Source organism: Pseudomonas sp. ACM7 (assembly GCF_004136015.1).
Lineage (GTDB): Bacteria > Pseudomonadota > Gammaproteobacteria > Pseudomonadales > Pseudomonadaceae > Aquipseudomonas > Aquipseudomonas frigoris.
In genome coordinates, this window is sequence record NZ_CP024866.1 from 1369495 (window position 1) to 1427165 (window position 57671).

The following is a 57671-nucleotide window of genomic DNA, read 5'->3' on the forward strand; positions in this document are numbered from 1 at the left end:
TAGGGATGGACCTTACGGTTGATGACTCCGGGAAGAAGAACGGCCCCCGGCACCTGACCAAAAAAGGGGATCCGGAAGTACGCCGGTTGGCTTACAACGCCGCAATGGCAGCCTGTCGCTCAGCTAAATGGAAACCGTTTTACGAGTCATATTTGGCAAGAGGCTTCTCGAAAACCCAGGCATTGGTGGCCCTTGCCCGGAAACTCTGCCGGGTGGCATTTGCCCTGATGAAAAATCAGAGCAAATACCAGCCGGCCTGAAGTTGCGGGGTTGCCCTGCAACATAGAATCTCCCACAGGAGGGTTGTGAAGAGTCTGGAAAACTAACTGGCCTCGAGAACCGCAACGTCTTCCGGCACCTTTACAAAAATGCTGTATTTCGCGCCTTCCATGGCTTCGAAGGCGATCAACTTCTCCACCAGCGGCCCATTCAACACCTTGCCGGCATTGAGCAGCAGCATGCCGTTGTCGGCATTGAGGTTGCGCGCCAGGATCATGCCCGCTGTCACTTCCCGCGTGCTCAGCACCTTCACTGACGGGTCGGCCAACGAGATATCGCTCAGGTACGCGGCACAGACCTGGATGAAATCCTCCACCAGGTCGGGATCGTAGAGTCGCCCGGCATAGCTGCGGATGTAGACCAGCGCTTCATCGCTGTTCATCTGCCGCTCAAGGATCAGCCCGCGCTGCAACTCGATGAAATCCACCGAGAGTTTCAACAGCCGCGAACCGAACGGAATCGCCTCGCCCTTGAGCCGGTCGGGGAAGCCGCTGCCGTCCCAGCGCTCCTGATGATGAAGAATCAGACGGGCGGCGTCCTTCATCGGATCGAGCGTCATCAACAGCGATTCGCTCTGCTTTGGATAACCGCGATAGCGCTCCCTATCGCTGTGATGCAGCAGGTCCGCGGGCGCGGTCATCATGCTGTCGGTCCAGCTCAGTTTGCCAATGTTGTAGAGCGCCGCGGCCATGGTCAGGTCGCGACTGGTGCCCTCGTCCAGGCCATGAAGTTTGCAGTAGACCCGCACCAGTTCGATGATCTGGCGGTTGGTCTGTTTGGCCGGGGGCAAGCGCAGGTTGGCCAGCAGCGAGAACACCTCGGTGCCGGTGACATAGCTGTGCTTGAGCTCTTCGTAGGCCAGGTCGAGCATGTCGGCGGTCTGCTGGAGTTCGGCAGTACGGGCGGCGACGTGTTTTTCCAGGGTGGTGTTGAGCGACTTCAACTGGTCGTTCTGCAGCCGGGTCAACTGCTCCAGACGTTGGCGTTCGCGCTCGGAGTATTGATGAGCCAGGGCCTGGCGCAAGGTCAGGAGCATTTCCTCGTCGTTCCAGGGTTTACTGATGTAGCGGTGAATCTTCCCTTCGTTGATCGCTTTGATGATCGTCGGCATGTCCGCGTAGCCGGTGAGCAGAATCCGGGTGGTCGTCGGGTAAAGCTGATGGATGCGGGCCAGCAGCGTGGCGCCGTCCATATTGGGCATGCGTGCGTCGGTCATCACCAGGTCAATGGAGTGTTGCTCCATGATCTCCAGCGCCTGGGCACCGCTGGTGGCCAGCAGCAACTCGTAGGGCTGGCCGCGTAACAGGCGACGCAGGCTGTTGAGGATTGACTCCTCGTCATCGACCAGCAGCACCTTGGGTTTATCGTTCAAAGTCGTGGGGAGTTGCTCTTCCATGGCGTCACCTCAAGTGAAACGGGCACATCGTTGTGGCAGGCCCCGAGGCAAACATCCCCTATTGCCGGAGCCTGACCTACAGGCTAGATGATTTTCAGCCCGCCAACGGAAATGATTCAGCTCATTGAATTGCGCGAAGTGCTGGACAGACGACTATGCTCAGCTGACTCGGATCCATAATCTGTACGGTCGGCCAGGTGATCAGGGAAAGGAAGCCCCTCTATGAGAACACCGCATCAAACTGCTGCCGGTACTGGCGTATGTCGATAAATACGCTGCTGGCGCGGACCAACCGGCGGATTCTTATCGTCGACGACACAGCCTCGATTCATGCGGACTTCGCCAAGATCCTCAGTCCGCCATCGATCGATGACGACAGCCTGATCAGCGCCGAAAATGCCCTGTTCGGCACCCCCGCGGCGCTATCGCTGCAAAGCTTCGTGCTCGACTCGGCGTTTCAGGGCCTCGAAGCCCTGGACAAGGTCGAAACGGCGCTGGCCAATGACATGCCCTACGCGATGGCCTTCATCGACATGCGCATGCCGCCGGGCTGGGACGGGCTGGAAACCATCGAACGGCTGTGGCAGGCCGATCCCAAGCTGCAAGTGGCGCTTTGCACCGCTTATTCCGACTATTCCTGGGAAGACATCGACGAACGCCTGGAACTGGGCGATCGCCTGCTGATTCTGAAAAAACCCTTCGATGCCATCGAAATCCGCCAGATGGCCAGCGCATTGACGGCCAAGTGGCAAATGACCGAAGACGCAGAGCTGAAGATGTCGCTGCTCGAACAGGCGGTCGAAGAACGCACCCGAGAGCTGTCCGACGCCAACATCATCGTGCAGAACAGCCCCACCATTCTGTATCGGTTGCGCGGCGAGCCGTCGTTTCCGTTGATGTATATCTCGCACAACATCACCAAATACGGTCATGTCGCGGCGAAACTGGTCGCCTCGGCCAACTGGTCCCAGGAACTGATCCATCCCGATGATCAAACGAAGGTCGACACCGCCATGGCCCGGGTGCTGGACCGTCATGCGGCGGGCGCTTCCATCGAATTCCGGATGCGCACTGGCGAAGGAGCCTGGCGCTGGGTCGAAAACCGCTACATCCCGGTGCGCGACGATGAAGGCCGTTTGCTGGAAGTCGAAGGCATCATCATCGACATCACTGAACGCAAACTGGCCGAAGAGAAAATCGCCCTGCTGGCCCGCACCGACGGGCTGACCGGGCTGGCCAACCGTGCGACGCTGATCGAGCGGTTGCACCAGGCATTCGCCTCTGCGCGTCGGGGGGCGGCACCGTTCGCCATGTTTTACCTGGACCTGGATCACTTCAAACGCATCAACGACACCCTCGGCCATCCGGTAGGCGACCTGTTGCTGCAAGAGGTTTCCCGCCGGATCAAGGCCTGCGTGCGCGAAAACGATGTGGTCGCCCGACTCGGCGGTGACGAGTTCGCGATCTTGCAGCTGGATGTCGGCGACCCGACCCAATCCGCGGCCCTGGCCGCCAAGATCCGCGACACGCTGGTACTGCCCTACTCCCTGGCCGGCAATGATGTGCGGGTCTCGGTGAGTATCGGCATCAGTAGCTGTACCCCGGAAAGCACCAGCGCCGACGGCCTGCTGACCCAGGCCGACATGGCGCTGTATCGCTCCAAGGAAAAGGGCCGCAACCAGTACCACTTCCACTCCGAGGAGATCAACCAGGAGGTGGTCGAACGCATGACCATCGCCAGCGACCTGAGAGCGGCCATCGAACACCAGGAACTCGAACTGCATTACTGGCCGGAAGTGGACCTGAGCAGCGGCAAAATCCTCGGCATGGAAGCTCAGGTCAGCTGGAACCACCCTGAGCGCGGTTTACTGGAAGCCCCGGCGTTCCTGCCCGCGGCGGAAAAGACCGGCACCATCGTCGCGCTCGGTCACTGGGTGCTGGATCGCGCCTGCCAGCAAATGCGCCAATGGCGCGATGAAGGCATGGCGCCGCCGGTGATTGCGATCAAGCTGTCCCTGGCCCAACTCAAAAGTGGTCCCGAACTGATCTATGACGTGCTGCGCACCACCGCGCGCTGGGAACTCTGCCCCTGGGACCTGCGCTTCGACGTCACTGAAGCGACGCTGGCCCAGACCAAATGGACCCACAACGATGTGCTGCCGCGCCTGCGTGAGCTGGGGGTAAAGATCGCCATCGACGACTTCGGCACCGAGTATTCCTCGTTCGACTACCTCAAGACCTACCAAGTCAATCACCTGAAACTTGCGCAGGCCTTCATCGACACCGCCGCCCGCGATCCGGCCAGCGCGAACACCCTGCGCGCCATCATCAACTTCGCCCGTGAAGTCGGGATCGGCATCATTGCCGAGGGCGTCGAAACCCAGGAGCAGCGCAGCGCGCTGATGGCCACCGGTTCACCGATGAACGCCCAGGGTTACTTCTTCAGCAAAGCGGTCAGCAGCCAGCAGGCCGCCGAGCTGCTGAAGGCCGGCAGCATCGTGCCCCCGAACCACGACATCGGGCCGATTCTGGACAACCCGCCACGCTTCACGGAGGACAAAGGATGAAATCGCCTTTCGTGCGGACCAACCGGCGCATCCTGATCATCGACGACACGCCCTCGATTCATGAGGACTTTCGCAAGATTCTTGGCCCTGAGATCGAAGGTGAAGAGCCCGGAGGTGAACAGACCCTCGCCGGTGCAGAAGAAGCCCTGTTCGGCACCGTGCAGCTTGATCGGCTGACGTTCCAGCTCGACTCGGCCTACCAGGGCCAGGAAGCCCTCGAACTGGTCAAGCGCGCACGGGCCGAAGATCGCCCCTATGCCATGGCGTTCACCGATATGCGTATGCCACCGGGCTGGGACGGTCTGGAAACCATCGAACAACTGTGGAAGGCCGACCCTCACTTGCAAATCGCGTTGTGCACGGCCTATTCCGATTACACCTGGGAAGACATGGCCGAACGGCTGGAGTTCGGCGACCAGTTGCTGGTGCTGAAAAAGCCCTTCGACAGCCTGGAAATCCGCCAGATGGCCAGTGCCCTGACCTGGAAATGGCAGATGGCGCAGGACGCGGCGATGAAGGTCCTGAGCCTGGAGCAAACCATCGAGGCGCGGGTCCACGAATTGCTCAAGGTGTCGCACTTGTTGCAGTACGACGTACTGACCGAGCTGCCCAACAGCACGTTGCTCGGTGACCGGTTGAACCAGTCACTGGCCCTGTCCCGGCGCCATGACAAACAACTGGCCGTGATGTTTCTGGGCCTCGATCGCTTCAAGCGCATCAACAATGCCCTGGGTCATCCGGCCGGTGACGAAATGCTTAAACAGGTCGGGCGCAATCTGGTGGCGACGGTGCGCGAGTCCGACTCGGTGTTCCGCTACGGTTCCGATGAATTCGTGGTGATCCTCGCCGACGTCCGCCATCCCCAGCAGACCAAGGGCATCGCCGAAAAACTCTTGAACGCCATCCGCGCGCCCCAGCACATTGCCGGCCACGACCTGAGCGTGACCGCCAGCCTGGGCATCAGCATTTACCCGGACGACGGCTTCGATGCCATCGCGCTGATCAAGAAAGCCGAAACCGCGATGCGCAACGTCAAGGAAAGCGGCCCGAACGATTTCAGTTTTTTCATCGACGAGATGAACCAGCGCGCCCGGGATCAGCAAAGCATCGAGAGCGGCATTCGCCAGGCGCTGGAGCGCAACGAATTTGTCCTGCATTACCAGCCCAAACTGGACCTGGGCAGTGGCCAGGTGGTCGGGGCCGAGGCGTTGATTCGCTGGCAAAAACCGGGGCACGGCCTGGTCTACCCCTCGGACTTCATCAGTGTGGCCGAAGACAGCGGTTTGATCGTACCGTTGAGCAAATGGGTGCTGGCCGAGGCGTGCCGACAAGCCTGCGCCTGGCAGGCCGCGGGGCTGCCGAAGATCTATATGTCGGTGAATATGTCGGCCATCGATTTCCGTCAGCGGGACTTTGTCGACGGCATCGAACAGACACTCAAAAAAACAGGCCTGGAACCGGCCTTGCTGGAGCTGGAAATCACCGAGGGCGTGTTGATGCAGAACGTCGAAACCACGGTGACCGCCCTGACCCGGCTTAAAGTCATGGGCGTGCGACTGGCCATCGATGACTTCGGTACCGGTTATTCCAGCCTGAGCTACTTGCGGCGTTTTCCCATCGACGTGCTGAAAATCGACCAGTCGTTCATTCGCGGTTTAAGCAGAGACAGCAACGACGCCGCGCTGGTCAGCGCCATCATCAGCCTGGGCCGGAGCCTCAAGCTGACCATCATTGCCGAAGGGGTGGAAACCCTCGAACAACTGGATTTCCTCAAGGCCCATCAATGCGAGGAAGGCCAGGGTTTCTATTTCAGCAAAGCCGTGGAGCCTGACGCCTTCGTCCGGTATCTGGGGTCGGTGAAGCCCTCTTCATCCGCAGCCACGTGAACGATGCGCAACGACACACAGGCCCTACGCCAAGGAATTATCAGATGCCGCCTTCCTTTCACCGTCTGCTATTGGCGCCGTTGTTCGGGCTCTGCCTGAGCGCCAGTGCCGCGCCACTGGATGAAGCGCTCAAACCACTGCCGGCGGTGCCCCAACAGAATCCCCTGCGGGTCGAACTCGGTCGTCAGTTGTTCAATGAACCGCGCTTGTCGGTCGACAGCTCACTGTCCTGCGCCAGTTGCCATCGACTGGAAAACGGCGGCGCCGACAACAAGGCGTTTTCCATCGGTTTCGCCGGCCTTCCGTTGACGATCAACACCCCCAGCGTGTTCAACGCCAGCCTGAACTTCCGGCAATTCTGGAACGGCCGCGCCGACACCCTGGAAACCCAGATCCACGGCGTGGTGCAAAGCCCCAGTGAAATGGGCAGTAACTGGGAGCATGTGGTGCAGACGCTGACCGCCGATGCGGCATATCAGGCCTCATTCGCCAACGCCTACCCGGACGGCGTGACCATGAACAATGTGCAGAATGCCCTGGCCACCTATGAGCGCACGCTGATCAGCGCCAACTCGCGTTTCGACCAATACCTGCAAGGCGATACCGACATTCTCACCCTCGACGAGAAATACGGTTACCAACGCTTCAAGGACTACGGCTGCATCGCCTGCCATCAGGGCGTCAACATCGGCGGCAACATGTTCCAGAAGTTCGGGGTCATGGGCGACTACTTCAAGACTCGGGGCAACCCCACCGAAGCCGACCTGGGCCGCTATCTGGTCACCAAGGACGAAGAGGACCGCAACGTGTTCAAGGTCCCGAGCCTGCGCAACGTCGCCGTGACCGCGCCGTACTTTCACGACGGCTCGGCCAAGACTCTTGAAGAGGCGGTGGATGTGATGTTCAAGTTCCAGCTCGGTCGTATTCCCTCTGCCGACGACAAAACGCTGATCATCAAATTCCTCAAGACCCTGACCGGTGAATGGGGAGGCAAGCCCTTATGAAAACGACTAACCGCCGCAACCTGGCGTTGCTTAGTGTCGTGGCCCTGATGCTGGCTTCGGTGCTGCTGTTCCTGTACCTCAAATCCAGCTCGAACCAGACGACGACCTACACCGAATCCCGGGACTTGATCGGCCGGATCAAGCAGCTGAACGCACAATGGGAAACCGAGATCCTCAAGGCCAGGGTCGCCATCAGTCACAACTACGATCCGTTGGTCACACCGCTGACCGAGATAACGAACCTGTGGGAGCGGTTCGACACCATGGAGTCGAGCCATGGCCGCAACGACTCGCCCGTCTGGCGCGCCAGCCATGATGCGTACCTGACCGCCATGCAGGAAAAGACCCGCTTGGTGGAGCAGTTCAAGTCTCACAACGCCGTGCTTCGCAACTCGCTGGCGTTCCTGCCCACCGCCGAGGACGACATTCAGGAACAGCTGTCCAGGTTGGTGGATGAGGACCAACTGCAACTTCAGAACATTGCCACCGACACGTATGACTTGCTGCTCAGCAGCCTGGAGTTCGCTCAGGTCACCTCCGATGACAAGGCCGCCGACATCCTGCTCGGGCTGAACAAACTGGGGGTGAACAAACAGCGTCTACCTGAACAGTTCCACAGTCCGATCGATATTCTGAGCAACCACATTTCACTGATCCTGCGTGAGCAGCCGGTGGTCAATCGGTTACTGGAAAACATCGAAGCCGTTCCCGTGGCCGAACGCCTGGACGACATGACCAACCTGCTGAACACCGACCAGCAGCGGACCGACGCGGTCGACCAGCGCTATCACTTCTACATGCTGTTGTTTTCGGTGCTGTTGGTGTTGCTGCTGGTGTACCTGGCGATTCACCTGATGCGCAGTTTCACCGTGATCAATCGCGTCAACAAAGCCCTGCAAACCGCCAATGAGGACCTGGAGCTGCGGGTTGAAGAGCGCACCCGCGAACTCAAGGATACCCAGAGCGAACTGCTCGACACCGCGCGTCAGGCCGGCATGGCCGAGATCGCCACCAATGTGCTGCACAACGTCGGCAACGTGCTCAACAGCGTGAACATTTCGGCCGACCTGGTGAGCCGCAAACTGCGCGGCAGCAAAGCGCAGGGCCTGGGTAAGGCCATGCAGCTGATCAACGACCATCCAGGCGACCTCGGCACCTTTCTGACCGAGGACGCGAAAGGCAAGTTGCTACCGGGTTACCTGAATCAACTGGTGGACGCGATAGCCCTGGAACAACAAAGCATGACCGAAGAGCTGGCCCAACTGACCAAAAGCGTGGACCACATCAAGGACATCGTCGCCACCCAGCAGTCCTACGCGGGCGCCAACAGCCTGATGGAACCGCTGCACATCAGCGAATTGCTGGAAGACGCCCTGCGCATGAACTCCGGCGCCTTGACCCGACACCACGTCACGGTGGTCAAGGAGTACAGCGACGTGCCGCAGGTCATGGGTGATAAACACCGGTTGTTGCTGATCCTGATCAACCTGATCAGCAACGCCAAATACGCGATGTCAGACCTCAGCAACCGCCAGCGGCAAATGACCCTGGGGGTCAAAATCGTCGAAGACAAGATCCTGCAAGTCAGCGTCAAGGACGACGGCGAAGGCATCGCCGAGGAAAACATGACGCGCATCTTTGCCCACGGGTTTACCACCCGCAAGGAAGGGCATGGCTTCGGCCTGCACAGCTGCGCCCTGGCCGCCATCGAAATGAACGGCCACCTCACCGCCCATAGCGACGGACCGGGCAAGGGCGCGCTGTTCACGTTGCAGATCCCGCTGAAAACCGTCAAGGAGGAAGCATGAGCGAGCTTTCGAACCGACGCATTCTGCTGATCGATGACACGCCGTCCATTCACGTGGATTTCCGCAAGATTCTCACGCCCATGCCCGAACAGACCGTCGAACTGGACGAGATGGAGGCCGCGCTGTTTGGCAACGAAGTGAAATCAACCAGTGCGCTGTTCGAGCTGGACTCGGCCTATGGCGGCCAGGAAGGCCTGGGCAAACTGAACGAAGCCTTGCAGGAAAACCGCCCCTACGCCCTGGCCTTCGTCGACATGCGCATGCCCGAGGGCTGGGACGGCGCGCAGACCATCGAACATTTGTGGCAAGCCGACCCGCGCCTGCAAGTGGTGGTGTGCACCGCCTACTCCGACTATTCCTGGGATGAACTGCTCGATCGATTGCAGGCCCATGATCGACTGCTGATTCTGAAAAAACCGTTCGACAACATTGAAGTCCAGCAGATGGCCAACACCCTGTTGACCAAATGGGACATGACCGAACGGGCCAGCGTGCAGATGGACCATTTAGGGCAAATGGTCGAACGCCGAACCCGGCAGTTCACAGAGGCCAGCGTTGAGTTGCAGCGGGAAATCGACGAGCGTAAACAGCTTGAAACCCAATTGGTGCAATCGGAAAAACTCGCTTCATTGGGGCAACTCGCGGCCGGCGTCGCCCATGAAATCAACAACCCCATCGGCTTCATTTCCTCCAACCTCGGCACCCTGGATGGCTACTTCAAACAGCTGCAGGAAATGCTCGACGCCTATCGGGATGCGGAAGAGGCGATCGGCTCCAGCGAGCTCGTCGAGCGCTTGAATCAACTGCGCGAACGGGTCGAGCTGGAGTTCCTGCGCGAGGACATTCCGCTGCTGATCAAGGAATCCAAGGACGGCATCAACCGGGTCGGGCAGATCGTCAAGGACCTGAAGGACTTCTCCCGGGTGGACTCCAATCAAGAATGGCAGTGGGCCAATCTGCAACAGGGCATCGAATCGACCTTGAACATCGTCGCCAACGAACTCAAGTACAAGGCCGATGTGCTCAAGGAGTATCAGGTCCTGCCCGACATCGAATGCCTGCCTTCGCAAATCAATCAGGTGATCATGAACCTGATCGTCAACGCCTCTCAGGCCATCGGCCCGGAGCGCGGCACCATCACCTTGCGCACCGGGCTTGAAGCGGAAACGGTGTGGATCGAGGTCGCAGACACCGGCGCCGGTATTGCGCCGGACTGCCTGCAAAAAATCTTCGACCCGTTCTTCACCACCAAACCGGTGGGCCAGGGGACAGGGCTGGGGTTGTCCCTGTCCTATGGCATCGTGAAAAAACATCGGGGGGATATTACGGTGCGCAGTGAAGTTGGTGTGGGAAGCACATTTCGGGTCCAGTTGCCGATTCACCAATCAAAGCTGGCAAGCTGAACGCCAATCAAATGTGGGAGCGAGCTTGCTCCGGGCGGCGTTCCGACGATGGCGGTGTGTCAGTCAACATGCATAGCGACTGACACGCCCCTATCGTCGGAACGCCGCCCGGAGCAAGCTCGCTCCCACAGGTTCTTTAGCAGTCAGGCAATTATGTGGCTTCCTGGAAATCCATCTCCGGTGGCTGGCGACGGAAGCCGCCGGTCAACACCGCCAGGTACACCACGCCAATCGCCAGCCAGCTCAAGCCCAGATAGATCGCCAAGTGATCGAGGCTGACCATCAACCACAAATCCGCCGCCAGGCCGATGAACGGGCACAACAAGAACAACACGAATTCACGCAGCCCTTTGTTCTCACCGCCAATCCAGTAGTGAAAGATCACCGACAGGTTCACCAGACTGAACGCCAGGAACGCGCCGAAGTTGATGAACGAGGTCGAGGTAGTGACGTCCAGTTTCAGTGCCAGCAACGCGACCACGGCGCACAGCAGGATGCTGTTGACCGGCGTGCCAAAGCGTTCATGCAAGGTGCCGAAGAACGATTTTGGCAGCACGCCGTCACGGCCCATGGCGAACAACAGCCGCGAACCGCTGGCCTGCGCCGACAGACCCGACGCGAACTGGCCGACGATCAGGCCGATCAGGAAGATCGACACGAACAGGTCACCACCGATGTTGCGGGCAATTTCATAGGCCGCCGAGTCGACGCTGTCGAACTGGAACGACGGATGCGCGATCTGCACGAAGTACGACACACCGACGAAGATCAGCCCGCCGATCAGGGTAATCAGCATGATCGCTCGCGGGATGGTGCGGCGCGGGTCGCGGGTTTCTTCGGTCAGGGTGCTGACCGCGTCGAACCCCAGGAATGAGTAGCAGGCGATGGCTGCACCGCTCATGATCAGCGGCATCTGCATGTCACCGTTGAAGAACGGTTTGACCGACCACAACGGCGTGCTCGCATCACCACCGACGTAATGAACGCACAGCGCAACGAAGGCGATCAGCACCAGGAACTGCACCAGCATCAGTAACGCGTTGATGCCGTTGGCCAGTTTCAGACCGACAATGTTGATCGCACTGGTGATGCCGATGAACGCCAGCACCCAGATCCACTGCGGCACGGCCGGGAAGGCGGAATTGAGGTAGGCCGCGCCGATCAGCCAGATCGCCATCGGCAGGAACAGGTAGTCGAGCAGCACGGCCCAACCGGCGATGAAACCGAGTTTCGGGCTGATCGCCTTGCGGACATAGCTATAGGCCGAGCCAGCGACGGGAAACGCCGAGGCCATTCGGCCGTAACTCATGGCGGTGAAAAACATCGCCACCAGCGCCGCCAGATAAGCGGCCGGGACCATGCCGGCAGTGGATTGAGCGAGGATGCCAAAGGTGCCGAGCACGATGATCGGCGTCATGTAGGCGATGCCGAACAGCACCACCGAACCCAATGACAGGGTGCGTTGCAAACGAGCCATGAGCGACTACTCCGAATTTATTAGATTTATGGCAGAGCCGAGTTCGGCGCTAAATTTCGGGTGTTTCGTTGTTGTAATTGGGTGAACTATTAAACAGGTGTGTCGACCGGACGGGCCTCTTCGCGAGCAAGCCCGCTCCCACAGGTGTTATGTGTCGTTTACAAATGCTGTGTCCGCTGAAGATCCCCTGTGGGAGCGGGCTTGCTCGCGAAGAGGCCCGCCCTGACAACACAGGATCCGGATCAGCTCTGAGGAATCATCAGCTCCCGCAATCCACAAGCATGCTCAACAATCTCCCCCGGCAATCGCAGCCGCTGATCATCCAGATACCGATAATCCTGCCGCGCCGCCGTCAGCTGATTCAGGTCCAGCTCAACCGCAAACTGTCCTTCCTCGCGCCCGGCCTCGAACAACAAAGTCCCCAGCGGATCCACCAGCGCACTGCCGCCCGCGAACACCAACCCGCCATCGCCCTCTTCCACCCGGTTGACCATCAGCGCAAACGCCTGGTTTTCCTGGGCGCGGGCCATGATCGCGGTGCGGTGAGTCGGGCCGTACGGGTCCATGTTGCCGTTGGTGACAATCAACAGTTCGGCCCCCAATTGCGCCAGTGCCCGGGCGGTTTCCGGGAATTCGATGTCGTAGCAAATCAACAGGCCAACGCGTACACCGTTCCACTCACACGTGGCGTAACGGTCTCCGGCCTCGAACACACCGCGATCCGACGCCCACAGATGCGTCTTGCGATATTTCAGCGCGATACCTTCGGGGGTGATCAGCAGCGTGGTGTTGTAGAAGCGGCCGTTGTCGTTCTCGGCCATGCCGATCACCACGGCGATGTTGTGTTCACGGGCCGCAGCCAGCACCGCGCTGACGGTCGGACCGTCCAGCGGTTCTGCGGTTTCGGCCAGCGCCTCAAGCGACGGAAAGCCCATCAGGTGGGTTTCGGGAAACACGATCAGCTGCGTATCGGCAGCACAGGCAGCCATCGCCTGCAGAGCGCGTTCGAGGTTGTAAGCCGTGTCGTTGTCACGGCCCGCCAACTGGGCGAGTTCGACTTTCATGGGTATTCCTTGTTCTTAACCGGGCTGGCAGAAAGATTGCCCGGTCGGTGTCTGTGCGCCAGTATGCGCAGCAAGCCACTGGCCGGGAAATCACGCCGCTGGGGTAACCCGATAGGGGTAGAGACATGACACTTTCGTTAGACGACATCGCGTGGCACCGCTCGGTCGGGCAACTGATCGACGCCCTGGACAAGCCCAATTTCTGGACGCAGCTGGTACGGTTGCTGGATCAGTACGTGACCTTCGACAGCTGGGTGGCGCTGCTTTTCAGCGCCGATCAGCACCCGCAAGTGTTCGCCGAATGCCCGGGCGCGGACGGCAGTCCCGATCAGTTGTTCCAGGATTATCTGCGCGGTTTGTATCTGCTCGATCCGTTCTACATCGCCTGTCGCGAGCAGTCGCGCACCGGGCTCTATCGCCTGTCGGAAGTGGCGCCGGAGCATTTCGAACTGACCGAGTATTACCAGCGCTACTTTCGTCTGAATGTGGTGGCCGATGAAATCCAGTTCAATTGCCAACTCGAAGGCGACCGCACGCTGTGCCTGTCACTGGGCAGCAAGCAGCGTTTCAGCGGCCAGCAGATTGCCTTGCTGTCGCTGATCCAGCCCTGGGTGCTCGGCCTGTTGCGCCAGCGCCTGCCCTACGAAATCAACGAAGTCGTGGCCCTAGCGCCAGCACCGCCGCAAGTCGACTGGCGCGTGCAGCTGGAAGCGTCAGTGCAACAACTCAAAGGCGCGCAATTGACCGCCCGGGAGCTGGACGTCGGGCGCTTGATGCTCAGCGGTTGCTCCAGTAAGGAAATCGCCCGCAAGCTGGAAATCTCTGTCGAAACCGTGAAAGTCCATAAGAAACACATGTACAGCAAACTGGGGATCAAATCCCAGTCCGAGCTGTTTTCGATTTTTCTCCAGGCACAAAATGCCTGATTGCATGAAAAGATCGTCCGAACGCGGCCCGAACCTTCGGCAGCTCCTACAAAAGCCCGACCGTGCACAATTCTGTAGGAGCTGCCGCAGGCTGCGATCTTTTAGAACCGAGTCCGAACCCAAGGAAACCGTATGAGCCTGTCACTCCTGAGCCGCTACGCCTTCTTTGCCGTCTGTGTGATGTTTACTCTCGCCAGCCTACCCTTCCTGGAGCACGACTGGCTCTGGCCGATCACCGTCGTCACCGGCATTCTCAGCCTCGTGGGCCTGTTCGATCTGCTGCAAAGCCCTCACGCAGTGCGCCGTAATTACCCGATCCTCGGCAACATCCGTTATCTGGTGGAGGGTATTCGCCCGGAAATCCGCCAGTACCTGCTCGAATCCGACAGTGATGCCCTGCCCTTCTCCCGGGCGCAGCGTTCGCTGGTCTATTCGCGCGCCAAAAACGAAAGCGCCGACAAACCCTTCGGCACGTTGATCGATGTGTATCAGTCAGGTTTCGAATTCATCGGCCACTCCATGCGCCCGGCGCCGTTGAGCGACCCGAGCAGTTTCCGGGTCATCGTCGGCGGCCCGCAATGCACGCAGCCGTACTCGGCGTCGGTGTTCAACATCTCGGCCATGAGCTTCGGCTCCCTCAGCGCCAACGCCATTCGCGCGTTGAACCAGGGGGCGAAACTCGGCAACTTCGCCCACGACACCGGCGAAGGCAGCATCAGCGCCTATCACCGGGAAAACGGCGGCGACCTGACCTGGGAACTCGGCAGCGGCTACTTTGGCTGTCGCACCGCTGACGGGCGCTTTGACCCTGAACGCTTCGCGGCACAAGCGCAGACGCCCCAAGTACGGATGATCGAAATCAAGATGAGCCAAGGCGCCAAGCCCGGTCATGGCGGGATCCTGCCCAAGCACAAAGTCACCAAGGAAATCGCCGAAACCCGCGGCATCCTGATGGGCGAAGATTGCGTCTCGCCGTCGCGGCATAGCGCGTTTTCCACGCCGATTGAACTGATGCACTTCATCGCGCAGTTGCGCGAACTGTCCGGCGGCAAACCGGTGGGCTTCAAGTTTTGCCTGGGCCACCCGTGGGAATTCATGGGCATCGCCAAGGCCATGCTGGAAACCGGCATCCTCCCGGACTTCATCGTGGTGGATGGCAAGGAAGGCGGCACCGGCGCCGCGCCCGTGGAGTTCACCGATCACATTGGTGTGCCGATGCGCGAGGGCCTGCTGTTCGTGCACAACACGCTGGTCGGCCTGAACCTGCGGGACAAAATCAAACTCGGCGCCAGCGGCAAGATCGTCAGCGCCTTCGACATTGCCAGCGTCCTGGCCATCGGCGCCGACTGGGCCAACTCGGCACGCGGCTTCATGTTCGCCATCGGCTGCATCCAGTCGCAAAGCTGCCACACCAACAAATGCCCGACCGGTGTCGCCACCCAGGACACCCTGCGCCAACGCGCACTGGTGGTTCCGGACAAGGCTCAGCGCGTCTTCAACTTCCACCGCAACACGCTCAAGGCCCTGGCCGAAATGCTCGCCGCTGCCGGGTTGGAACATCCTTCGCAATTGTCGGCCAAGCATTTGGTACGGCGCATGTCGGCGACCGAGATCAAATTGTTCTCACAGTTGCATGTGTTCTTGAAACCGGGGGAGTTGCTGGCCGGTGAAGTGAATGGCGAGTTCTACTCGCGGATGTGGCAGATGGCTCGGGCGGATAGTTTTGAGCCAAATGAAGTGGCTGCTGCGTAAACAACGTTTGAACGCCAGCCTCATCGGGAGGTTGGCTTTACACCAAGGAAGGACGCCATGCTGAAAGTCATCGCTCAGGACTTCATCAAACCCGAATACATTGAAACCGTTCGCCCGTGATACGCCGAACTGGTCGAGAAGACTCGACTGGAACCTGATTGCATCGCTTACGACCTGTTCATCGATCAAAAAGACCCGGGGCACTTTATCTTCGTCGAACAATGGCCGAATCAGGCGGCGCTGGATGCTCATTGCCAGTCTGAGCATTTTCGGCGGTTGGTACCGCAGATCAATGGCTACCAGGCAAGGGATTGTGTTGTCGTGCTGATGGATGCGTTCTGACGCTAACAAGGGGGGCTGGTGCTGCATCGAGAGTGAATAGACGGGCTTCGATCCCTTCGCCCTTGATAGTCAACGTTTGTTTCCATTCATCCGCGAACAACACATGACTTTCGGTCGCAGGTATGTCGGTTATCCACCAGACTCTTCCTCCGTTAAGTTTCAATTGGCTAACGTCATTGAAAAAAATCCATTTCAGATGTTGAGGTATCAGCGCGTATCCGCCTCGATCTAGTTCATCCGGGAATGTGTCCACAGATGATTTGATGTGAAACCTCGGTTGAATGCCTGTGGTGTTGTAGTAGGTAAACGGCAAGTAAAAGAGCAAAGTGTCGAGTACGATCTTGTCACCCGGATGGGCCTGCCGATCAATCTCGTTCGCCAGTGCGTCCAGCCTGAGTTCTTTGCGAAGACTGGTCCCATTCAATCCATCAGTTTGTCTGTAAACCATTTGCAGTCCCTGTATTTGTCCAATGACTAAAAGCACTACTGTCGCGGCGGCAAACAAGGGTCGTCGTTGCCACCAAGAATCAAGTGCAACAGCACAGATCATGGGCAACCCGACAGCAGCGAACATTAGGTATCGATGGACGAAAATCGGTTTCACCAACGACATTAGAAAAACAGTAAGCACTGGCACAAAAAAATAACCTACCAGAAGCAATCTGTAACGTCGCTCACTCCGATCGCTCAACAACACCGATGCGGCACAAACAAAGATCAATAGTGTCGGCACCACACGCCACCAGGATGCCGCCGGCACCGAATCAATCATCACCGTAAACTGCCAAACGACAGTCAACACTGCCTGCCACGTGAGAGGCGGTATCCAGTCAAGCCCATTCCTTTGCAGCAGTTGACCAATGAAATGAGGAACCCACGGCAGGTACAAAACAGCAATTGCGATGTTGGCCAACATCCATGCACGAACGGGCACTCCGCGCGCTCGCCACCAAAACAGCCAATGCACCAATACACACAACGCGGCGAAATAATGCGTATAGAAAGCAGCCGTCATCAGCAGCACGTAAACGGTCGGAAAACGCTTTTGATCGGGTGCCTTGATCCAGCACACCAGCGCCACAGTCGCGCCCATCAGCCAAAAGCTGACCAAGGTGTACATTCGCACTTCCTGGCTGTAGCGAACCGATATCGGCAGCAATGCCAACAACAATGCGGCTATCCAGGTCGCCCTCCGCGTCGCCACCAGACTCATCAGTTTCACGCAAATCAACAGCGTGCCGACGTCTGCCAGAGCACTCAGCGACCGCACAGACACAACGCTGTTTCCGAATAACAGCATCCAGTAATGCAGCAAGACATAGTAAAGAGGGGGATGAACGTCCCGTGCAGTAATGGACCAGATCTGCCACGGAGACTCTTTGGCAAGCAGCAGACTGAAGGCCTCGTCATACCAGATGGACGGCACACTGATAGCGTGAAATCGCACGAATAAAGCAAGGACGATCACCGCGATCAAACCAACACTGTCAACCAGCAGGCTCGAGGATCGGCTGCGGTATGCGCAGAGATCGGTCATCGTTTAAATAATCCTTTTCAAACGGTTCGGCTCGCCGTGCTGAGTGGTGCGCGCCTCAATATTTCTAATCACATACCTGGGTCGGTGTTTGGATTCCATGTAGATCCGCCCGATGTACTCCCCCAATATTCCGATCCCAATCAGTTGTACACCTCCCAGAAACAAAACCACGGTCATCAGGGACGGATAACCTGGCACTTCGTTTCCATAGAGAAGCTTGTCCAGCACCATATAGGCGGCATAAACCAAAGCCAGCAGCGAGATGGCACCGCCGACATAGCTCCATACACGCAACGGCACCGTACTGAAGGAGGTAATTCCTTCCAGCGCCAGATTCCACAACTTCCAGCCATTGAACTTGCTCTGGCCGGCGGCGCGGGGCGCGCGGTCATATTCGATGGTCACGCTGTTAAACCCCGCCCACGACAACACACCTTTCATGAACAATTGCTGTTCCGGCAATTGCTTGATGACATCCACCACCTTGCGATCCATCAAACGAAAGTCGCCGACGTTTTCTTCAATGCGGGTGTAAGCAATACGGTTCAGCAGGTGGTAGAACATTGCCGCGCATTGACGTTTGAGATACCTGTCGGATGAGCGATCGCGACGCTTGGCCAAGACCACTTCGGCACCGTTCTCCCATTCGCTAATAAAGCGTGGGATGACATCTATCGGGTCTTGCAAGTCCACATCCATGGGAATGACGACATCGCCACTGGCATATTCCAGGCCTGCGAATAACGCCGGTTCCTTGCCGAAGTTGCGCGAGAAGTTGATGAGCAGCACGTCACCATCAACCAGAGTAATGGCTTGGGCGATATCCGCCGTTCTGTCCGTGCTGCCATCGTTGATGAACACGATCTCGATCTGGTGCCGACGCAAGGATGGTTCCTGGCGCACGGCCTGATAGAAATGCCCGATGGCCTGCTCTTCATTGAACACCGGAACGATCAAGGAAATCTTCATGCCTCGCGCTCGCGAAACACGACAAACCTCGAGAAAAAGAACCCGCAAAACAGGCTCAGAAGCGAAAACGAGGCAACGGTCACCAACCCATGAATTCGCCACCGATCAGCAAAGAGCCCGACGCCGAAGCTCAATACGCCCATGAAGCTCACAAAGAGCAGGTATCGGAGTACCGACACCCTCGCATCAAACGTATAAAGCGCATTCACATAGAAGGAAAATGATGCGGCGACGCAAAACGCCGCAAAATTACTGGCCGCCTGACTGAGTTGGGCAGCCGTGGTGAGCACGAAAAAAATCTGCCAATGAATGAGCGTATTGGCCACCCCAATCACTGTGTAGCTATAGAATCCTTTCCATAAAGCCTTCATGCCAGCGCCCTTCCTTGCCGCCGTTTCAGTTACCTCTCAAGCTAAAATCATGAGCCGGCGGCGTCTACTTTCAGAAATAACAGGTAGGCGACGTTTCCAGACCAACGGTCATTCTAACGATGTCGTCGCGAACCGTGCCCTTCACATTTCACCAGTGCAGCGCCTTAATCGGGGCTGGCTCTTTCATGACAATAAACCCGTAATCGCCCAGCAGATAAATCCGGTAGTACTGGCTCTCCAGCACCGGTGGATAACCCTGATAACCCACCCGGGTCGCGTTACGTCGTTCCTTCTCCGCAACGACGTTGGTGATGCCCACTTTCGGCAGGTTCTCGGCCAGCATGAAAAAGTCGATGTTCAGCAGATAGTGCAACACCGGCATCTGCTTGAACGAGCCCGCCGCCCCCCGCAGCCAGTGATCGGAATAGGTCACTGACATGTAAATGCGCTTGGCTTCGAGCAGTTGTCGATTCGACGCGATGTCGTGTTCAAGACTCAATAGCGCGCTGGACGCTAAGGCTTTCTGCACGGTCAGCACCCGCCCATAGGCGTACGACAGCGACAGCATCGCCAACAACGGAACCATCAACAACAGCGGCAGCCGCTGGTGGATTCGTGCCAGCGCCAGATGACTCAAATAGAACAACAGCACCAACAGGACCGCGAAGCCCATCAGGGTCCTGGCGCCTTCATTGAAGTCCCGGAAAAACAGCGCGACACCCGACACCAGCAGCGTCACGACCGGCAATGTCAGTAAACACACCATGCCGATCAGGATTTTCTTCAGCCCCGTGTCCTGACGTTCCAACACGTTCAGTCCCAGCCGGACACTGCCGGCAATGGCACACAGCAGCAGTGCGGCGAACACCCAGGCAAATCCGCCGTGAAACAGCAGCACGACTTTTTCCAGCACCCGGGCGATGTTGATTTGGAGTTGCAGCAGGGGCTGCGCCGTCCAGTTCAACAACAAGGTGCGATTTCCACTCATGAACGGATAAGCACTGACGCTGTAAATCAACCAGCCCAGGATGGCCTGCGATATTTTCCAGCCGATCAACTCCCACCACTGCGGCCAGACCAGCTTGTCGTTCGCGCTCCTGAGCAGTTCCAGGCAACACAGGCCCAGAAACACATTGAGGCTGACCTGATAAAGCCCTAGCGCCAGCGCAATCAGGAACGAAGGCACCAGCCAATGAACGATGCGCGAGGGATGACGGAAAGTGATCGCATAGATGACCGCCACCAGGCTCAACGCCATGGCGGGCCCGTCGTATTGATAGGACAGGTTTTGCAGAAAGAACGGGTTGTACCAGAGTGGCAATGGCACCAGGCAGCAGGCAATCGTCGGTTGCGGGTAGTAATGAAACGTCAGGCTGGCCAACGCCGCGGCCATGGCCAGCGTGGCGATCAACAGCGGTAGCGGAAAGATGTTCGGTGCGGCATTGCCGAAGGTCAGCAGGTTGTAGATCAGCTCGGTGAATAACCGTCCCTGCTCCGCCCAGGCCGAACCGGCCGCGGCCGACAACGATCGCCAGTTGTCATCGATATACGGATAGTCCGCAAGGATCAGCGGCGCCACATACACAAAGGTCGCCAATAGAAAAAACAGCCAGACCTGCCGACGCCCGAGTTCCTTGCTGAAAAAGTCGCTGAACCTGCCCATGCTAAATCCCGAGCCGGTCTTTGCCGCCCACGACGTCTTTGACGATATAGCGCGGCCGATGTTTGGCTTCGATGTAGATGCGGCCGACGTACTCACCGAGGATGCCGATGCCGATCAGCTGCACGCCGCCGAGAAACAGGATCGCGGTCATCAACGACGGGTAACCGGGGACGCTGTTGCCGAAGAAAATCTTGTCCAGCACCATGTACACCGCGTAGAGCACCGCGAAGATCGAAATACCGCCACCGACGTAAGTCCATAAGCGCAACGGCACCGTACTGAAGGAGGTCACGCCTTCCAGCGCCAGGTTCCAGAGCTTCCAGCCATTGAACTTGCTGGTGCCCGCCACTCGCTCGGCTCGCTCGTATTCCACCACCACGGTGGTGAACCCGGCCCATGACAGCACGCCTTTCATGAACAACTGGTGCTCGGGAAGCGCGCGAATCACGTTGACCACCTTACGGTCCATCAGCCGGAAATCGCCGACGTTTTCTTCGATGCGGGTGTAAGCGATACGGTTCAGCACACGGTAGAACAGCGACGCGCTGTGGCGTTTCAGGTAACTGTCGGCGGTGCGATCCCGGCGTTTGGCGAGCACCACATCCGCGCCTTTTTGCCATTCGCCAATCAGCCGCGGGATGACGCTGATCGGGTCCTGCAAATCGACATCCATGGGAATCACCGCATCGCCGGAGGCATACTCCAGGCCGGCGAACAATGCCGGCTCCTTGCCGAAGTTGCGTGAGAAGTTGATCAGCAATACCTGTTCATCGGCCTGCGCCAGGGCCTTGACCTCTTCAGCCGTCCGGTCGGAACTGCCATCGTTGATGAACACGATTTCGACCTCAGCCTGGTCAAGCCTCAACTCGCGACGCACGGCCTGATAAAACAGACTGATCGCCTGTTCTTCATTGAATACCGGAACGATCAACGAGACTTTCATGCACTACGCTCGCGAAAGACCACGTACTTTGAAAACAGAAAGCCCAGCACCAGGCTCAATGCCGAAAAGATAGCCACCGTCAGCAGGCCGTGAAGTCTCCACACGTCGCCTGCATGGCCGACGCCCAGACTCAGCGCCCCCATTGTTCCCAAGAATAGAAGATAGCCGCCGACCGACGCCTTGGTATCGAAGGTATACAGCGCGTTCATATAGAAGGAAAACGAGGCGGCAACGCTGAAGGCAGCCAGGTTGCTGACAGCCTGACTGAAGCCGGCCCCCACGCTCAGCAGGAAAAAAATTTGCCAGTGGATCAGCGTGTTGGCGACCCCGACCACCGTGTAGCTGGAAAATCCTTTCCACAAGAGCCTCATGCTGGTTCTCCTGTTTCACCTCATAAAACTTTGAACCTGTCTACTGTCAGAAATCACAGGTCTGACGACCTTTCAGACCAGCGGTCAAGGCTTGCTTCAACGCCAGGAGACATCCCGTAATATCCCGGTTTTGCAATTACTTGCGAATCACGCCACCCTGCGCGCCGCCAATGTGATGTGCGGCGCGCAACCTTTAGCGCCGCCGGCTACTCCTTACCTCAACACCCGTTCACGAGCCCGCCGTCATGACGTTTGAGCGCGATCACCGAATCGACTTTTTTCGCGGCCTGGCACTGATCTTCATTTTTTGGGATCACGTGCCTCACAACCCCCTTGGCCAAATCACCCTGCGCAATGTCGGTTTCAGCGATGCCGCAGAAATATTCGTATTTCTCGCCGGCTACGCGGCCGTTCTGGCCTACGGCAAAATCCTTGCACGCGATGGTTACCTGATCGCCTGCGTGAAGATTCTGCGGCGCGCCTGGGTGCTCTACGTGGTGCATATTTTCCTGCTGGCCATGCTGATGGGCATCGTCTTCTTCGCCAACAGCCATGTGGAAACCCGCGATCTGGTGGAGGAAATGGGCCTGCATCACTTCATCACCAACCCCCAGCAAGCGTTGACGGATGAGTTACTGCTGCGCTTCAAGCCGAACCTGATGGACCCGCTGCCGCTGTACATCGTGCTGCTGGCGGGATTGCCACTGGTCCTGCCGTTGCTGATGCGTAAACCGTGGGCGGTCGTAGCGGTGTCATTGGCGGTGTACCTGCTGGCACCGCGGTTTGGCTGGAACCTTGCGGCCATCAAGGACGGTGTGTGGTACTTCAACCCCGTCACCTGGCAACTGCTGTTTATCCTCGGCGGCTTTGCGGCAATTCACGGGCAGCGGCCACGGTTGCCCGACGCTCGCCCACTGTTGCGCCAGCCCTTGTTTGTCAGCGCGGCGGTGTACGTGGTGGTGACCGGCGTGATTACTGTCTCCTGGCGCTGGCCGGAAATACACGATGCCGTGATGCCGGCCATCCTGAGCAATCTGCTGTACCCGATCAGCAAGACCGATCTGTCGCCGGTCCGTCTGCTGCACTTCCTGGCGCTGGCCTATGTCACCGCCAGGCTCTTGCCCGGCAACGGCTGGACGCAAAACTGGCTGGCGCAGCAATGCTGTCGCATGGGGCGCTACTCACTGGAAGTTTTCTGCCTCGGCGTGCTGTTGGCGCCCTTGGCGGACATGCTCAACGCCCTGACCGATGATGCGTTTGCCATGCAGGTTTTCACCGCATTGGTGGGTGCCGGGGTGATGGCGTTGCTGGGGGCGTGGCTGGATTTCAACAAGCGGTTGAATCGGCAAATGTCGGTGGCGGCCGCTTAAGATCAAAAGATCGCAGCCTCGTTTCACTCGACAGCTCCTACACGGAAATGTGTTTGCCGATCGTCCGTGTACGTTCGTCAATTGCAATTCCTGTAGGAGCTGTCGAGTGAAACGAGGCTGCAATCTTTTGATCCTCCAAACCCAAAAGCCCCGATCATCACGACCGGGGCTTTTTCATTTCAGGCGTTACGTCTTACGAAGCCGAACGCACCGCACCCTGCGACACATTGGTCGGTTGCAGCTTGAACACGTAGAACAACACCGTCAGCAGGACCAGGAACGCCGGGCCCACATAGAGCGCCACGCGAGTGTCCGGGAAGTACGCCATCAGGCCGACCACCAGCACCAAAAACGCCAGCGCCAGGTACGAGCTGACCGGGTACAACCACATCTTGTATTTCAGGCCGGCACGTTCGCTGGCGCTCAGGCCTTTGCGGAACTTGAGCTGGGCCAGCAGGATCATCACCCAGGTCCAGATCGCGCCGAAGGTGGCAATCGCCGTCACCCAGACGAACACTTTCTCAGGTACCAGGTAGTTGAGCAGCACGCCCAGCAACAAGGCACCGATCGACAGCAGCAAGGCGCGACGCGGCACGCCGTTGTTCGAAGTCTTGGCAAAGCCGGCCGGGGCCTGACCATTCTGCGCCAGGCTGTACAGCATGCGCCCGGTGCTGAAGATGCCGCCGTTGCAGGACGACAGTGCCGCGGTGATCACCACGAAGTTGATGATGCCGGCGGCGGTCTTGATGCCCAGGCGCTCGAAGGTCATCACGAACGGGCTGCCCTGGGTGCCGATTTCGTTCCACGGGTAGATCGACAGGATCACGAACAGCGCGCCGACGTAGAACAGCAGAATCCGCCAGAACACCGAGCCGATCGCATTGGGAATGGTCTTCTGCGGGTTCTTCGCTTCACCGGCGGTCAGGCCGATCATCTCGACACCGAGGTAGGCGAACATCACCATTTGCAGGGACATCAACACGCCTTGCACGCCGTTGGGCATGAAGCCGCCATGCGCCCAGAGATTGGAAATCCCCAGCGCCACGCCGTCGTTACCGAAGCCGAACGCGATCACGCCGATGCCGCCGACGACCATCGCAACGATGGTCACGATCTTGATCAGGGCGAACCAGAACTCGAACTCACCGAAGGCTTTCACCGCGATCAGGTTGATCGAGCCCATGCTGATCAACGCAGCGAGTGCCCAGATCCAGCGCGGCACATCGGGGAACCAGACGCCCATGTACACCGCCACCGCGGTGATTTCCGCAACGCAGGTCACCAGCCACAGGAACCAGTAGTTCCAACCGGTCAGGAAGCCCGCCAATGGGCCGAGGTAGTCTTGAGCATACCGACTGAAGGAGCCGGCGACCGGGTTGTGCACCGCCATTTCGCCGAGGGCGCGCATGATCACCAGGATCGCCAGACCGCCGATGATGTAGGAAAGCATGATTGCCGGGCCAGCCATCTCGATGGCCTTGGCCGAACCGAGGAACAAACCGACGCCGATACAGGCACCGAGCGCCATCAAGCGAATATGCCGTTCGCCGAGTTCGCGTTTGAGCGGGCCGCCTTGAGCGGTCTCGCCATTGGGCAGGTGATTGCCTGGCATAGGGGTACAACCTCGTCTTGTTATTGGATATGACCACCGAGTGTCGAAGCGCTGACCGGTAAGCCAATGCTTTTCTGAAACCGGGCCTGCTTCGTGGGCAAACCCGTCTTGTAGGACAACACCTGCAAGATCAGCGGGGCGTGCAGTATAAAAAGCTTCCTACAGGGTTTTTCACTCTATAAACCACAACATTCAGCGAGAACTCTCGGGAAAAGTTAGGTTTACGGAGGGGCATTACCTGCCTTACGTAGGATTATTCGCCAATGAAACGGCGCGGAGTATTGCACGGTAATGGTGCATCGTCATGTCCCCAACTTAGGCGGCATTTACGCTCCGATGGCTCTAATCCAAGTATCTCTGGCATACACACTGCCGCCCCTTGTAGCAGCTGCCGAAGGCTGCGTTCGGCTGCGCAGCAGACGTAAATCAGACACTGCGGTATGCCAGACAGGTCAAGGTCACAGAATTAGCGCCTGCTGCGCAGTCGAACGCAGCCTTCGGCAGCTGCTACAGGGACCCACTTGGATCCGGAAAAAAACCGGGAGAACCCTGTTCACAATTTTTTCACCAAGGCCAACCACCGTCTAAGCTTCAGACAAGTCCTCTCAATCTGCGTGAATGGATCAGTCGACTATGGGCGTTTTATGGCAAACCGATTCGAGAAAAAATGTGGTTCCGACTGAACGTGTGGATGAAACGCCTTTACCTGAAAAACCCCCTCGCAGTCGTACGAAGCACGGGTGGGGGGCGTTCTGGTTGTTGTTGCTGATAATACTGATTGTCCTGGGGCTGGCCGCGGCCAAGGAAATGCGCACGTCGAAGTTTCAATCCCGGGAACTCAGCCAATTCGCCGCCACCCTGAGCTACGAGCTGAAACCCGGTCCCAGCGATGCCATTCACTATCCCGGCGGAGGTCCTTTCGACCTGCGTCTGGGCTACAGCTCTCTGGATGAATTCCTGCCGCGTCTGATCAAGCGTGACTACGTTGTGGCGGCACAGACCCGGTTTTCCCAAAAATTGATGGACTACACCGACAAGGGCTTTTTCGTGCCCTACGCGGAGAAAATCCAGGCTGGATTGTCGATCACCGATTGCCGTGGTGCACCGCTTTACCAGTACAAATACCCACAACAACTGTATTCAAGCTTTGCGGCGATCCCCCCTGTGGTGGTCAACAGTTTGCTGTTCATCGAAAACCGCTTTCTGCTCGATCCCCTTCAGCCACGGGCCAACCCTGCCGTGGATTGGCCTCGGTTCGGCATGGCGGCGTGGTCCCAGGTCGCCAAGTTGTTGCACCTGCCGGGCCAGTCGGCGGGCGGCAGTACCCTGGCAACGCAACTTGAGAAGTACCGGCATTCGCCCGATGGCCTGACTGTGTCGGGTGCGGAAAAAATCCGTCAGATGATTTCTGCCAGCGTGCGCGCCTATCAGGCCGGACCGGAGACCCTCGAAGCCCGGCAGAACGTGATTCGCGATTACCTCAACAGCGTGCCCCTGTCGGCAGTACCGGGCCACGGTGAAGTGCATGGCATGGCCGAAGGTTTGCGCGTCTGGTACGGCGCCGATTTCAACCAGGCCAACGAGCGGCTGGCCAGCAAGGAGACTGATCCGAAAAGCATGTCGAAAAAAGGTCTGGCCCTGCGTGAGATGCTGTCTTTGATGATTGCCCAGCGCCGTCCTTCCCACTACCTGACCAAGGGCCACGATGAACTTTCCGAACTCACCGACAGCCACATTCGTCTGCTGGCACTCAATAGCGTGATCGATGCGCCACTCGCGGCAGCGGCATTGGCCAGCAAAGTGACCTATCGCGACTGGCAGACACAGCCAACCATTCAGCCGATCGAAACCAACAAGGGCATCAGCGTGGCGCGCAGTCGTCTGGGCGGGTTGCTCAACCGTCCGCTGTACGACCTCGATCGCCTTGATCTCTCCGCCACCAGCACCCTGCAAGGCGAGCTGCAAACCAAGGCCACCGAATACCTCAAACGCTTGGCCGACCCGGTTTTTGCGACGCAGATCGGTTTGATGGGCGAACGCCTGCTCACCCCCACCAGTACCGCTCAAGTGCGCTACAGCTTCACGCTATTCGAACTGACCCCGGACGGCTCGCGGGTGCGGGTGCAGACCGACAGCACCGACCAGCCGTTCGATATCAATGAAGGCAGCAAGCTGGAACTGGGCTCCACCGCAAAAATGCGCGTGCTCACCACTTACCTGCAAATCATCGCCGAGCTGCACGATAAGTACGCAGAGATGACCGTCCCGGAGCTGAAGAAGGTCGACGTCCCTGACCAGGACCGCCTGAGTCGCTGGGCCGTCGATTACCTGATCCAGAACAAAGACCGCAACTTGCCAGGCATGCTCGGCGCTGCGCTGGATCGCAAATACTCGGCCAGCCCCGGCGAAGCTTTTTTCACCGGTGGCGGGCTGCACACATTCGTTAACTTTCGCAAAGAAGACAACGGCCGCCTCCCTACCCTGCGTGATGCCCTGCGTGAGTCGATCAACCTGCCGTTCATTCGGCTGATGCGTGACCTGGTGCGTTACACCACGTATTCAGGCCCCAACAGCAGCGCCGAATTGCTCAAGGACGACCGCGACCCTCGCCGCCAGGAATACCTCGCCTCGTTTGCCGACCGCGAAGGCACGTCGTTCCTGCTGAAGTTCTGGAAGAAATACAAGAACAAGGACACCCAGGCGCGGCTCGAGACCTTCCTCGACAGCATGCGCCCGACACCGATCCGCATGGCCGCGGTGCATCGTTATCTGTTGCCACAGGCCAGTCAGGAAAGCTTCAACATGTTTGTGCGCGCGCACCTCAAAGGCGCCAAGCTCACCGAAAAACTGACCGACGAACGCCTCCAACGGCTCTACGAAAGCTACGGCCCTGGCGCCTACGACCTACCGGACCAGGGCTTCATCGCCAAGGTTCACCCGCTGGATCTTTGGTTGATGGGCTACTTGTTGAACAACCCCGACGCCAAGTTCAGCCAGATCGTCAAAGCCAGCCAGTTCGAACGCCAGGAAGTCTACAGCTGGTTATTCAAAAGCCGTCACAAGGGCGCCCGCGACAGTCGCATCCGCACCATGCTGGAGATCGAAGCGTTCCTCGACATTCACCAGCGCTGGCAGAAAGTCGGCTATCCGTTCGATCACCTGGTGCCGTCGCTGGCCACCGCCATCGGCAGTTCCGGCGACCGTCCGGCAGCATTGGCGGAGCTGATCGGTACCATCCTCAACGACGGCGTGCGCATGCCCACACTGCGCATCGACAGCCTGCACTTCGCGGCGAATACGCCGTATGAAACCAAACTGATCAATGACCCGGATGTCGGCAAGCGAGTCATGCCCTCCGAGGTCGCCACGGCCATGCGCGAAGCCTTGTCGCAAGTGGTCGATGCCGGTACGGCCAAACGTGTTTCTGGCAGTTTCATCACGCCGGATGGCAAACCGTTGGCCATGGGCGGCAAAACCGGTACGGGCGATAACCGCATCGAAGCCTTCGGTTCGGGTGGGCGAATTCTGAGTTCGAAATCCATTAACCGCACCGCGACCTTCGTGTTCTACATCGGCGATCGTCACTTCGGCACGATGACTGCGTTCGTGCCCGGGCAATCGGCCGAAGCGTTCAAATTCACCTCGGCCTTGCCAGTGCAAGTGCTCAAGGGGATGGCGCCAATTCTGACGCCGTACCTGCAACCGGGTAGCAGTGTCGCGTGTCAGCCGGTTGCGACATCGCGACTGTGAGCTTTTGCGCAGCAGGTGGTATTTAATTATTTTTCAGATTCGAATACTTACCTGTTTACCGGCTGAAAGCGCCGGTTAAGCACAGATCTTTAGACTGTTGTTTTTAGCCCCGACAGATAGGCTGATCATTCTTAAAACGATCAAGGATGATTGCCATGTCTGACGCTCCCACGCTCGGCCAAAACATCAACAAGGGCCGGCACTACGAGTTCATCAAAAACACCATCAGCGACAACTTCAAAGACGCCACTGTCGGCAGAGGCCGGGCACTGGCGGCTACTGGATTGAAGATTGAGCCGTGGTACACCACATCGCCCGCCACCCATCATGACAAGCTGAAAGCGGCCAACCTCAAGGCATGGCGTTCGCAGAATACGGTCGACAAACTGTTCGAAAAACTGGACCTCCATTCGTTCGCCGCGCCCCTGCTCCAGGCAGAGCTCAAAAAGCGTTACGGAGTCGAGCATGACGTCAAGACGACCTACGTGCGCCTGTACCTTCCCAAGGATTTGCCGTGGTATGTGATGGACCTGTGGGATGGTGTCACAGCCCGAACCGTGTCCATGCTGGATGCGGCGCTGCACAACTTTGCAAAGAGTGAAAAGGTTGATACCGGCTCGGACTTCATCACCGAACCCGACCATCGCGGGCACTTCGATGTCCTGTCGATCAAGCGGAAAATGACCATCAGCCAGTTCCAGGCGCTGTGCCGGGAACTGGACATTGGCGCCCGATATAAAGCATATCTCGAAAGCTACCTGCTCCCCGGCGACCCCGCGGCCAAAGCCTTCCTTCGACACACTGTGACTGAAAGCCAGAAAGACGCACTCGCCGTCGCCGCGCAACTGGCGCTGATGACCGAGGATATCCAATACGACGCCTACAAACTGATACTGGCGCTGGCAAAGGGCGAATCTCTACCGCTCCTCAATGGGAAACAAATGCTGTGTTGCGATTTCTCCATGATGGGGACGCGTATGACCGGCATTGTTCTTTTGCTTCCTGTCATGCAAGACAGCGGAGGTATTCGACGGCTCATTGCCTATGTTCCCCATGACCCGGATCACCCGCTCAAGGAATACGAATCAACAGATGCCTTCATGACGGAACTGGCGCGCCAATTGCGCGAAAACAAGGTCGGCGCCTCATCCAGGCAGAGTTACCGACAATTCTTCAGCCAGTTTGTCGATCAACAGCAGCGCGGGCATTTTTTTGCCAATATGGATCGAGGCCTCACCACCATCAAATGGCATGAGAAAGGAGATCGGACGGATCCGCGTCCAGCGTGGCGCGAAGAACCTGTACCTCGCCTTCGCTTGCAGTTCCTGTCCCTGCCAGTTCCTCGGGATTACTGGACATATGCCTACCAGCAGAAACTCAACAAGGTCCTCAACGACGCGCGTGAAATCGCCGTGTCCACCGCCGACACAGATACCAAGGCGCGCTGGGCCTGGTGGGACAACTTCAAGAAAATCGTATCGGACCTTTTCAACGTCGCCCTGTTGATCGCCACGCCATTCGTGCCGGGTCTGGGCGAACTGATGATGGCCTATACCGCTTATCAACTGACGAATGACGTCATTGAAGGCATTGTCGATCTGGCCGAAGGTCTGGCAGTTGAAGCAACCGAACATGTGATCAGCGTGGTGACGGACGTCATTCAACTGGTGGCGTTTGGGGCGGGTGCAGCGATTGGCAGCACGCTTAGATTCAAATTGTCGGCGCTGGTCGAGGGCATGAACCCGGTCACGTTGCCCAACGGCAAACAGTCGCTGTGGCATTCCGATCTCAAGCCTTATGAACAAGCCAGCTTGAACCTGCCCACTGATTCGAAACCCGACGCCCTCGGCCTGCACCGACACCTCAATCAGAACATCCTGCCACTTGAAGGCAAACTCTACGCCCTTGAAACCACTTCGCGCGATCCGAGCGCCACACACCGCCTCAAACACCCCACCCGACCGAATGCCTACTCGCCGAAGCTCAAACACAACGGCAGCGGCGCCTGGGTGTTCGAGGGCGAAAATCCGCTCGACTGGAAAGGTGAAATCCTGATGCGCCGCCTCGGCCAAAGCGTCGAGCGCTTTACACCAGCGGAGCGCGAACGGATCCGGATCAGCAGCGGAACCGACGAAGGGGAACTGCGGCGCATGCATGCCGAGCATGCGCCACCGCCGCCACTGCTGGTCGACGCGATCAAGCGCTTCGGCGCGTTTGACGATGTACAGACCGCCAGTGCGAACATCCGTGCCGGACGACCGCTCGACCCATCGTCCGTGTGGTTCGAACCACTGCTGACAAGGCTCCAGGGCTGGCCCGCCGAACGGGCGCTGAAGGTTTATGAACGGTCTGACTTGAGTGGTCAGTCACGCACCTACGGCAACGCCCACGCAAATGATGCCAATACCCTGAGCATCGGCCTGCCAGAACTCCTGTCCGGCCGACTGCCCGAACGGGTTTCTGTCTTTTTGAACGACACCGAAATCAACACCCTGCTGGGGCGCGACGTACCACGCGCCGAACGCACCCAAGCCGTGCGTGACCGATTGGCGGATGCCGTCGATCAGCAACAGGGCGAAATGTCCAAACGTGTGTACCAGGCGGGTGAACGGTCGAACAGGGCGCAAACCCGCGTGCTGAAACAGACGTTCCCGGACATGCCGCTCACGCTCACGGAAAAAGTCCTGACTGAAGCAAAGCCAGCCGAACTGCAACGAATAGCCGATGAAAGTCGCCTGCCCCTGAGGATCAAAACCCTGGCGCGCGAAGTGAATTTCGAAGCGTCCACCGCCCGCGCCTACGACGGTTTTTATCGCGACGAAATGATGGTGCCGAACACCGAAATGCTAGCGCTGAGAACCCTGACACTTCATAACGAGAGCCTGAGCGATTTGCGCATTGAGGTGCGAGATGGCGCATTTGACGGCCCGCTACGCTGTAGTGTCGGCCCCGATGATGCCTCGACGGTACGGCTACTGATCCGCGATGGGCTGGGCCGCTACGAGGTGCTCGACGGGGACAACCGGCAGCTGCACAAAGCCGGCGACTTCTACGAAGCGATACTGAATGCCCTGCCCGACGACCAGCGCACGGCATTGGGGTACGCGCGCGGTCACGGTCGCCTGCTCAAACTATGGATCATGGAAACCTCCGCGCCGTCGGGCGAACGCCGAACATTGCTGGCGGAACCGCCCATTCGCGCCGTTGCCACGACTGAAACCGTCAATCTGGTGCGTGGTCCGTTCTGGTTTTTTGGCGAAAAAACCCCGGAGCAGAGGATCAAGGAGCTGCATCCGCAATTGAGCGATCAGCAAGTCACCCGGTTTCTTGAGGCGTTGCGTGCCAAGGGCGATCCCGACCAGGCCATCGACCGCATCAGGGATGACCTCAAGCAATTGCGCAACACCTTACAGGCGTGGCGGGAAAACCAGCCGACTCAATTCGACAGTGTCGGGGATCCCATCGCCGGGATTAACAGGGACTTCCTGCAAAACGGCGGAAGGCATATCGAGGAGCGGCTGCTTGAGTGCTTCGAACGCAAGAGCGAAACGTTCGGCGAGCGCAATATCCATCCGGACGGTGGCTATACGCTGGATCTTTCCGCCGAAATCATGGGCCCGGATCTCGAACGCTGGTGGAAGCAAGTACGCAAGCTGGCCGACATCGGAAAGTTCCTTGACCAGATCACCGTGCTGAACCTGGACAAAGCGCGTTTTTCGGTCGACAGCAACGGTCTCTTGAACGACTTCCCGAACCTTCGTCAGCTGAGCGCCCGCAACACTGGATTGACCACGGTGCCATCCGATATCGGCAAGCTGGGTCAACTGACAACCCTGGATTTGGCTGACAACCGAATCAGTCTGAGTTCCAATTCGCTCGAGCAGTTGAGCAACCTCACCCACCTGGAAACACTGAGGCTGGACGGCAATCCGCTGCGCCAGCCCCCGAATGTAGGCGGCATGCGCGACTTGAAAGTGTTAGGTCTGGCGAATACCGGTATCGAAGACTGGCCGCAAGGTCTTTTCAGCGACGCGGCCGGCGAGAGAAACCGCCCGCGTGGCTTTGCTCTCGACATGCGCCAATGCGCAATCAAGACCGTACCGGAGGTCGCTCCAGGGTCGGATCAAGCGTTCATCCTGGCACGTGCGCGATTCGGCACCCTGCGACTTTCCGATGCCGACCGGATCCGTTTTGGCGACTACCGCGAATCGATGGGCTTTGCCCGTCAGCAGGTCTATTCAGGAGCTGTAGAGGATGAACTGAGCCATTGGAAGCCGTCCTCGAACGCACCATCGGTTTTCGATTTGTCCGAGGGTTACAAAGTACACAGGGAAGAGTCCTGGCACGATGTGATGGCCGAACCCGGCTCCACCGATTTTTTCAGGGTCATCAGTAAACAGAGAGAGAGCCGGGATTACCGGGACGTCGGAGCTCGCCAGCAGTTGACCAAGCGCGTCTGGCAAATGATCGATGCCATGGCGCTGGACTCCGATTTGCGCGAAGAACTGTTTAAACAGGCCAGTCAACCCGAGAGCTGCGCGGATGCCGGGTCGCAGCTGTTCAACAACATGGGGCTCAAAGTACTGGTGTCGCAAGCGTACACAGAATCGGCGTCCACCACGGTGCTCGACGACAAACTGGTCAGGCTGGCCCGTAGCGCCGCTCGCCTGGAAAAGGTCGGTGATGTCGCCAGAGCCGAAATCAGCAGCCAGCAGCAAAAGTTTCTGATCAATCCGGCAAACAACACCGCTCCGGATGATGTGGAAGTGCACCTGGCGTTTGAAACGGGACTGGCGAAACGCCTGGAGTTGCCGTGGCAGTCCGAGGGCATGCTGTTTGAACCGAGATCCGGTGTAGATCGGGCGAAAATCGACACAGCCTATGACACGATCATCGAACGGGAGAAAGGCGACGGGCTGGTCAATGGGATGGTCGATGCATTCGAGAACCCGTTCTGGGAACAACATTTGCGTAAAACCTACCCTGAACAGTTCGAGTCGAACGATCAACTTTTCAAGGAAAAACAAGGGCAGCTCGAAGAGCTGCGCGAGGTTCAAAACCAGTGGGCAAATAATCAGGATAAGGCTCAGACAACACGGCTTCAGAAAAAACTGGAAGCGTTAGCCCGAGTGCTGAACGTTCCAGAGAAAGACGTGTTCAGTGGTGAAGAAATGAGCACCTCGTTTTACAACAGACTGGTTCGAGACATGGGCTATGCACGGAACGAGTTGGCCAGAGACCTGACTCGGGCAGCGATGGCACGAGCCGGGCTTTGAAAATGTAACGCGCCTGGGGATCTTTTGATTGACCCTACGCCAGCGCCGAGTCTTATCACTCGGCGCTGCTTCTCGATCGACACACTGCTCAGCCCACTTCCGAATCCCAGATCTCGAGGCGCCTGTTTCAGCTCACTCCCCCGGCGCCCTGGCGCTGAACAACAACAGTACGTTGCCGTTGTAATCCCCCGGGAGGTATCCCCCGGACGGCATCACCGGATCGATTTCCAGCAACACCCGCTTGCCTGCCGCCGCGTCAGCCGCCGACACCACCAGCCGTGGAGAAAGGTCCGGGCTCAACTCCACCCCGTTGAAACTGACCCGTAACACAATGTTGTCAACCGGCCTGCCGTTCGACAGGTAGGGGGCGGCCTCCAGGCGCGCTTCAATGGCGCTGGTGTCATGCCGCACATCGAAGTGCTTGCGCACGCTGCTCAGGGTCGATGTCGAGGGGTTCCAGATCAACCGCTGGGGCCGGTGAATCCAGTCCGGTTCGGCCGGACTCAGGTAGAACGAGCGCGTCGGGATGCTCAAGGACACCTCGAAGGTGTGCTCTTCCCGGGCAGCCCATGTCAAAGAGCCCATCAGTGCGGTCATTGCCGTCAGCGCGACGGCGGCGCATTGCTTGATCATGTTCGATACCCGTTGTGTCGATGGAAAGCCGGCCTATCGGCTGGCAATCTTCAGGACTTTTTTACTGTCGCCTTCGATCAGGTTGAAACGGTATTCACGCCCCTTTTCCTTGTCGAAGCCAAATGCCTTGCCGGCCATTACGTGGTGTTTGGTGGTCGCGCCACAGTCACTCTCGTTACTCAATGAGCAGCTTTTGAATTCATCGACGATCACCACGGTGTTGCCATTATTTTTCAACTCGTAGCGGCTGGCAGTGTCATTGATGGCGGTCTCGAAACGAGCATCTTTGGGGCGCACGAAAAAGACTGTGCCGAACCCGGTCATCACGTTGACCCCGGCCGACAGGTTCTTTTTGTAGTCTTCGCGCTCTTCGCTTGAGACGGCGAATTCATCTTCCTTCTCCGGTACCACTGGCAAGAAACGCACACGGAAGTAGCGCTCGCGGTCTCGCTCGCCCATGTACAACAGACGCGTGCCCTGCATGCCCTGGGCCGGCACGATCAGCCGCGCCGGGCTGGCCATCACACCGTTGCGCGAGGCACCGTCCACGGCAGCCTCGACCGGAATTTCCTTGGGCGCGCCATCGGCGTCGTAGACGATTTCCAGCACGTTGACCTTGACGAAAGCGGTGGCATCGCCGCTGTTGAATACCCGTTTGAGGTAGGTACTTTTATCCGCATCCAGATAGTCATACACGGTGCCGACATTGATCTGCGGACCGGCGTTGGCCGTCCCGCAAAACACACTGAGCACCCACAGCAAAAACACACGGTTCATCGTCTTTAATCCCATAAGAAAAAAGTGGCCAGGCTCGGACGGTCAAACTTCCGAGTCCCAGATAATGGTGATGTTGCCGCTGAACGTGTCGCTCAGGCCGGGCCGCAGCAGAAAATCGATGGCGTCCTTGGGCATCTCGAAACGTAGCGAGCCGGCCTTGCGATTCACATAGATCCCTGGTTGAAAGACTGATGACCAGGTGTTGTAGCGCAGCTTGTGGAGCTTGACCGGCCCCGGCCCGCCCGGCCCGATGATTCCGTCGGGCAAGGTGAGGTAGGTTTCCACTTCGGTGGTATTGCCTTTGGGGCTGAACAGCTTGCAGCGGGTGCCGCCGGTCGAGTTGCATAGCATCATGACTTTGAAGCGCGACGACGCCGACAGATAAAACAGCTGGTCGCGGTAGATCCTGTTCGGTTTGCGACCACCTTCAATCCAGCGTTGCCACCCGCCCTCGGGTTCCAGCGATACTTTGTTGCCGCCCGGTGGCAGGTCAACCTTCAGGGTGTGCTGTACGTCGAGGACGAAATCCAGGGTCAGGTTGGCATCGTCCGGATGCATCACTGCCCCCAGATCGAAATCGGCGCCGGGGCCCAGGGTGTAGGGAATCGAGCCTGTGTACAGCCCGCTCGACATATCCAAAGGATTGGGGGTGCGCAGTTCATAGGCGATATCGAGGGTGTCAAAGTACATGGAGGGAATGAAGTAAGCGGCCACCTTGACACAAGATGCTTCCACGGGCGTTTTCCAGAAAAACCGATAACTCGTGGGGCTGTAAGCCCCAACACCGCTGTATTGACAGGGTGCCGGTGCGTAGACCCAACTGTTGCTGGTCCATAGCTTTTGATGACCTTCGAGGCTGTCGGTCACCCCCACCAGACTGGCCGCTGAATCGCTCAAAATGAACCTGGAGCCAACACCGGTGATGCGCACTTCAACAGTCTCCGTTTCATGGGTCTCGGCATTGGTCACCGTCAGCTGTCGCCAGTTGGCCGGCACCTTCAATGGGATACCTTCGCCGACCCCGATGAAACGGCTGGCGTTGAACCGGATCGGCAGCTGAATACTGAACATATTGTTGGAAGCGCATTCACCCGGATAGCTCGCGCAGTAACCACTGTTCGGTGTTTTGTTGAGAAATGCATTTTTGTTTGGCTGAGAAGGATCCGGCTGAAACAACGCTCTGATTTCCTGATTCGCCGCCTCAGCCGAAGGCACCGCCAGTGCCATTAACAACCCCAGATAACAGGTAGATTTCTTCATATATTCACCCCGCCTTTTGCTCGTTGGAGGCGACGTCCGCCAGGGTGTCCGGCGTGCAGCGCAGATCACCGATCATCAACACATTGTTCTCACTGCGATGTCGGCTCGCATCGAGACGGAACTGGCACAGCAACTGGTTGCCCTGGCGCACTTCAAGCGTCGGTGAGCCGGCGTTCATTTCCATCGAGAAGAACCCGTCGACTTCCGTCACCCCGCGGCTGGCGTGGTTGATCACGTGATGGCCCTTGAGCGGTCGCCCCTGCGCATCGACCAGCCGGCCGAGCACGGTCAGGGTCTTCATCACCCGCACCTTGCGGTATTCCACCCCGCCCTTGTTCAGGTGATAGCGCGTGCGCGGCGGTTCGATGGTCGCTGCCGGCACGTGATTGCCTTCAAAATCGAAGCTCACCGAACTGTTCTGGTACGCAGTAATCGGGATGAAATTGCGCCCCGGCTTCAACGCCGCGCCGCCGCCGCTGTAATCGTCGGCGCGCAGGGTGATGTCGTCGATGTCTGATTCCACGTCGACAATCATTCCCGCACCACGCATTTCGTAATGGCTGGTCATGAGCATTTGCTCGCCGCCGACAACCAGGGTGCTGTCCAGGCTAAGACCGCCGGTGAAGTTGCCGTTGTAGGACGAACGCTGGACGAAACCGTCGCCATTGACTGCGTCGGTACGAAAGTTGGCAAGGCTCGACACACCCACGCCGTAGGTGTCAGTGAGTGCCGTCACCGAGACGTTTTGCAGCACGTGATCTTTGAGATCCCGGCGCCAGCCGAGGGAACCATTGTTGTCGCGGCTGCCGTCACGGGCCGTGCGCGAACCGATGCTGCCAGTGATCTGCTGGCCCGGCGTGCCCAAGGCCAGGTTAAGGCTCAGGTCTATCCCGCGGTTGCGTGCGTCGCCACTGCTGAAACTGCCCGGGCGATCAAATAACGACAGACGCCAACTCGCATCGCTGCCGAACAACGTAGCGCGCTGGGTCCAACCCAGATCCATACCGATGCCATCGATGTTGCCCTCGCTGTGGGACACCCGTCCGCTGATCGAACTTTTACTGCTGACCCGATGGTTGATCGCCAGGGATGAATTGCTGGTTTCGCCAACGAACACATTACGTTGGCGCACCCGTGTACCGTCTGGCAGGGTTTCGTACAGGTTGGTGGTGTCCAGCCAGCTGCGGTTGTGGCTAAGCACCAGGCTACCGGAGCCATAGTTGTAAAGACTTTGCAGATCGAGACCGGTGCCATGATCCTGAGTCTGATACACGTTGGCATACAGACTGATGTGATTGGCCAGGGTCCAGTCGATGGAACTGCCGTATTGCAGTTTTTCGCGAATCTGCCGCGCCGATAGCCCGAGAATTACCCGTGGGTGCATCAGGTAATTGACCGACGCCCCTGCCGTCGGACTGCCACTGGACTGCTGGTTCCAGTTACTGAGCAGTTTGCTTTCTTCACCGACAAACAGGTTGTAGCGCCAGCGCTCATCGAGGTTGCGCCAGTTGCTGGGCTTGTACACCAGCTCCTGGGTAGTGGAGGTGATCTGGCCATCTTCGATCAGGCGCACTTCCACTTCGTAGATCCCGCCTGGCAGCGGCCGGGTATCGAGGGTTTGCAATCCCGCGGGCACTGACTGTGTGTTGATCAACAGACCGTCGCGATAGATCTCCACCGACCCTTGGCGATTGGCCGTGACATAAATAGGGTAGACGCTGGGCATCGGACTGTTGATCGCCAGGCTGTCAGAGCTGCCGAACATGACGCCGACAGCGGTATCGGGGCTGGTGCCAAACGTACGAGGTTGGCGGGTCAGCCCTTCGGAACTGGGGGTGAAATAGCCCAGGCGCAGGAAGCTGCCCTGCAGTTCGCGCTGGGTGTAGAGCTCGTGAACCGCGTGATAAAGCTTATCGTCGGGACCGCCGAGGCGGGCCAATTGCATGTTGAACGTCTGGCTCCAGTTGCCCAGGCTCGCGCTGGCTTCAAGGCCATAGCGCCCACCCAGATCCTGATCCTGGCCGCCATTGAGGTTGAGCTGGTTGCGCACCATCAGGCCGCTACTGCCGCCATCCGGCTGCTCGTAATAACGCTTGGTCTCCAGATCGCGCTCGGCGTTTTCGGTGAGGATCGAAACCAACGAGCTTTCCAGGTTGTAGTGCACGGCCAGCACCTGATCCGGACATGACCCCGTGCAATTGCCCAGCGGCACACCCGGCTTGAGATAACTTGCCCATTTTTCCCGTTCAGCGGGGCCGAAACGGTTTTCGCTGGTGTCGGTAAATTCGAGCAGGGTGACACGATCATCGCGAGACAACACCACCATGGCCTCTCCCAGAGGCTGTTGATCGAGTTCTACCCGGACAGCCAGAGGCACATCAAAGAAATGCTCCTCGAAATCCGCCGGAAGACCTTTGGCCTGCGCCAGTAGACTTCGCGGTGTCGTACCGGCGGAAGAAACGGGAGCCGCGGCTGCACTGGCGCAAAACAACAGCGCAAGCGCAGCCGCGATGGGGGTCATCGGGAACATGAACTCTTACTCTGATTACGATCAAGTTGAAGTCCGACGGGACAAACAATGCTGTTTGCCCTGTCGGTTTGCGCGACTTTGAAAGTTAGCGCGAGCCGCCCACGGGAGGGACAGCGTCGAAGGTCATTGCCACGACACCGGTGTAGTCGCCCGGCTGGAAGGTCGTACCTACCGCACTGATTTTCAGCGGTGCGCGGAAGTTCACGTCAGACTCGGCTTCACCTACAACCAGTTGCGGGGTCAAGTTGAGTTCCTTGTTATTGAGCTCGACTTTCAAATCAATGGTATCGGAGCCAGAAATCAGTTTTGGCGCGCTTTCCAGGCTGGCGTGAACCGAACCGTTGTTGTTGCGCACATCGAAGAACCCATTAACCTCTCTCATTTTGCCGCTGCTCGGCTGAAAGCTCATGTCCTGATCCTTGTTAACCAGGTCAGGGTCAGTCGGCACCACGTAGAAACCGTTAGTCGGCACGTGGGCGACGATGTTGATGGAGTGAGCAGCTTCACCTGCGGCAAATGCCCCGGAGGAACCCAGCGCCAAAATAGCCAATGGGGCAGCGATTGCGATTTTCTTGAACATTGTTAAGTACCTGTTTTCTTTATGGAATCGGTTCATTGAAAGTTAAAAACTGCTTACCCGCAACAGGTCGCTTTGTTTGAACTTCCAACGCCGAAACATCTTCGACTTCTTGTTCCGGAAAGTAAGCAGGCAACTTCCCATGAGCGCGTAGTTAAACAACCTCATGAGCAGAAGGAAAAAGAAACAAAAAACTCAAATACCAAATAGTGGCTGTAAGTTACAGCCTACATACAGTTTTACTAAAAAAACCATACAGCGGCTTCGCCTAGACAACAATGGACTTGCAGGATTTTTAGAGCATAAGTTCAACTATTATTAGAGCAACAGCTTTAACTATTAAACAATTCCTGTATCGGCGACAAAATCAGCTTATGTACGGTGATATTTCCTGGTGATTTGCATCATTGACCGCGCCGACCGCCCGTCGGCACCGATCAGCCCCTTGTAAAAAACGTCTTGCCCTGCGCTTAAGATATATCTTAAGTTGTATCTAAATACGACGAGAGCAGCGAAAAATGAGAGACCATCATTCCCAACACCGCGACCATAACGACGGCCGCGACGGCTTCGAAAAACGCCCAGGCCCCGGCCGCGAACGGGGTGGCCGAGGCCCGCGGGTTTTCGCCCCAGGCGATCTGAAACTGCTGCTGCTGGCGCTGATCGCCGAGCAGCCGTGCCACGGCTATGACCTGATCCGCCAGATCGAAAGCATGTTCGACGGCGCCTACAGCCCCAGCCCCGGTGTGATCTACCCGACCCTGACCTTCCTTGAAGAAAGCGAGATGATCCTGGGCGACGCCGAGGGCGGGAAAAAACGCTATAGCATCACCGACGCCGGACGTCTGTCGTTAAGCGAACAGGCGATCGCACTGGATGGTGTGCGGATGCGCATCGAAGTCAGCAAGCGCTCATTGCGCGGCCATGACCGCCCCGCCGAGATTCACGAAGCAGTGCACAACTTGCGTCATGCCCTGCAGATGCATCACGGCCGCTGGAGCCCGGAAGAAATCCTGCGAGTGCGCGACCTGCTTAACAACACCGCCAAAGCCATCGTCGATGGCCCTGTCGTTCAACCCGCTCAGGAGCAAGCCGAATGACTGAAGTGATCGTACAAACCATTCACCGTGTCAGCCACGAGATCAAACGCCGTCGTCTGGAAGTGTTGCGGGTGGTCGACCTGACGCCGCGCATGCGCCGCATAACGCTGGGCGGCCCGGAGCTGGCAGGCTTCGTCAGCCTCGGCACGGACGACCACGTCAAACTGCTGTTCCCACAGAATGAAGCGCAGCAGGCGGCGCTGGAAACCCTGGTACTCGGTGCCGGCAAAGACAACGGCCCGATGCCCGCCATGCGTGATTACACCCCTCGGCGCATTGACCTCGACGCACTGGAACTGGACATCGACTTCGTACTGCACGGTGACGGCCCCGCCTCGACCTGGGCCGAACAGGCCAAACCCGGCCAGTTCCTGCACATCGGCGGGCCACGGGGTTCGATGATCGTGCCGGACATTTTCGACAGCTACCTGCTGATCGGCGATGAGACGGCCATCCCCGCGATTGCTCGTCGACTGGAAGGCCTGGCGGCCAATCGCCGGGCACTGGTGATCATCGAAGTGGAGAACGGTGCCGAGCAGCAAAAACTCGACAGCGTGGCGCAGGTCAATGTGATCTGGGTACTGCGCGAAGGCGGCAGCAATAACCTGCTGAACACCGTAATGCAGCTGCAGGTGCCCAGCGGCAACCTATACGCCTGGGTGGCGACCGAGAGCAAAGTGTCGCGGCAGATACGTCGGGTATTGCTGGATGAGCACGGGCTTAACGAGCAGTCCGTCAAAGCCGTCGGCTACTGGCGGGCGGATGACAGCGACGACGAGTGAAACCTTAAAAGATCGCAGCCTGCGGCAGCTCCTACAGGGTGTACGACGATCCATTGTAGGAGCTGCCGCAGGCTGCGATCCTGGCGATTTTATTGGCGACGACGTCTATCCAGCCCAACCACCAACAACGCTATCGCCACAAAACCCAATAGCAGCCCTCCGGCATTCACGAACACCTGTGAATAACCCAGTTTGCCGACATCAATGAACGGATAGGGATAAACCGCCAGCAGATGCCCGCGCCACAACGAATACGCGAAATACACCACTGGATAGATCACCCACGCAGCGATATGCCGCAGTCGCAACGTGCCTTTCGGCACACAGCACCACCAATAAGTCAGAAACAGCAGGGGCATGACGTCATGCATCAGCTCATCGGCCAGCCATTGCCAGCCTTGCGGATGCCATAAATGGCGCAACAACACGTTGTACCCCAGGCCGACCACGGCGATGCTCACGGCAATGCCACTACTCACCCACGGCTGCAAAAACCAGCGGCGCGCTGCCGACTCGCGGGACGTCAGCTCACACGTCAGCACGGTCGCCACCAGCGTATTGCTCAGCACGGTGAAATAGCTGAAGAAGCTGATCAGCCCGCCGAGCAGACTGGCCGCCAGCGTCCAGCGTGAGTAGAAAATCAGGTACAACTGAATGCTCAGTCCCGCCCAGCCAAGCACTGCAGCCACGGCGACAACATGACGCCGCGCGGCAGAACCTGGCGTCGGTGGGTTGACCATGTTCAGACCGGGCGCTTGGTGCGCATCAACTTCACGTACAAGCGCTCGACCTTCTCCCGCGCCCACGGGGTTTTGCGCAGAAACGTCAGGCTCGACTTGATGCTCGGATCACTCTTGAAACAGCGGATATCGATGCGCTCGGCCAGCCCCGACCATTCGTAGTGTTCAACCAGCGCGTTGAGGATTTGCTCCAGCGTCACGCCGTGCAGCGGGTTGTTGTTCTGTTCGGTCATGCCGGGCCTTCGAGCGGTGAAAGAATGGGAAGCCGCGCACCTTAGCCGAGGGCTTCGTTGGGGGGAAGCGATCTGTGTGCGGTCAGTTAAATGTAGGTGAAACACAAAAGATCGCAGCCTCGTTTCACTCGACAGCTCCTACATTGGAATGCGTTCACCTGTAGGAGCTGTCGAGTGAAACGAGGCTGCGATCTTTTCCACTGACTGTTACCAAATCCGAAACGCTCCATGTCGTTAAAAGCGCTTTCTCTATTTGTAACAGGACATTATCCTTGCGCCCGTCAAGCTGAAACGCTTCCGCTGCCCGCGACATACTGCCGCTTCAGTTCACCCCCCAGAAAAGACCAAGAATTACTTCCCCTATGCCTTATCTTCAAACTCCGCGAGACAGCGCTGTCCGAACCACTATTGCTGGTCGAAAAGCCCTGAACCTGATTGGCGGACTCACCGCGCTGGGCCTCGCCACTTGCACCCAGGCGGCTCCGGCCTTCGATAGCGAGTCGCCGTGGATGCTCGGCGACTGGAACGGCACGCGCACCGAACTTTCGGAAAAAGGCTACGACTTCAAGGTCGATTACACCGGCGAAATGGGCAGCAATCTGCACGGCGGCTACGACCACGATCGCACCGCTCGCTACAGCGACCAGTTTGGCCTCGGCACCCACATGGACTTGCAGAAGATTCTGGGCTGGGACGACGCCGAATTTCAGCTGACCATCACCGAGCGCAACGGCAATAACATCAGCAACGACCGCATCAATGATCCGCGCGTGGGCGGGTTCACCTCGGCTCAGGAAGTCTGGGGCCGCGGGCAGACATGGCGCCTGACGCAGATGTGGTATCAGCAGAAATTCTTCGATCAAAAGCTCGACATCAAGGTCGGCCGTTTCGGCGAAGGCGAAGACTTCAACAGCTTCCCCTGCGACTTCCAGAACCTCGCGTTCTGCGGCTCGCAGGTGGGCAACTGGGTCGGCGGCATCTGGTACAACTGGCCGGTCAGCCAATGGGCGATGCGGGTCAAATATCACCTGACGCCGGAGTTGTACGCGCAGGTCGGCGCCTACGAGCAAAACCCGTCGAACCTTGATCGCGACAATGGCTTCAAGCTCAGCGGCAGCGGCACCCAGGGCGCGATTCTGCCGGTGGAACTGGTGTGGTCGCCGAAACTCAATGGCCTGCCGGGGGAATACCGCGCTGGCTATTACTACAGCAGTGCCAACGCCACCGACGCTTACAAGGACAGCAACGGTCAGCCGGCAGCCCTGAGCGGCGAGGCTTACCGCAGCGCGTCGAGCAAACACGGTGTGTGGCTCGGTGTGCAGCAGCAATTGACCAGCCGCGCCAGCGACAACTCCCGCGGCCTGAGCGTGTTCGCCAACGGCACAATGCACGACAAGAAGACCAACGCCATCGACAACTATGTCCAGGCGGGCGTCGTCTACAAAGGCTTGTTCGATGCACGCGCCAAGGACGACATCGGTTTCGCCCTGGCCCGCGTCCACGTCAACCCGGCCTATCGCAAGAACGCCGAGGCGACCAATCAGGCCCGCGCGGTCTTCGACTACAACGACCCGTCCTTCCTGCCACCGCAGGACACCGAATACAGCGCCGAACTCTATTACGGCGTGCACGTCACGAACTGGCTGACCGTGCGCCCGAACCTGCAATACATCCGCCACCCCGATGGCGTGGACCAGGTCGATGACGCGCTGATTGGCGGGATCAAGGTCCAGTCGTCGTTCTAAGAATCACGCAAAACCTGTGGGAGCGAGCTTGCTCGCGATGGCGGAGTGTCAGTCGACATCAATGCTGAATGCGAGGCCGCTATCGCGAGCAAGCTCGCCCCCACAGGGAATGCGGCGTCCAAACACTTTTTACATGAACCCTGCCCGCACCGGATCGTCATCTACAGTGAACTTGCGCGGGACTACTTAAAACGTCACGGAGAACCACACTATGAGCACTGATGGTGCTTTGAGTCGAAGCCGTCTGCTGCCGAGCCTGCTCGGTATCCTGCTTCTGCTAATGGGCCTGGCCATGCTGGCCGGGGGGATCAAGCTGAGCATGCTCGGCGGCTCGCTGTATTACCTGCTGGCCGGTATCGGCCTGGCGCTGACCGGGGGGCTGCTGATTGCTGCCCGCCGCTCTGCGCTGGGCCTGTACGCAGTGGTGCTGTTCGCCAGTACCGTCTGGGCCCTGTGGGAAGTCGGCCTCGATTGGTGGCAACTCGTACCGCGTCTGGCGATGTTGTTTGCCATCGGTATCGTCATGCTGCTGCCGTGGGTCCGCCGCCCACTGCATCGCGGTGAATTCAATCCGGTCGGCACAGGTGCCCTGAGCGCTGCGGTGGCGATTGCCGGTGTTGCCGCGCTGGCCAGCCAATTCACCAACCCCGGTGAAATCAAAGGTCAACTGGACCGCGACAGCGTGCCGGGCATGACCAACACCGCCCCGGCCATGCCCGACGGTGACTGGAACTCCTACGGCCGCAGCGCCCATGGCGACCGTTACTCGCCACTGGCACAGATCACCCCGCAGAACGCGAACAAGCTCGTTCCAGCCTGGACCTACCGCACTGGAGACCTGCCAGGGCCGAACGACCCGGGTGAAACCACTGCCGAAAACACCCCGCTGAAAGTCAACGGCATGCTCTACGTCTGCACGCCGCACAGCCAGGTGATCGCGCTGGACCCGGACACCGGCAAGGAAATCTGGCGTTTCGATCCGAAGCTCTCCACGCAAAACGCGGCGAACTTCAAGGGTTGGGCGCACATGACCTGCCGTGGCGTGACGTATCACGATGACGCCACTTACGCCTCCGAGCAAAGCCCGACCGGCACAGCCAACCCTGCGCCGGTCAGCAACGTCTGCCCACGCCGGATCTTCCTGCCGACTGCCGACACCCGTCTGATCGCCCTCGACGCCGACACCGGCAAGATGTGCGAAGACTTCGGCAACAAAGGCCAGGTAGACCTGAGCGCCAACATCGGCGGCTTCAACGCCGGCGGTTACTACTCCACCTCGCCACCAGCCGTGACTAAAGACCTGGTGGTGATTGGCGGCCACGTCACCGACAACGTCTCCACCGACGAGCCAAGCGGCGTGATCCGCGCGTTCGACGTGCACACCGGCAAACTGGTGTGGAACTGGGACAGCGGCAACCCGGACGACACCACACCGATTGCCGAAGGCAAGGTCTACACCCGCAACTCGCCGAACATGTGGTCCATGTTCGCCGTTGACGAAAAACTCGGCATGCTTTACCTGCCGATGGGCAACCAGACCCCGGATCAGTTCGGTGGCGCTCGCACCCCTGAATCGGAATTGCACGCCGCCGGCCTGACCGCCCTCGACATCGCCACCGGTAAAGTGCGCTGGCACTTCCAGTTCACCCACCACGACCTTTGGGACATGGACGTCGGCGGCCAGCCAACCCTGATGGACCTGAAAACCGCAGACGGTGTGAAACCAGCGGTACTCGCGTCCACCAAGCAAGGCAGCATCTACGTGCTGGACCGCAGCACCGGCAAGGCCATCGTGCCGATCAACGAAGTGCCGGTGCCACAAGGCGCTGTTGAAGGTGATCACACCTCGCCAACCCAACCGAAATCCGACCTGAACCTGATGCCACCGCCGCTGAAAGAACGCGACATGTGGGGCGTCACCCCGTTCGACCAACTGATCTGCCGGATCGACTTCAAATCCATGCGCTACGACGGCCCGTTCACGCCGCCATCGCTGCAAGGTTCGATCGTTTATCCAGGCAACTTCGGCGTGTTCGACTGGGGCGGCATCTCGGTTGACCCGGTGCGTCAGATTGCTTTCATGAACCCGGACTACATGGCGTTCAAATCGAAAATGATCCCGGCCGCCGAAATCGCTGCCCAAGGCCCGCGTAAAAGCGAAACCGAAGGCGTGCAGCCGAACAAAGGCGCGCCATACGGCGTCATCCTCGAACCCCTGCTCTCGCCACTGGGCCTGCCGTGCCAGGCACCAGCCTGGGGTTACGTGACAGCGGTCGACCTGACCACCAGCAAAATCATCTGGAAACACAAAAACGGCACCGTGCGCGACAGCTCGCCGGTTCCGATTCCGTTGAGCATGGGCGTGCCTAGCCTGGGCGGTACCTTCGTCACTGCTGGCGGCGTTGGTTTCCTGAGCGGCACCCTCGACCAGTACCTGCGCGCCTACGACGTGAAAAACGGCAAGCAACTGTGGGAAGGCCGCCTGCCAGCAGGCGCGCAAACCACGCCAATGACCTACACCGGCAAGGACGGCAAGCAATACGTGCTCGTTGTTGCGGGCGGTCATGGGTCGCTGGGCACCAAGCAAGGTGACTACGTGATTGCGTACAAACTGTCCGAGTAAGTTTTAGCGGCGGTTAAAGGAAAGGCGACTCCTGTGAGGGGGTCGCCTTTTTTGTGCTGACCGGGCATGAACGCAATCCCTTGTAAGAGCGAAGCTTGCTCGCGAAAGCTTGACCGTGAACAGAGTATCTACAGGGATCGCATGCGAATCGGTGTTATTTCTCAATCACGTCAGGGCGCATGGGTGCCAGTCTGGCGATCAAGCAGTTTTGTACGGGGACGCTGATGCCCTGTTCATCCATCGCGGCGATAAGGTCTTCGACCAGTGCATTGAAGTCGCTGCGGCTGACGTTCTGACCCTTGTGACTCTCGGCCATGCTGTCGCCGGTGTACACACAAGGGCCGCCCGCTTCGACGCAGAACTGTTCGATCAGTTTGTCCCGCAGGCGCTGGATATCAATCTTGCGAAAACGCTCGACGATGCGTTCATCCCTGGCGATTTTCAGCAACATGCCTTCAACAATCCGAGTGATCCCCGGACGCTCGCCGAGGTCGCGGTAGAGGCTGTCGTCCTTGGGCGGTTGCTGTACGCAGGCACTCAACAGCAGCGCCAGAATCAGAGGAGAAATCCGCATCAGAAACTCCCCTGGATCGACAGATACGTGCCGTTCTGGTTATCCAGCGTGGCGATTTCGCCGAGCCGAGCGTAGGCCAACACCACCGAGACATGCTTGTTGGGGAAATAGCCGATAAACAGGTCCGCCCAATCGCTTTCCCCGGAGAACGACAGGTTGTCTGGTTTCTCTCGATACTCAACGCCCACCGCCCAACGCGGATTGAACAGCACCGCGACCGAACCTTCTTTCAACAGGCTGCGCGAGTCGCGACGATCACCGCCAAACCCCAGCAACCCCAACTCGTTCGCACGGCTGTAACGCAAGCTGCCATTGACCAACAGGTTGTAGCCAAACGCTGCGCCCATGAACAAACGACTGGCGGCCAGATAACCTTCGGTATCGCTGTCACGCTTGGCGCCAACCAGGCTGGGGATCAAAAAATCACGCTGATGTTTGTATTCCAGTCCCAACGAAACCTGCGGCAAGTCGTCGTAGATCACGTCGCCAAACAGCCGAACCTTCACCCCAAGCACGTCCTGTCCGAGGCTGTCTTCCGGCAGGTTCAGCTTGTGCACCAACGAACCGAGATCAAAGCGTTGCCGGGCAAAGGACAATTCAACGCGGTTGTCATAGGCCAACGCGAGACCCGCCACATCCAGCCGATAGTCCGGCAGGTTGACGGTGGTGGCGAACGCCGTGGCGCCCCACTCATTCTTTTCGCCATAACCGGCGAGCACCGCCCACGGCGTGATGCCACCGCCCGCCGTACCTTCGAGGCTGCTGGCGCCGCCGGTGGCGATCAGACGACCGTTATCGGCCACGGCGGTTTGCAGGGTCAGGCCGACGAGACAGCCGAGCAACAGGGAAAAACGTGAAGTCATGAATCAATGAACCATGGAAGTTTGAGCGCTCAGGGGCAAAGCCACCCAAGCTTCGAACGCCGCCGCGCTCAGCGGGCGACTGATGAGATAACCCTGCGCCGTGTCGCACTGCCAGCGTTCGAGCAAACGCAGGCTGTGGGCATATTCAACGCCCTCGGCCACCACTTTGAGTCCCAGGTTATGGCTCATTTCGATGGTCGAACGAACGATCACCGCGTCCTCGCTGGTTTCATCCAGATCGCGAACGAAGGACTGATCGATCTTCAACTCTTGCACCGGCAAACGCTTGAGGTGAGCCAGCGATGAGTAACCGGTGCCGAAGTCATCCACCGACAAACTGATGCCGCAATCACGCAACTGATGCAGCACTTTCAGGGCTCGCTCCGGTTCACGCATGACCGCGCTTTCGGTGATTTCGAAAATCAATTGTTCAGCCGGCAAGCGATAAACCCGCAACAGCGCCGAGACCCGCTCGGCCAGGTCATCACTGAGCAAGTCATCGGCAGAAATGTTCAGCGACAGCTGCAAACGCAGGCCCCGGCGATTCCATTCCGAGAGCTGGCGCATGCCTTCGCCGATCACCCAATTAGTCAACGTTTGAATGCTGCCGGTGCGCTCGGCCAAGGGAATGAATTCTGCCGGCGAGACCATGCCAAATTGCGGATGCTGCCAGCGCAGCAAGGCTTCTGCCTGGCGTACATGGCCTTTGCTGATGTCGAGTTTGGGCTGGTAATGCAGCAGGAATTCGCCATTGCTTGCGGCGTGGCGCAAGTCACGGATCAGGGTGATCTGGCGGCGATGTACGAGGTCACGGCCCTGTTCGTAGATTTGCAGGCGACCGGGCAATTGCGCCGCGTCTTTCATCGCAATCGCGGCGCGCTCCAGCAAGGTGTGCGCGCTCAAGCCATCCACGAGATAGGCCGCGATGCCCATACGACACTCAAGCATCAGGTCATGGCCGTTGATGCGTTGGGGCTTGAGCAACAATTGTTGAAGCTGATCGGCCACCGCCACAGCGGCGTCACTGTCCATACCGTCGAGTAACAACAGGAATTCATCGGCAATCAAATGCGCCACGGTATCGCCGGGGCGCAGCGCGACTTGCAGGCGTTCGCCGGTCTGGCGCAGTAGTTGATCGACCGACTCAGGGCCAGCGGTTTCGTTGATCGCCCGCAGGTTATCGATGCCCATGTACACCAGCGCCATCGGTCGTTGTGCGGAGATCGCACTGCCCAAGCGTTCCATCGCCAGCGTGCGATTGGGCAGGCCGGTGAGTGGGTCGTGCAAAGCGTTGTGGGCCAGTTGCAGTTCACGCTCGGCGATGCCGCTTTGCATGGAATTGAACGCCGTGGCGAGCAGGCCCAGTTCATCGCTGCGCTTGAGGCTGACCGGCGTCTGGTAATCGCCCTGACCAATCCGCTCGGCGGCCTCGGCCAGCGCGCGCACCGGTTGCGACACACCACGGGCCAGTAACAAGGCGCCGGCCAGCGAGCCGAGCAACGCCACCAAGGCAATGCCGAGGATCTTTTCATCCAGCGGCGCGAAGGCTTGCATCGCTACATCCAGCGGACTTTGCAACAGCGCGATCACCTGGTTATCGCTGCCTTGCGGAGCACTCGCCAGCATCAACGACTGGCCGAGGAAATTCTGATCGTGAAGCTCACTCAACTGCACCTGGCTGCCCTGCCGACTGCCGAGCATTAATCGCATGAGGCTGTCGTTCATGGCACTGGGCTGGGTGCTAACCAACTCGCCGACGTGCTGGCGATCGACGGTGAGGAACGACACTTCAAGGTTGGTCAGCGACTGCAATTCAGCCGCCCAACTTGCGTCCATGCTGAACCCCATGACCACCCGAGCGATCGGCAGCGGCGCCAGCACCATGGCTTCCACCAACAAATGCGGTTTGCCCTGCAACGGCACGATCACCATGGTCTGTTGCGTGCGTCGGGCTTCTCGCAAGGCTTGGTCGTAGCGGAACGGCGTACCTTCGACGACGTCATCGAGGGTGCTGGCCAGGACCTTGCCGTCCATGCCCAGCAAAATCATGTCGCTGGCATTGATGCGTTTGCCATGGTTGAGCAGCACCGAGGCCATGGTCGCCGCGTCGCCGCTGGCCACCGCTTCGCGAAAACCGAAATCCGCCGCGAGCAACTGCGCGCCGTCGGCCAGCCGTCGGCCCCGCACTTCCAGTAACCGTTCGAATACCCGTGTGCCGACTTCCAATTGCGCACTGGCCTGGCCGCGCACCGCCGAGTTGGTCGCCGCCTTCACGCTGAAGTACAGCGCGCCGACCACCACCAGCAACAGCAGAATCAGGACACAGGCGACCCGCGCCTGAAAGCTACTGCGTAGTTTCATGGGCGGCTCGCTTAAAGGCATCGCCAAAGGCACTCGGTGCCGGCGCGGTCGGGGTTTGCTCGGCCTGGGCCTCTATGGTCAGGGCGAAGGCCTGCGTGAGGCCGGCCGCAGCGATTTTTACTTCGCCGCCGTCGACCGGTTGCATCCCCGAGGCTTGCGGGTGCCAGAGGGTGGCGTGATAAACCCCGGCCGGCGCGTCGAGGGTCAATTGGCCTTGGGCGTCGGTCACTCCGAAACGCGGGTCATCGGTGACATAGACGTAGCCGAGCATCCAGTCGTGAATGTTGCAGCCGAGCACCACCACGCCAGGTTTGTCGAACAGCACCGGGTCGGACGGCGTGCCTTCGTACAGCCGCAGTTCAAAGCGCTTGGCCGGCGAAAACGAATAGACCTGATGGCGGATGTTGTCGCTGTTGGGAAATTTGATCGGCGTGCCGGTGTGCACCGCCAGCACGTGGGGCGCGAATTGCTGACTGCGCTGGTCCATGTCGGCCTTGAGCGCGCCCACCGGCAGACCGACCGGACCTTGCAGGGTGACGACCGCATCGGCCAGGGATTTGCCATTTTGATCATGCATCTGGATTTGCAGCGGCGCGGCATTGGCCAAACCAATGAGACAGAGCGCTGCGGCTATGAATAAAGCAGAAATCAAACGGGCCATGAGGCTTCCAAAAAAGTCAGGGAGTCGAAATGGCCTGCCTTGGCGATAGGATCGTACTGAAGCCCGACACGAAGGGGATGATGCCTGAATTAAGGCTAAGTGCCATCACTGAATAGTACATGACAGATGACCGCTCGTCCGGCCAAAACTTATGCAACAAGTTAGCTTCTGTATAGGTTATCGACCACGAATGAAAAAACTGAAGACGAGACGCACGTCCTATCGGGCAATGACCTGTCAAAATCCTGAACACACCCTGAAATATCCATCGCCATTGAAACCCCCCCCCACCTGCCCCATCTAACACCCATACCCAATTGCGCAGGTGCCCCATGAGCGACCAGCAAGAATTCCCCGAAGACCCGAGCGAATACGCCGACCCAGAGAACGCCGAACACCCCTCCACCGGCAAAGGCCTCGCCCTGCCAGGCCAGAACCTGCCGGACAAGGTCTACATCATCCCGATCCACAACCGCCCGTTCTTCCCGGCCCAAGTGCTGCCGGTCATCGTCAATGAAGAACCGTGGGCCGAAACCCTCGACCTGGTGAGCAAATCCGATCACCACTCCCTGGCCCTGTTCTACATGGACACGCCCCAGGAAGATCCGCGCCATTTTGATACCTCGGCCCTGCCGCTCTACGGCACCCTGGTCAAGGTGCACCACGCCAGTCGCGAAAACGGCAAACTGCAATTCGTCGCCCAAGGCCTGACTCGCGTGCGCATCCGCACCTGGCTCAAACACCATCGCCCGCCGTACCTGGTAGAAGTCGAATACCCGCACCAGCCCACCGAGCCGACCGACGAGGTCAAGGCTTACGGCATGGCGCTGATCAATGCGATCAAGGAACTGCTACCGCTCAACCCGCTGTACAGCGAAGAGCTGAAGAACTACCTCAACCGTTTCAGCCCCAACGACCCATCGCCGCTGACCGACTTCGCCGCCGCACTGACTTCGGCCACCGGCAGCGACCTGCAAGAAGTGCTCGACTGCGTGCCAATGCTCAAGCGCATGGAAAAAGTCCTGCCGATGTTGCGCAAGGAAGTCGAAGTCGCGCGCCTGCAGAAAGAAATCTCCGCCGAAGTTAACCGCAAGATCGGCGAGCATCAGCGCGAGTTCTTCCTTAAGGAACAACTCAAGGTCATCCAGCAAGAGCTGGGCCTGACCAAGGACGACCGCAGCGCCGACATCGAGCAGTTCGAACAGCGCCTGGAAGGCAAGGTTCTGCCCGCTCAGGCGCAAAAACGCGTCGAAGAGGAAATGAACAAGCTGTCGATCCTCGAGACCGGTTCGCCGGAGTACGCGGTCACCCGCAACTACCTCGACTGGGCAACCTCAGTGCCGTGGGGCGTGTACGGCGAGGACAAACTTGACCTCAAGCACGCACGCAAGGTGCTGGACAAACACCATGCCGGCCTCGACGACATCAAGGACCGCATCCTCGAGTTCCTCGCCGTCGGGGCCTACAAAGGCGAGATCAGCGGCTCCATCGTGCTGCTGGTCGGCCCGCCGGGCGTAGGTAAAACCAGTGTCGGTAAATCCATCGCCGAATCCCTCGGTCGGCCGTTCTACCGCTTCAGCCTCGGTGGCATGCGCGACGAAGCCGAGATCAAGGGCCACCGCCGCACCTACATCGGCGCGCAACCGGGCAAACTCGTCCATGCGTTGAAAGATGTCGAAGTGATGAACCCGGTGATCATGCTCGACGAGATCGACAAGATGGGCCAAAGCTACCAGGGCGACCCGGCCTCGGCACTGCTGGAAACCCTCGACCCGGAACAGAACGTCGAATTCCTCGACCACTACCTGGACTTGCGTCTGGACCTGTCGAAAGTGCTGTTCATCTGCACCGCCAACACCCTGGATTCAATTCCCGGCCCGTTGCTGGACCGGATGGAAATTATTCGCCTGTCGGGTTACATCACCGAAGAAAAAATCGCCATCGCCAAACGTCACCTGTGGCCCAAGCAACTGGAAAAGGCCGGCGTGTCCAAAGGCAGCCTGAGCATCAGCGACAGCGCCCTCAAAGCGTTGATCGACGGTTACGCCCGTGAAGCGGGGGTGCGGCAATTGGAAAAACAACTGGGCAAACTGGTGCGCAAAGCCGTTGTGAAACTGATCGACGAGCCGAAAGCGGTGATCAAGCTCGGCCCGAAAGACCTCGAGTCCTCACTCGGCCATCCGGTATTCCGTAACGAGCAAGTGCTGTCCGGTACCGGGGTCATCACCGGGCTGGCCTGGACCAGCATGGGCGGCGCGACCTTGCCGATCGAAGCCACGCGCATTCACACCCTGAATCGTGGCTTCAAACTCACCGGGCAATTGGGCGATGTGATGAAGGAGTCGGCGGAAATCGCCTACAGCTACGTCAGCTCCAACCTGAAGTCGTTTGGCGGTGATCCGAAGTTCTTCGACGAAGCTTTCGTTCACTTGCACGTCCCGGAAGGCGCCACCCCGAAAGACGGCCCGAGTGCCGGCGTGACCATGGCCAGCGCCCTGCTCTCGCTCGCCCGAAACCAGGCGCCTAAAAAAGGCATCGCCATGACCGGCGAACTGACGCTGACCGGGCATGTACTGCCGATTGGCGGCGTGCGCGAAAAGGTAATTGCGGCGCGGCGGCAGAAGATCTTCGAATTGATTCTGCCGGAGCCTAACCGCGGTAGCTTTGAAGAATTGCCGGATTATCTGAAGGAAGGGATTACCGTGCATTTCGCCAAGCGCTTTGCGGATGTGGCGAAGATATTGTTCTGACGGTGATGTAGCGACAATACGACCGCCATCGCGAGCAAGCTCGCTCCCACAGGTTTATCACTGTCCCCTGTGGGAGCGAGCTTGCTCGCGAAGACGTCGGCACTGACGACGCTCAACTCTCGGCCACCTCAGGCGTTGCCGTCACACTTTGTCTCATCTTCAGTTATGCTCGCCGTTCGTCGTGAATGCCGGAGCCACTGACCTTATGTCCCCCACCCGCCTGTTTGTCCCCCTCGCCCTCTCCTTGCTGGCCGCGTGCGCCACGCAACCGAAACAGAACGTGACCGTGGAAAAACAAAGCGAATGCCCGGTAAAACTGCACAGCGGGCAAAACCTGATTCTGACCCTGCCGAGCAACCCGACCACGGGTTATCGCTGGGCTATCCAGGATTCGGCCGGTGGCGTATTGCGCGCGCTCAGCCCCGAGGTCTACAGCAACCCGCAAGACGCGGGGATCGTTGGCAGCGCCGGCCTCTCGACCTGGCGCTTCCAGTCCTTCGCCGCTGGCACGGGCCGTTTGCGCCTGACCTACTCACAACCCTGGGCACCGGAAGTCCCGGCCGTGGAAACCTTCGACTGCGCAATCTCGGTTAACTGATCGTGGGCTGGCTGATTCTGGCGCTGATGGGCGCGGTGACGTTCCTCTACGGCGTCAGCGTGCATGCTGCGTTGCTCTGCCTGCTGGTCAAGCCATTGCCGGTTCTGGCCTTGCTCGGCTGGTTGCATGACGCACCGCCCAGCGAATATCGGCGCTGGATCAGCCTTGGATTGATTTCCTCCCTGCTCGGCGATGTGTTGCTGGCGTGGCCGGTGGATTTGTTTGTGTTTGGTCTTGGGGCGTTTTTGGTCGCCCACTTGGCGTATCTGAAAGCCTACTTGAGCGATTGCCGGCGGTTGGCGCTGTTGCCATTGGTGATTGCCTTGGGTGTTGGCGCGGTACTGTTGGGGATTTTGATTTCCCACGGACTGGGCCCGTTACTGATTCCGGTGATTGTTTACGGGTTGGCCATTAGCGCGATGCTCTGGCGGGCGCTGGCTCGGCTCGGGACCGAAGTGCCCAAACGCTCGGCGCTGCTGGCGGCGGCAGGTGCGGTGGCGTTTGTGTTTTCCGACAGCGTGATTGGCATCAGTCGCTTTGTTGCGCCGTTCGATGCGGCGCCTTATGTGATCATCCTCAGCTATTGGTTGGGGCAATGGGGGATTGCGGCGTCGGCGTTCGGCCAAAAACCGCGCTGAATTCATCGCGAGCAAGCTCGCTCCCACAGGGATAGCGCTGTACTTGTGGGAGCGAGCTTGCTCGCGATAGCGGTGTCACTGAAGAAGCAGACCTTGGATCCTGTCAGGTGGTTTATCAGACAACCCGCGCATCCCCCCGTCAATTTGGCTAAAATGCCAGCCTTTTCCACCTAAGCCGCTGGAACCGCCGTGAGCAAAGAACCCGATCGCCTTTTCGCCCAGCCTTTGGCCCAGGTGCCTGACTTCGCCTTCAACGAGGACGTGGTGCGGGTGTTTCCGGACATGATCAAGCGCTCGGTGCCGGGTTATCCGACCATCGTTGAAAACCTTGGCGTGCTCGCCGCGCAGTTCGCCCAGCCAAACAGCGTGCTTTACGACCTGGGTTCGTCCCTCGGTGCCGTAACCCAGGCCTTGCGCCGACACGTACGCACCGACGGCTGCCGCGTCATCGCTGTGGATAACTCGGCGGCGATGGTCGAACGCTGCCGCGAATACCTCAACGGTCAGGACTCGATGTTCCAGGAGTTGCTGCCGGTCGAAGTGATCGAAGGCGACATCCTGGCCCTCGAATTCCAGCCAGCCTCGGTGGTGGCGCTGAACTTCACCCTGCAATTCATCGCCCCGGAGCAGCGCACCGCGTTGCTCTCGCGTATCCGCCAATCGCTGTTGCCCGGTGGCGCGCTGATTCTGTCGGAGAAGCTGCGCTTCAACGACCTCGAAGAACATGCGCTGCTCACTGACCTGCATGTCGCGTTCAAACGCGCCAACGGCTACAGCGAACTGGAAATCGCCCAGAAGCGCAGCGCCATCGAAAACGTCATGAAGCCCGACAGCCTCGAAGAACACCGCGAGCGCCTGCTGGCCGCCGGGTTCTCGAAAGTCGTGCCGTGGTTCCAGTGTCTTAACTTTGCCTCGTTGATTGCCTTGCCATGATTGATCTGTCCCCCCTCGCCCGCCGTTTGGCCGGCACGCCGCTGGCCGACTGGGCCAACACTCTGCAGCGTCAGCTCGACAAGAAAATGGAAAAGGGTCACGGCGATCTGGAGCGTTGGCAGAGTGCGCTGGACGCCTTACCGAAGATCCAGCCGAGCGAAGTTGATTTGCTCAACGGTCTGACGCTGGACACCGATTGCGACGACGAAACCCGCGCTCAAATGCGCACCGCGCTGATGGGTTTGTCACCCTGGCGCAAAGGGCCGTTCGACCTGTTTGGCGTGCACGTCGACACTGAATGGCGTTCGGACTGGAAGTGGTCGCGGGTTGCACCGCATCTGGATCTGAAGGGTAAACGCATCCTCGATGTCGGCTGCGGCAATGGCTATTACATGTGGCGCATGCTCGGTGCCGGGGCCGACAGTGTGATTGGTGTTGACCCGAACTGGCTGTTCTTCTGTCAGTTCCAGGCGGTGCAGCGTTACCTGTCCGAACCCAATGCCTGGCACCTGCCGTTTCCCTTCGAAGATCTGCCGCCGAATCTGGAAGGCTTTGACACGGTGTTTTCCATGGGCGTGTTTTATCACCGTCGTTCACCGATCGAGCATTTGCTGGCGCTGAAGGATTGCCTGGTCAAGGGCGGTGAATTGGTGCTGGAGACGCTGGTGATCGAGGGCGATCAGCAGCAGGTGCTGGTACCGGAAGACCGTTATGCGCAGATGCGCAACGTGTGGTTCCTGCCGTCGGTACCGGCGCTGGAGCTGTGGCTGCGTCGCGCCGGGTTCACGGATGTTCGCTGTGTGGACGTGAGCGTGACGACGGTCGAGGAACAGCGCGGGACGGAGTGGATGAAGTATCAGTCGTTGAGCGATTTCCTTGACCCGGAAGATCACAGCAAGACGGTTGAAGGGCTGCCGGCGCCGATGCGTGCCGTCATCGTCGCCCGCAAGTAAACCCCCGATCTCCTGACCGAAGGAGATCAACATGTGGGAGCGGCGGTGCGACGATTCGACTTGCTCGCGAAAGCGGTGGATCAGTCGACATGTCTGTTGAATGTTAATCCGCATTCGCGAGCAAGCCCGCTCCCACATTAGTTCGGTGTTTAGTCTGTTGGTTTGGTTCTTCGGGCCTTGAAGAACTCGCTCAACACCGCCCCGCACTCCTCGGCCAACACTCCGCCTTCGTACAGCACCCGGTGATTCAAAAATCCCTGGGTAAAAAACTGCCCCTGACTCTGCACAATCCCGGCCTTCGGCTCCAGCGCCCCATACACCACTCGCGCAATCCGCGAATGCACGATCAGCCCGGCGCACATGCTGCACGGCTCAAGCGTCACGTACAGCGTGCTGCCGGGCAGACGATAGTTGCTGGCGGCCAACGCCGCCGCGCGGATCGCGACCATCTCGGCGTGAGCACTCGGGTCGTTGCCGCTGATTGGGCAGTTGAAACCCCGACCGATGATTTCACCGTCCTGCACCAGCACCGCGCCCACCGGCACTTCACCCAGCGCCGCGCCTTGGGCGGCCA

At 58.8% G+C, this 57671-nt stretch carries 42 protein-coding genes and 1 pseudogene (1 of these 43 running past the window's edge); 21 read left to right on the top strand and 22 right to left on the bottom strand.

What is annotated here, in order from left to right:
* The coding region (locus CUN63_RS06570; protein WP_256657628.1) for a transposase at positions 1 to 260 on the top strand (260 nt) is incomplete at its 5' end.
* A gap of 62 nt (positions 261 to 322) precedes the next feature.
* On the opposite strand, the gene CUN63_RS06575 is transcribed toward CUN63_RS06570, so the two are convergent.
* The gene (locus CUN63_RS06575) at positions 323 to 1675 is read right to left on the bottom strand and encodes an HD domain-containing phosphohydrolase (RefSeq protein ID WP_129438070.1); all 1353 of its coding nucleotides are present in this window, start codon (positions 1673 to 1675) and stop codon (positions 323 to 325) included.
* 260 nt (positions 1676 to 1935) lie between these two features.
* Between CUN63_RS06575 and CUN63_RS06580 the strand changes: the two genes are divergently transcribed.
* Genes CUN63_RS06580 through CUN63_RS06600 form a run of 5 tightly spaced genes read left to right on the top strand, consistent with a single transcriptional unit; the run spans position 1936 to position 10343 of the window.
* The gene (locus tag CUN63_RS06580) at positions 1936 to 4242 is read left to right on the top strand and encodes a bifunctional diguanylate cyclase/phosphodiesterase (RefSeq protein ID WP_129438072.1); all 2307 of its coding nucleotides are present in this window, start codon (positions 1936 to 1938) and stop codon (positions 4240 to 4242) included.
* A complete protein-coding gene (locus CUN63_RS06585) occupies positions 4239 to 6128 on the top strand; it encodes a bifunctional diguanylate cyclase/phosphodiesterase (protein WP_129438074.1) in 1890 nt (629 codons plus the stop codon). Before CUN63_RS06580 ends, CUN63_RS06585 begins: the two co-directional genes overlap by 4 nt.
* A gap of 44 nt (positions 6129 to 6172) precedes the next feature.
* A complete protein-coding gene (locus CUN63_RS06590) occupies positions 6173 to 7132 on the top strand; it encodes a cytochrome-c peroxidase (protein ID WP_129438076.1) in 960 nt (319 codons plus the stop codon).
* Complete coding sequence (locus CUN63_RS06595) at positions 7129 to 8940, top strand: DAHL domain-containing protein (protein WP_129438078.1); 1812 nt, start codon at positions 7129 to 7131, stop codon at positions 8938 to 8940. Before CUN63_RS06590 ends, CUN63_RS06595 begins: the two co-directional genes overlap by 4 nt.
* The gene (locus CUN63_RS06600; RefSeq protein ID WP_129438080.1) at positions 8937 to 10343 is read left to right on the top strand and encodes an ATP-binding protein; all 1407 of its coding nucleotides are present in this window, start codon (positions 8937 to 8939) and stop codon (positions 10341 to 10343) included. The genes CUN63_RS06595 and CUN63_RS06600 overlap by 4 nt, the downstream gene beginning before the upstream one ends.
* 151 nt (positions 10344 to 10494) lie before the next feature.
* On the opposite strand, the gene CUN63_RS06605 is transcribed toward CUN63_RS06600, so the two are convergent.
* Positions 10495 to 11820, bottom strand: a complete 1326-nt coding sequence (locus tag CUN63_RS06605; protein ID WP_129438081.1) for an APC family permease — start codon at positions 11818 to 11820, stop codon at positions 10495 to 10497.
* Positions 11821 to 12062: 242 nt separating this feature from the next.
* Positions 12063 to 12884, bottom strand: coding sequence for a carbon-nitrogen hydrolase family protein (locus tag CUN63_RS06610; RefSeq protein WP_129438083.1), 822 nt, complete (start codon positions 12882 to 12884; stop codon positions 12063 to 12065).
* 125 nt (positions 12885 to 13009) lie between these two features.
* Between CUN63_RS06610 and CUN63_RS06615 the strand changes: the two genes are divergently transcribed.
* From CUN63_RS06615 to CUN63_RS06625, 3 genes and pseudogenes are all read left to right on the top strand, one after another.
* The gene (locus CUN63_RS06615; protein WP_008147857.1) at positions 13010 to 13810 is read left to right on the top strand and encodes a LuxR C-terminal-related transcriptional regulator; all 801 of its coding nucleotides are present in this window, start codon (positions 13010 to 13012) and stop codon (positions 13808 to 13810) included.
* A 132-nt stretch (positions 13811 to 13942) separates the two neighbouring features.
* Entirely contained in the window at positions 13943 to 15562 is a 1620-nt protein-coding gene (locus CUN63_RS06620) for an FMN-binding glutamate synthase family protein (RefSeq protein ID WP_129438085.1), read from the top strand.
* A gap of 57 nt (positions 15563 to 15619) precedes the next feature.
* Positions 15620 to 15904: pseudogene (locus CUN63_RS06625) on the top strand (putative quinol monooxygenase).
* Here the strand turns inward: CUN63_RS06625 and CUN63_RS06630 are convergent.
* From CUN63_RS06630 to CUN63_RS06655, 6 genes are all read right to left on the bottom strand, one after another.
* A complete protein-coding gene (locus CUN63_RS06630) occupies positions 15852 to 17441 on the bottom strand; it encodes a glycosyltransferase family 39 protein (protein ID WP_129438087.1) in 1590 nt (529 codons plus the stop codon). The pseudogene CUN63_RS06625 and the gene CUN63_RS06630 overlap by 53 nt on opposite strands.
* Before the next feature lie 3 nt (positions 17442 to 17444).
* Complete coding sequence (locus tag CUN63_RS06635; RefSeq protein ID WP_129438089.1) at positions 17445 to 18410, bottom strand: glycosyltransferase family 2 protein; 966 nt, start codon at positions 18408 to 18410, stop codon at positions 17445 to 17447.
* Entirely contained in the window at positions 18407 to 18781 is a 375-nt protein-coding gene (locus CUN63_RS06640; RefSeq protein ID WP_129438091.1) for a GtrA family protein, read from the bottom strand. The genes CUN63_RS06635 and CUN63_RS06640 overlap by 4 nt, the downstream gene beginning before the upstream one ends.
* A 148-nt stretch (positions 18782 to 18929) precedes the next feature.
* Positions 18930 to 20444: a glucosyltransferase domain-containing protein gene (locus CUN63_RS06645; protein WP_129438093.1), complete on the bottom strand. Its 1515-nt coding sequence runs from the start codon at positions 20442 to 20444 to the stop codon at positions 18930 to 18932.
* 1 nt (position 20445) lies between these two features.
* On the bottom strand, positions 20446 to 21387 hold the full coding sequence (locus tag CUN63_RS06650; protein ID WP_129438095.1) for a glycosyltransferase family 2 protein: 942 nt from the start codon (positions 21385 to 21387) through the stop codon (positions 20446 to 20448).
* On the bottom strand, positions 21384 to 21758 hold the full coding sequence (locus CUN63_RS06655; protein ID WP_129438097.1) for a GtrA family protein: 375 nt from the start codon (positions 21756 to 21758) through the stop codon (positions 21384 to 21386). Before CUN63_RS06655 ends, CUN63_RS06650 begins: the two co-directional genes overlap by 4 nt.
* Positions 21759 to 22003: 245 nt before the next feature.
* Here CUN63_RS06655 and CUN63_RS06660 point away from each other — a divergent pair, with 245 nt between their 5' ends.
* Positions 22004 to 23128, top strand: coding sequence for an OpgC family protein (locus CUN63_RS06660; protein WP_129438099.1), 1125 nt, complete (start codon positions 22004 to 22006; stop codon positions 23126 to 23128).
* Positions 23129 to 23321: 193 nt separating this feature from the next.
* Here the strand turns inward: CUN63_RS06660 and CUN63_RS06665 are convergent, their stop codons facing one another.
* Entirely contained in the window at positions 23322 to 24740 is a 1419-nt protein-coding gene (locus CUN63_RS06665; protein WP_129438101.1) for an amino acid permease, read from the bottom strand.
* 633 nt (positions 24741 to 25373) lie between these two features.
* On the opposite strand from CUN63_RS06665, the gene CUN63_RS06670 reads away from it, so the two are divergent.
* Complete coding sequence (locus CUN63_RS06670; protein ID WP_129438103.1) at positions 25374 to 28490, top strand: transglycosylase domain-containing protein; 3117 nt, start codon at positions 25374 to 25376, stop codon at positions 28488 to 28490.
* A 146-nt stretch (positions 28491 to 28636) separates the two neighbouring features.
* Positions 28637 to 33766, top strand: coding sequence for an NEL-type E3 ubiquitin ligase domain-containing protein (locus CUN63_RS06675; RefSeq protein ID WP_306108952.1), 5130 nt, complete (start codon positions 28637 to 28639; stop codon positions 33764 to 33766).
* Between the two features lie 132 nt (positions 33767 to 33898).
* Here the strand turns inward: CUN63_RS06675 and CUN63_RS06680 are convergent, their stop codons facing one another.
* The 5 genes from CUN63_RS06680 to CUN63_RS06700 form a co-directional block, all read right to left on the bottom strand.
* Positions 33899 to 34399: a CS1 type fimbrial major subunit gene (locus tag CUN63_RS06680; RefSeq protein ID WP_129438105.1), complete on the bottom strand. Its 501-nt coding sequence runs from the start codon at positions 34397 to 34399 to the stop codon at positions 33899 to 33901.
* 33 nt (positions 34400 to 34432) lie between these two features.
* On the bottom strand, positions 34433 to 35176 hold the full coding sequence (locus CUN63_RS06685) for a molecular chaperone (protein ID WP_129438107.1): 744 nt from the start codon (positions 35174 to 35176) through the stop codon (positions 34433 to 34435).
* A 42-nt stretch (positions 35177 to 35218) separates the two neighbouring features.
* Complete coding sequence (locus tag CUN63_RS06690) at positions 35219 to 36436, bottom strand: hypothetical protein (RefSeq protein ID WP_129438109.1); 1218 nt, start codon at positions 36434 to 36436, stop codon at positions 35219 to 35221.
* Positions 36437 to 36440: 4 nt separating this feature from the next.
* On the bottom strand, positions 36441 to 38966 hold the full coding sequence (locus tag CUN63_RS06695) for a CS1-pili formation C-terminal domain-containing protein (RefSeq protein WP_129438111.1): 2526 nt from the start codon (positions 38964 to 38966) through the stop codon (positions 36441 to 36443).
* Between the two features lie 85 nt (positions 38967 to 39051).
* The gene (locus CUN63_RS06700; RefSeq protein ID WP_129438113.1) at positions 39052 to 39546 is read right to left on the bottom strand and encodes a CS1 type fimbrial major subunit; all 495 of its coding nucleotides are present in this window, start codon (positions 39544 to 39546) and stop codon (positions 39052 to 39054) included.
* 515 nt (positions 39547 to 40061) lie between these two features.
* Between CUN63_RS06700 and CUN63_RS06705 the strand changes: the two genes are divergently transcribed.
* Together CUN63_RS06705 and CUN63_RS06710 are read left to right on the top strand one after the other, a co-directional pair.
* Positions 40062 to 40643, top strand: coding sequence for a PadR family transcriptional regulator (locus CUN63_RS06705; RefSeq protein ID WP_129438115.1), 582 nt, complete (start codon positions 40062 to 40064; stop codon positions 40641 to 40643).
* Positions 40640 to 41425 (top strand): siderophore-interacting protein, encoded by a 786-nt coding sequence (locus CUN63_RS06710; protein ID WP_129438117.1) that lies wholly within the window; start codon positions 40640 to 40642, stop codon positions 41423 to 41425. The genes CUN63_RS06705 and CUN63_RS06710 overlap by 4 nt, the downstream gene beginning before the upstream one ends.
* Positions 41426 to 41514: 89 nt before the next feature.
* On the opposite strand, the gene CUN63_RS06715 is transcribed toward CUN63_RS06710, so the two are convergent.
* Together CUN63_RS06715 and CUN63_RS06720 are read right to left on the bottom strand one after the other, a co-directional pair.
* The gene (locus tag CUN63_RS06715; RefSeq protein WP_129438120.1) at positions 41515 to 42165 is read right to left on the bottom strand and encodes a Pr6Pr family membrane protein; all 651 of its coding nucleotides are present in this window, start codon (positions 42163 to 42165) and stop codon (positions 41515 to 41517) included.
* Positions 42166 to 42167: 2 nt separating this feature from the next.
* Positions 42168 to 42398: a VF530 family DNA-binding protein gene (locus CUN63_RS06720; protein WP_007944895.1), complete on the bottom strand. Its 231-nt coding sequence runs from the start codon at positions 42396 to 42398 to the stop codon at positions 42168 to 42170.
* A gap of 362 nt (positions 42399 to 42760) precedes the next feature.
* Between CUN63_RS06720 and CUN63_RS06725 the strand changes: the two genes are divergently transcribed.
* Both CUN63_RS06725 and CUN63_RS06735 read left to right on the top strand, forming a co-directional pair.
* Positions 42761 to 44143 (top strand): carbohydrate porin, encoded by a 1383-nt coding sequence (locus CUN63_RS06725; protein WP_165353235.1) that lies wholly within the window; start codon positions 42761 to 42763, stop codon positions 44141 to 44143.
* A 211-nt stretch (positions 44144 to 44354) separates the two neighbouring features.
* Entirely contained in the window at positions 44355 to 46766 is a 2412-nt protein-coding gene (locus CUN63_RS06735; protein WP_129438122.1) for a glucose/quinate/shikimate family membrane-bound PQQ-dependent dehydrogenase, read from the top strand.
* Positions 46767 to 46920: 154 nt separating this feature from the next.
* Here the strand turns inward: CUN63_RS06735 and CUN63_RS06740 are convergent, their stop codons facing one another.
* Genes CUN63_RS06740 through CUN63_RS06755 form a run of 4 tightly spaced genes read right to left on the bottom strand, consistent with a single transcriptional unit; the run spans position 46921 to position 51225 of the window.
* The gene (locus tag CUN63_RS06740) at positions 46921 to 47340 is read right to left on the bottom strand and encodes a group 1 truncated hemoglobin (RefSeq protein ID WP_129438124.1); all 420 of its coding nucleotides are present in this window, start codon (positions 47338 to 47340) and stop codon (positions 46921 to 46923) included.
* Positions 47340 to 48203, bottom strand: coding sequence for a DUF3034 family protein (locus CUN63_RS06745; RefSeq protein WP_129438126.1), 864 nt, complete (start codon positions 48201 to 48203; stop codon positions 47340 to 47342). The genes CUN63_RS06740 and CUN63_RS06745 overlap by 1 nt, the downstream gene beginning before the upstream one ends.
* Positions 48204 to 48206: 3 nt before the next feature.
* Complete coding sequence (locus tag CUN63_RS06750; RefSeq protein ID WP_129438128.1) at positions 48207 to 50564, bottom strand: bifunctional diguanylate cyclase/phosphodiesterase; 2358 nt, start codon at positions 50562 to 50564, stop codon at positions 48207 to 48209.
* Entirely contained in the window at positions 50548 to 51225 is a 678-nt protein-coding gene (locus tag CUN63_RS06755; protein ID WP_129438130.1) for a methylamine utilization protein, read from the bottom strand. The genes CUN63_RS06750 and CUN63_RS06755 overlap by 17 nt, the downstream gene beginning before the upstream one ends.
* 332 nt (positions 51226 to 51557) lie before the next feature.
* Between CUN63_RS06755 and lon the strand changes: the two genes are divergently transcribed.
* The 5 genes from lon (at position 51558) to cmoB (ending at position 57097) form a co-directional block, all read left to right on the top strand.
* Entirely contained in the window at positions 51558 to 53975 is a 2418-nt protein-coding gene (lon, locus tag CUN63_RS06760) for an endopeptidase La (RefSeq protein ID WP_129438132.1), read from the top strand.
* A 205-nt stretch (positions 53976 to 54180) separates the two neighbouring features.
* A complete protein-coding gene (locus tag CUN63_RS06765; RefSeq protein WP_123368345.1) occupies positions 54181 to 54573 on the top strand; it encodes a protease inhibitor I42 family protein in 393 nt (130 codons plus the stop codon).
* A 2-nt stretch (positions 54574 to 54575) separates the two neighbouring features.
* On the top strand, positions 54576 to 55211 hold the full coding sequence (locus CUN63_RS06770) for a lysoplasmalogenase (protein WP_178082657.1): 636 nt from the start codon (positions 54576 to 54578) through the stop codon (positions 55209 to 55211).
* Between the two features lie 189 nt (positions 55212 to 55400).
* A complete protein-coding gene (gene cmoA, locus CUN63_RS06775) occupies positions 55401 to 56144 on the top strand; it encodes a carboxy-S-adenosyl-L-methionine synthase CmoA (protein WP_054045323.1) in 744 nt (247 codons plus the stop codon).
* On the top strand, positions 56141 to 57097 hold the full coding sequence (gene cmoB, locus CUN63_RS06780; RefSeq protein WP_095131608.1) for a tRNA 5-methoxyuridine(34)/uridine 5-oxyacetic acid(34) synthase CmoB: 957 nt from the start codon (positions 56141 to 56143) through the stop codon (positions 57095 to 57097). Before cmoA ends, cmoB begins: the two co-directional genes overlap by 4 nt.
* 149 nt (positions 57098 to 57246) lie before the next feature.
* Here cmoB and tadA read toward each other — a convergent pair whose 3' ends face one another.
* Positions 57247 to 57671: the 3' portion of a tRNA adenosine(34) deaminase TadA gene (gene tadA / locus CUN63_RS06785; RefSeq protein ID WP_129438136.1), read on the bottom strand. It continues 73 nt past the right edge of the window; only the last 425 of its 498 coding nucleotides appear in the window; its start codon lies off the right edge, out of view — the gene reads right to left on this strand; it ends in the stop codon at positions 57247 to 57249.

What these genes read in the sequence shown, in the direction of transcription:
- CUN63_RS06575 (WP_129438070.1), bottom strand. Translation starts at nt 1,675, where the DNA reads ATGGAAGAGCAACTCCCCACGACTTTGAACGATAAACCCAAGGTGCTG.
- CUN63_RS06580 (WP_129438072.1), top strand. Translation starts at nt 1,936, where the DNA reads ATGTCGATAAATACGCTGCTGGCGCGGACCAACCGGCGGATTCTTATC.
- CUN63_RS06585 (WP_129438074.1), top strand. Translation starts at nt 4,239, where the DNA reads ATGAAATCGCCTTTCGTGCGGACCAACCGGCGCATCCTGATCATCGAC.
- CUN63_RS06590 (WP_129438076.1), top strand. Translation starts at nt 6,173, where the DNA reads ATGCCGCCTTCCTTTCACCGTCTGCTATTGGCGCCGTTGTTCGGGCTC.
- CUN63_RS06595 (WP_129438078.1), top strand. Translation starts at nt 7,129, where the DNA reads ATGAAAACGACTAACCGCCGCAACCTGGCGTTGCTTAGTGTCGTGGCC.
- CUN63_RS06600 (WP_129438080.1), top strand. Translation starts at nt 8,937, where the DNA reads ATGAGCGAGCTTTCGAACCGACGCATTCTGCTGATCGATGACACGCCG.
- CUN63_RS06605 (WP_129438081.1), bottom strand. Translation starts at nt 11,820, where the DNA reads ATGGCTCGTTTGCAACGCACCCTGTCATTGGGTTCGGTGGTGCTGTTC.
- CUN63_RS06610 (WP_129438083.1), bottom strand. Translation starts at nt 12,884, where the DNA reads ATGAAAGTCGAACTCGCCCAGTTGGCGGGCCGTGACAACGACACGGCT.
- CUN63_RS06615 (WP_008147857.1), top strand. Translation starts at nt 13,010, where the DNA reads ATGACACTTTCGTTAGACGACATCGCGTGGCACCGCTCGGTCGGGCAA.
- CUN63_RS06620 (WP_129438085.1), top strand. Translation starts at nt 13,943, where the DNA reads ATGAGCCTGTCACTCCTGAGCCGCTACGCCTTCTTTGCCGTCTGTGTG.
- CUN63_RS06630 (WP_129438087.1), bottom strand. Translation starts at nt 17,441, where the DNA reads ATGACCGATCTCTGCGCATACCGCAGCCGATCCTCGAGCCTGCTGGTT.
- CUN63_RS06635 (WP_129438089.1), bottom strand. Translation starts at nt 18,410, where the DNA reads ATGAAGATTTCCTTGATCGTTCCGGTGTTCAATGAAGAGCAGGCCATC.
- CUN63_RS06640 (WP_129438091.1), bottom strand. Translation starts at nt 18,781, where the DNA reads ATGAAGGCTTTATGGAAAGGATTCTATAGCTACACAGTGATTGGGGTG.
- CUN63_RS06645 (WP_129438093.1), bottom strand. Translation starts at nt 20,444, where the DNA reads ATGGGCAGGTTCAGCGACTTTTTCAGCAAGGAACTCGGGCGTCGGCAG.
- CUN63_RS06650 (WP_129438095.1), bottom strand. Translation starts at nt 21,387, where the DNA reads ATGAAAGTCTCGTTGATCGTTCCGGTATTCAATGAAGAACAGGCGATC.
- CUN63_RS06655 (WP_129438097.1), bottom strand. Translation starts at nt 21,758, where the DNA reads ATGAGGCTCTTGTGGAAAGGATTTTCCAGCTACACGGTGGTCGGGGTC.
- CUN63_RS06660 (WP_129438099.1), top strand. Translation starts at nt 22,004, where the DNA reads ATGACGTTTGAGCGCGATCACCGAATCGACTTTTTTCGCGGCCTGGCA.
- CUN63_RS06665 (WP_129438101.1), bottom strand. Translation starts at nt 24,740, where the DNA reads ATGCCAGGCAATCACCTGCCCAATGGCGAGACCGCTCAAGGCGGCCCG.
- CUN63_RS06670 (WP_129438103.1), top strand. Translation starts at nt 25,374, where the DNA reads ATGGGCGTTTTATGGCAAACCGATTCGAGAAAAAATGTGGTTCCGACT.
- CUN63_RS06675 (WP_306108952.1), top strand. Translation starts at nt 28,637, where the DNA reads ATGATTGCCATGTCTGACGCTCCCACGCTCGGCCAAAACATCAACAAG.
- CUN63_RS06680 (WP_129438105.1), bottom strand. Translation starts at nt 34,399, where the DNA reads ATGATCAAGCAATGCGCCGCCGTCGCGCTGACGGCAATGACCGCACTG.
- CUN63_RS06685 (WP_129438107.1), bottom strand. Translation starts at nt 35,176, where the DNA reads ATGAACCGTGTGTTTTTGCTGTGGGTGCTCAGTGTGTTTTGCGGGACG.
- CUN63_RS06690 (WP_129438109.1), bottom strand. Translation starts at nt 36,436, where the DNA reads ATGAAGAAATCTACCTGTTATCTGGGGTTGTTAATGGCACTGGCGGTG.
- CUN63_RS06695 (WP_129438111.1), bottom strand. Translation starts at nt 38,966, where the DNA reads ATGTTCCCGATGACCCCCATCGCGGCTGCGCTTGCGCTGTTGTTTTGC.
- CUN63_RS06700 (WP_129438113.1), bottom strand. Translation starts at nt 39,546, where the DNA reads ATGTTCAAGAAAATCGCAATCGCTGCCCCATTGGCTATTTTGGCGCTG.
- CUN63_RS06705 (WP_129438115.1), top strand. Translation starts at nt 40,062, where the DNA reads ATGAGAGACCATCATTCCCAACACCGCGACCATAACGACGGCCGCGAC.
- CUN63_RS06710 (WP_129438117.1), top strand. Translation starts at nt 40,640, where the DNA reads ATGACTGAAGTGATCGTACAAACCATTCACCGTGTCAGCCACGAGATC.
- CUN63_RS06715 (WP_129438120.1), bottom strand. Translation starts at nt 42,165, where the DNA reads ATGGTCAACCCACCGACGCCAGGTTCTGCCGCGCGGCGTCATGTTGTC.
- CUN63_RS06720 (WP_007944895.1), bottom strand. Translation starts at nt 42,398, where the DNA reads ATGACCGAACAGAACAACAACCCGCTGCACGGCGTGACGCTGGAGCAA.
- CUN63_RS06725 (WP_165353235.1), top strand. Translation starts at nt 42,761, where the DNA reads ATGCCTTATCTTCAAACTCCGCGAGACAGCGCTGTCCGAACCACTATT.
- CUN63_RS06735 (WP_129438122.1), top strand. Translation starts at nt 44,355, where the DNA reads ATGAGCACTGATGGTGCTTTGAGTCGAAGCCGTCTGCTGCCGAGCCTG.
- CUN63_RS06740 (WP_129438124.1), bottom strand. Translation starts at nt 47,340, where the DNA reads ATGCGGATTTCTCCTCTGATTCTGGCGCTGCTGTTGAGTGCCTGCGTA.
- CUN63_RS06745 (WP_129438126.1), bottom strand. Translation starts at nt 48,203, where the DNA reads ATGACTTCACGTTTTTCCCTGTTGCTCGGCTGTCTCGTCGGCCTGACC.
- CUN63_RS06750 (WP_129438128.1), bottom strand. Translation starts at nt 50,564, where the DNA reads ATGAAACTACGCAGTAGCTTTCAGGCGCGGGTCGCCTGTGTCCTGATT.
- CUN63_RS06755 (WP_129438130.1), bottom strand. Translation starts at nt 51,225, where the DNA reads ATGGCCCGTTTGATTTCTGCTTTATTCATAGCCGCAGCGCTCTGTCTC.
- lon (WP_129438132.1), top strand. Translation starts at nt 51,558, where the DNA reads ATGAGCGACCAGCAAGAATTCCCCGAAGACCCGAGCGAATACGCCGAC.
- CUN63_RS06765 (WP_123368345.1), top strand. Translation starts at nt 54,181, where the DNA reads ATGTCCCCCACCCGCCTGTTTGTCCCCCTCGCCCTCTCCTTGCTGGCC.
- cmoB (WP_095131608.1), top strand. Translation starts at nt 56,141, where the DNA reads ATGATTGATCTGTCCCCCCTCGCCCGCCGTTTGGCCGGCACGCCGCTG.